This window comes from Collibacillus ludicampi (assembly GCF_023705585.1).
GTDB classification, from domain to species: Bacteria; Bacillota; Bacilli; order Tumebacillales; family BOQE01; genus Collibacillus; species Collibacillus ludicampi.
Genome location: NZ_BOQE01000001.1, coordinates 1,825,001 through 1,882,671 on the forward strand (window position 1 = coordinate 1,825,001; position 57,671 = coordinate 1,882,671).

The 57,671-nt window shown below is 46.0% G+C and carries 51 protein-coding genes, 2 pseudogenes, 2 CRISPR repeat arrays and 1 other annotated feature (1 of these 56 cut by a window edge); of the genes and pseudogenes, 36 read left to right on the forward strand and 17 right to left on the reverse strand.

Translation table 11 applies throughout. The annotated features are described in order from the left end of the window. Window positions 1-876: 876 nt before the first annotated feature. Window positions 877-1,494, forward strand: coding sequence for a J domain-containing protein (locus tag DNHGIG_RS09250; RefSeq protein ID WP_282199364.1), 618 nt, complete (start codon window positions 877-879; stop codon window positions 1,492-1,494). 421 nt (window positions 1,495-1,915) lie between these two features. Then, the gene (locus DNHGIG_RS09255) at window positions 1,916-2,833 is read left to right on the forward strand and encodes a cation diffusion facilitator family transporter (protein ID WP_282199365.1); all 918 of its coding nucleotides are present in this window, start codon (window positions 1,916-1,918) and stop codon (window positions 2,831-2,833) included. On the opposite strand, the gene DNHGIG_RS09260 is transcribed toward DNHGIG_RS09255, so the two are convergent. Continuing rightward, entirely contained in the window at window positions 2,814-3,455 is a 642-nt protein-coding gene (locus tag DNHGIG_RS09260) for an HAD family hydrolase (RefSeq protein ID WP_282199366.1), read from the reverse strand. The two genes, DNHGIG_RS09255 and DNHGIG_RS09260, sit on opposite strands and share 20 nt — an antisense overlap. 15 nt (window positions 3,456-3,470) lie before the next feature. Continuing rightward, window positions 3,471-3,743: a hypothetical protein gene (locus DNHGIG_RS09265; RefSeq protein ID WP_282199367.1), complete on the reverse strand. Its 273-nt coding sequence runs from the start codon at window positions 3,741-3,743 to the stop codon at window positions 3,471-3,473. A 161-nt stretch (window positions 3,744-3,904) separates the two neighbouring features. Here DNHGIG_RS09265 and DNHGIG_RS09270 point away from each other — a divergent pair, with 161 nt between their 5' ends. The 6 genes from DNHGIG_RS09270 (at window position 3,905) to DNHGIG_RS09295 (ending at window position 9,017) form a co-directional block, all read left to right on the forward strand. Then, window positions 3,905-5,449 carry an NAD(P)H-hydrate dehydratase gene (locus tag DNHGIG_RS09270; protein WP_282199368.1) on the forward strand — a complete coding sequence of 515 codons (1,545 nt, stop codon included), beginning with the start codon at window positions 3,905-3,907 and terminating at the stop codon, window positions 5,447-5,449. Between the two features lie 78 nt (window positions 5,450-5,527). Beyond that, window positions 5,528-6,529 (forward strand): DUF4367 domain-containing protein, encoded by a 1,002-nt coding sequence (locus DNHGIG_RS09275; RefSeq protein WP_282199369.1) that lies wholly within the window; start codon window positions 5,528-5,530, stop codon window positions 6,527-6,529. Between the two features lie 101 nt (window positions 6,530-6,630). After that, window positions 6,631-7,785, forward strand: a complete 1,155-nt coding sequence (alr, locus tag DNHGIG_RS09280) for an alanine racemase (protein WP_282199370.1) — start codon at window positions 6,631-6,633, stop codon at window positions 7,783-7,785. Window positions 7,786-7,980: 195 nt separating this feature from the next. Further along, window positions 7,981-8,232, forward strand: a complete 252-nt coding sequence (locus DNHGIG_RS09285; protein ID WP_282201396.1) for a CopG family ribbon-helix-helix protein — start codon at window positions 7,981-7,983, stop codon at window positions 8,230-8,232. Between the two features lie 3 nt (window positions 8,233-8,235). Then, a complete protein-coding gene (locus DNHGIG_RS09290) occupies window positions 8,236-8,586 on the forward strand; it encodes a type II toxin-antitoxin system PemK/MazF family toxin (RefSeq protein ID WP_282199371.1) in 351 nt (116 codons plus the stop codon). A gap of 185 nt (window positions 8,587-8,771) precedes the next feature. Beyond that, on the forward strand, window positions 8,772-9,017 hold the full coding sequence (locus tag DNHGIG_RS09295) for a hypothetical protein (RefSeq protein WP_282199372.1): 246 nt from the start codon (window positions 8,772-8,774) through the stop codon (window positions 9,015-9,017). A 78-nt stretch (window positions 9,018-9,095) separates the two neighbouring features. Here the strand turns inward: DNHGIG_RS09295 and DNHGIG_RS09300 are convergent, their stop codons facing one another. After that, the gene (locus tag DNHGIG_RS09300; protein WP_282199373.1) at window positions 9,096-10,277 is read right to left on the reverse strand and encodes a D-alanyl-D-alanine carboxypeptidase family protein; all 1,182 of its coding nucleotides are present in this window, start codon (window positions 10,275-10,277) and stop codon (window positions 9,096-9,098) included. A 116-nt stretch (window positions 10,278-10,393) separates the two neighbouring features. Further along, window positions 10,394-10,611, forward strand: a binding site (T-box leader). A 298-nt stretch (window positions 10,612-10,909) separates the two neighbouring features. On the opposite strand from DNHGIG_RS09300, the gene alaS reads away from it, so the two are divergent. From alaS to DNHGIG_RS09335, 7 genes are all read left to right on the forward strand, one after another. Beyond that, complete coding sequence (gene alaS / locus DNHGIG_RS09305; protein WP_282199374.1) at window positions 10,910-13,540, forward strand: alanine--tRNA ligase; 2,631 nt, start codon at window positions 10,910-10,912, stop codon at window positions 13,538-13,540. Between the two features lie 133 nt (window positions 13,541-13,673). Next, entirely contained in the window at window positions 13,674-14,861 is a 1,188-nt protein-coding gene (locus DNHGIG_RS09310; protein ID WP_282199375.1) for an MFS transporter, read from the forward strand. A gap of 5 nt (window positions 14,862-14,866) precedes the next feature. Beyond that, window positions 14,867-15,253 carry a sirohydrochlorin chelatase gene (locus DNHGIG_RS09315; RefSeq protein WP_282199376.1) on the forward strand — a complete coding sequence of 129 codons (387 nt, stop codon included), beginning with the start codon at window positions 14,867-14,869 and terminating at the stop codon, window positions 15,251-15,253. 93 nt (window positions 15,254-15,346) lie between these two features. Then, complete coding sequence (locus DNHGIG_RS09320; protein WP_282199377.1) at window positions 15,347-15,562, forward strand: aspartyl-phosphate phosphatase Spo0E family protein; 216 nt, start codon at window positions 15,347-15,349, stop codon at window positions 15,560-15,562. Between the two features lie 500 nt (window positions 15,563-16,062). Beyond that, complete coding sequence (gene codY, locus DNHGIG_RS09325) at window positions 16,063-16,842, forward strand: GTP-sensing pleiotropic transcriptional regulator CodY (protein ID WP_282199378.1); 780 nt, start codon at window positions 16,063-16,065, stop codon at window positions 16,840-16,842. A gap of 59 nt (window positions 16,843-16,901) precedes the next feature. After that, window positions 16,902-17,573 carry an endonuclease III domain-containing protein gene (locus tag DNHGIG_RS09330; RefSeq protein WP_282199379.1) on the forward strand — a complete coding sequence of 224 codons (672 nt, stop codon included), beginning with the start codon at window positions 16,902-16,904 and terminating at the stop codon, window positions 17,571-17,573. Between the two features lie 322 nt (window positions 17,574-17,895). Beyond that, window positions 17,896-19,077 carry a M20 family metallopeptidase gene (locus DNHGIG_RS09335; RefSeq protein ID WP_282199380.1) on the forward strand — a complete coding sequence of 394 codons (1,182 nt, stop codon included), beginning with the start codon at window positions 17,896-17,898 and terminating at the stop codon, window positions 19,075-19,077. Window positions 19,078-19,162: 85 nt separating this feature from the next. Here DNHGIG_RS09335 and DNHGIG_RS09340 read toward each other — a convergent pair whose 3' ends face one another. Further along, window positions 19,163-19,585 (reverse strand): Hsp20/alpha crystallin family protein, encoded by a 423-nt coding sequence (locus DNHGIG_RS09340; RefSeq protein WP_282199381.1) that lies wholly within the window; start codon window positions 19,583-19,585, stop codon window positions 19,163-19,165. Window positions 19,586-19,855: 270 nt separating this feature from the next. Here DNHGIG_RS09340 and DNHGIG_RS09345 point away from each other — a divergent pair, with 270 nt between their 5' ends. The 9 genes from DNHGIG_RS09345 (at window position 19,856) to DNHGIG_RS20975 (ending at window position 31,507) form a co-directional block, all read left to right on the forward strand. Then, window positions 19,856-21,085: an alanyl-tRNA editing protein gene (locus tag DNHGIG_RS09345; RefSeq protein ID WP_282199382.1), complete on the forward strand. Its 1,230-nt coding sequence runs from the start codon at window positions 19,856-19,858 to the stop codon at window positions 21,083-21,085. Between the two features lie 189 nt (window positions 21,086-21,274). Beyond that, complete coding sequence (cas6, locus tag DNHGIG_RS09350) at window positions 21,275-22,234, forward strand: CRISPR system precrRNA processing endoribonuclease RAMP protein Cas6 (RefSeq protein WP_282199383.1); 960 nt, start codon at window positions 21,275-21,277, stop codon at window positions 22,232-22,234. Between the two features lie 58 nt (window positions 22,235-22,292). Continuing rightward, complete coding sequence (locus DNHGIG_RS09355) at window positions 22,293-23,294, forward strand: helix-turn-helix transcriptional regulator (RefSeq protein ID WP_282199384.1); 1,002 nt, start codon at window positions 22,293-22,295, stop codon at window positions 23,292-23,294. Window positions 23,295-23,355: 61 nt separating this feature from the next. Continuing rightward, window positions 23,356-26,160, forward strand: coding sequence for a DEAD/DEAH box helicase (locus DNHGIG_RS09360; protein WP_282201397.1), 2,805 nt, complete (start codon window positions 23,356-23,358; stop codon window positions 26,158-26,160). Next, entirely contained in the window at window positions 26,157-26,870 is a 714-nt protein-coding gene (locus DNHGIG_RS09365; protein ID WP_282199385.1) for a CRISPR-associated endonuclease Cas3'', read from the forward strand. Before DNHGIG_RS09360 ends, DNHGIG_RS09365 begins: the two co-directional genes overlap by 4 nt. Window positions 26,871-26,883: 13 nt before the next feature. Continuing rightward, entirely contained in the window at window positions 26,884-29,481 is a 2,598-nt protein-coding gene (locus DNHGIG_RS09370; RefSeq protein ID WP_282199386.1) for a hypothetical protein, read from the forward strand. Next, window positions 29,478-30,437 carry a hypothetical protein gene (locus DNHGIG_RS09375; RefSeq protein WP_282199387.1) on the forward strand — a complete coding sequence of 320 codons (960 nt, stop codon included), beginning with the start codon at window positions 29,478-29,480 and terminating at the stop codon, window positions 30,435-30,437. Before DNHGIG_RS09370 ends, DNHGIG_RS09375 begins: the two co-directional genes overlap by 4 nt. Before the next feature lie 12 nt (window positions 30,438-30,449). Then, window positions 30,450-31,217, forward strand: a complete 768-nt coding sequence (locus tag DNHGIG_RS09380; protein WP_282199388.1) for a hypothetical protein — start codon at window positions 30,450-30,452, stop codon at window positions 31,215-31,217. 194 nt (window positions 31,218-31,411) lie between these two features. After that, complete coding sequence (locus tag DNHGIG_RS20975; RefSeq protein ID WP_369414698.1) at window positions 31,412-31,507, forward strand: nucleotidyltransferase domain-containing protein; 96 nt, start codon at window positions 31,412-31,414, stop codon at window positions 31,505-31,507. A 493-nt stretch (window positions 31,508-32,000) separates the two neighbouring features. After that, window positions 32,001-32,629: direct repeats of the CRISPR family, unit length 37 nt; unit sequence GTAACATTGATGACCCGAGTAACTAGGGGACTGAAAG. Between the two features lie 379 nt (window positions 32,630-33,008). Here the strand turns inward: DNHGIG_RS20975 and DNHGIG_RS09385 are convergent. Together DNHGIG_RS09385 and DNHGIG_RS09390 are read right to left on the reverse strand one after the other, a co-directional pair. After that, window positions 33,009-33,209: a hypothetical protein gene (locus DNHGIG_RS09385; protein ID WP_282199389.1), complete on the reverse strand. Its 201-nt coding sequence runs from the start codon at window positions 33,207-33,209 to the stop codon at window positions 33,009-33,011. Between the two features lie 87 nt (window positions 33,210-33,296). Beyond that, window positions 33,297-33,752 (reverse strand): GGDEF domain-containing protein, encoded by a 456-nt coding sequence (locus tag DNHGIG_RS09390; protein WP_282199390.1) that lies wholly within the window; start codon window positions 33,750-33,752, stop codon window positions 33,297-33,299. Window positions 33,753-33,872: 120 nt separating this feature from the next. On the opposite strand from DNHGIG_RS09390, the pseudogene DNHGIG_RS09395 reads away from it, so the two are divergent. Further along, window positions 33,873-35,094: pseudogene (locus DNHGIG_RS09395) on the forward strand (IS256 family transposase). Between the two features lie 192 nt (window positions 35,095-35,286). Here DNHGIG_RS09395 and DNHGIG_RS20980 read toward each other — a convergent pair. The 5 genes and pseudogenes from DNHGIG_RS20980 to tnpA form a co-directional block, all read right to left on the reverse strand. After that, window positions 35,287-35,505, reverse strand: coding sequence for a transposase domain-containing protein (locus DNHGIG_RS20980; RefSeq protein ID WP_369414699.1), 219 nt, complete (start codon window positions 35,503-35,505; stop codon window positions 35,287-35,289). After that, window positions 35,448-36,435, reverse strand: a pseudogene (gene tnpC, locus DNHGIG_RS20985) (IS66 family transposase). The gene DNHGIG_RS20980 and the pseudogene tnpC overlap by 58 nt, the downstream one beginning before the upstream one ends. Window positions 36,436-36,635: 200 nt before the next feature. Beyond that, on the reverse strand, window positions 36,636-36,845 hold the full coding sequence (locus tag DNHGIG_RS20990) for an IS66 family transposase (RefSeq protein WP_369414753.1): 210 nt from the start codon (window positions 36,843-36,845) through the stop codon (window positions 36,636-36,638). 82 nt (window positions 36,846-36,927) lie between these two features. Next, window positions 36,928-37,284, reverse strand: a complete 357-nt coding sequence (gene tnpB, locus DNHGIG_RS09405) for an IS66 family insertion sequence element accessory protein TnpB (protein WP_282198834.1) — start codon at window positions 37,282-37,284, stop codon at window positions 36,928-36,930. Next, window positions 37,278-37,595 carry an IS66 family insertion sequence element accessory protein TnpA gene (gene tnpA, locus DNHGIG_RS09410; protein WP_282198835.1) on the reverse strand — a complete coding sequence of 106 codons (318 nt, stop codon included), beginning with the start codon at window positions 37,593-37,595 and terminating at the stop codon, window positions 37,278-37,280. Before tnpA ends, tnpB begins: the two co-directional genes overlap by 7 nt. 532 nt (window positions 37,596-38,127) lie before the next feature. On the opposite strand from tnpA, the gene DNHGIG_RS09415 reads away from it, so the two are divergent. Then, complete coding sequence (locus tag DNHGIG_RS09415) at window positions 38,128-38,748, forward strand: stage II sporulation protein M (RefSeq protein ID WP_282199391.1); 621 nt, start codon at window positions 38,128-38,130, stop codon at window positions 38,746-38,748. A gap of 581 nt (window positions 38,749-39,329) precedes the next feature. Here DNHGIG_RS09415 and DNHGIG_RS09420 read toward each other — a convergent pair. Further along, a complete protein-coding gene (locus tag DNHGIG_RS09420) occupies window positions 39,330-39,992 on the reverse strand; it encodes a haloacid dehalogenase type II (protein WP_282199392.1) in 663 nt (220 codons plus the stop codon). A gap of 347 nt (window positions 39,993-40,339) precedes the next feature. On the opposite strand from DNHGIG_RS09420, the gene DNHGIG_RS09425 reads away from it, so the two are divergent. The 4 genes from DNHGIG_RS09425 to DNHGIG_RS09440 all read left to right on the forward strand — a co-directional run bounded on the left by DNHGIG_RS09425 (window position 40,340) and on the right by DNHGIG_RS09440 (window position 43,960). Beyond that, complete coding sequence (locus tag DNHGIG_RS09425; protein WP_282199393.1) at window positions 40,340-41,638, forward strand: YeiH family protein; 1,299 nt, start codon at window positions 40,340-40,342, stop codon at window positions 41,636-41,638. Between the two features lie 563 nt (window positions 41,639-42,201). Continuing rightward, the gene (locus DNHGIG_RS09430; RefSeq protein WP_282199394.1) at window positions 42,202-42,774 is read left to right on the forward strand and encodes a PadR family transcriptional regulator; all 573 of its coding nucleotides are present in this window, start codon (window positions 42,202-42,204) and stop codon (window positions 42,772-42,774) included. After that, a complete protein-coding gene (locus DNHGIG_RS09435; protein WP_282199395.1) occupies window positions 42,771-43,346 on the forward strand; it encodes a nitroreductase family protein in 576 nt (191 codons plus the stop codon). The genes DNHGIG_RS09430 and DNHGIG_RS09435 overlap by 4 nt, the downstream gene beginning before the upstream one ends. Beyond that, complete coding sequence (locus tag DNHGIG_RS09440) at window positions 43,343-43,960, forward strand: CPBP family intramembrane glutamic endopeptidase (RefSeq protein ID WP_282199396.1); 618 nt, start codon at window positions 43,343-43,345, stop codon at window positions 43,958-43,960. Before DNHGIG_RS09435 ends, DNHGIG_RS09440 begins: the two co-directional genes overlap by 4 nt. Window positions 43,961-44,335: 375 nt before the next feature. Then, window positions 44,336-44,664: a CRISPR direct-repeat array (repeat unit 37 nt; unit sequence GTAACATTGATGACCCGAGAATCTAGGGGACTGAAAG). Between the two features lie 120 nt (window positions 44,665-44,784). On the opposite strand, the gene DNHGIG_RS09445 is transcribed toward DNHGIG_RS09440, so the two are convergent. Together DNHGIG_RS09445 and DNHGIG_RS09450 are read right to left on the reverse strand one after the other, a co-directional pair. Beyond that, window positions 44,785-45,204 (reverse strand): PH domain-containing protein, encoded by a 420-nt coding sequence (locus DNHGIG_RS09445; protein ID WP_282199397.1) that lies wholly within the window; start codon window positions 45,202-45,204, stop codon window positions 44,785-44,787. Between the two features lie 591 nt (window positions 45,205-45,795). Continuing rightward, window positions 45,796-46,026: a hypothetical protein gene (locus DNHGIG_RS09450; RefSeq protein WP_282199398.1), complete on the reverse strand. Its 231-nt coding sequence runs from the start codon at window positions 46,024-46,026 to the stop codon at window positions 45,796-45,798. Window positions 46,027-46,209: 183 nt separating this feature from the next. On the opposite strand from DNHGIG_RS09450, the gene pabB reads away from it, so the two are divergent. Beyond that, window positions 46,210-47,973, forward strand: a complete 1,764-nt coding sequence (pabB, locus tag DNHGIG_RS09455; protein ID WP_282199399.1) for an aminodeoxychorismate synthase component I — start codon at window positions 46,210-46,212, stop codon at window positions 47,971-47,973. 137 nt (window positions 47,974-48,110) lie between these two features. On the opposite strand, the gene DNHGIG_RS09460 is transcribed toward pabB, so the two are convergent. Next, entirely contained in the window at window positions 48,111-48,308 is a 198-nt protein-coding gene (locus tag DNHGIG_RS09460) for a hypothetical protein (protein ID WP_282199400.1), read from the reverse strand. Window positions 48,309-48,572: 264 nt separating this feature from the next. Between DNHGIG_RS09460 and DNHGIG_RS09465 the strand changes: the two genes are divergently transcribed. The 5 genes from DNHGIG_RS09465 (at window position 48,573) to DNHGIG_RS09485 (ending at window position 54,897) form a co-directional block, all read left to right on the forward strand. Then, window positions 48,573-50,201, forward strand: a complete 1,629-nt coding sequence (locus DNHGIG_RS09465; RefSeq protein ID WP_282199401.1) for a competence protein CoiA — start codon at window positions 48,573-48,575, stop codon at window positions 50,199-50,201. Between the two features lie 315 nt (window positions 50,202-50,516). After that, window positions 50,517-51,779 (forward strand): adenosylhomocysteinase, encoded by a 1,263-nt coding sequence (locus DNHGIG_RS09470; protein WP_282199402.1) that lies wholly within the window; start codon window positions 50,517-50,519, stop codon window positions 51,777-51,779. A gap of 139 nt (window positions 51,780-51,918) precedes the next feature. After that, window positions 51,919-52,638, forward strand: a complete 720-nt coding sequence (locus DNHGIG_RS09475) for a gamma-glutamyl-gamma-aminobutyrate hydrolase family protein (RefSeq protein WP_282199403.1) — start codon at window positions 51,919-51,921, stop codon at window positions 52,636-52,638. A 107-nt stretch (window positions 52,639-52,745) separates the two neighbouring features. Further along, the gene (locus DNHGIG_RS09480; protein ID WP_282199404.1) at window positions 52,746-53,954 is read left to right on the forward strand and encodes a M20 metallopeptidase family protein; all 1,209 of its coding nucleotides are present in this window, start codon (window positions 52,746-52,748) and stop codon (window positions 53,952-53,954) included. A 97-nt stretch (window positions 53,955-54,051) separates the two neighbouring features. Continuing rightward, window positions 54,052-54,897 carry a lipid II flippase family protein gene (locus DNHGIG_RS09485; protein WP_282199405.1) on the forward strand — a complete coding sequence of 282 codons (846 nt, stop codon included), beginning with the start codon at window positions 54,052-54,054 and terminating at the stop codon, window positions 54,895-54,897. A gap of 138 nt (window positions 54,898-55,035) precedes the next feature. Here the strand turns inward: DNHGIG_RS09485 and DNHGIG_RS09490 are convergent, their stop codons facing one another. Continuing rightward, the gene (locus DNHGIG_RS09490) at window positions 55,036-56,466 is read right to left on the reverse strand and encodes a sigma-54-dependent transcriptional regulator (RefSeq protein WP_282199406.1); all 1,431 of its coding nucleotides are present in this window, start codon (window positions 56,464-56,466) and stop codon (window positions 55,036-55,038) included. A gap of 1 nt (window position 56,467) precedes the next feature. Further along, window positions 56,468-57,671: the 3' portion of a sensor histidine kinase gene (locus tag DNHGIG_RS09495; RefSeq protein WP_282199407.1), read on the reverse strand. 80 nt of this gene lie beyond the right edge of the window; only the last 1,204 of its 1,284 coding nucleotides appear in the window; its start codon lies beyond the right edge, outside the window — the gene reads right to left on this strand; it ends in the stop codon at window positions 56,468-56,470.

A 57,671-nucleotide genomic window follows, 5' to 3' on the forward strand; every position in this document is an offset into this window, starting at 1 on the left:
ATTCCACCGCACAGGTCGCCGTACAGATCGCCGTACTGGTCGCCGCACCACAAGTTGGGCCCGCACGAAAGATCCCCGTAGACGAGATATTGTAACTATTCTTTTCAGACGGAACCCCATCACGGGGCGACGCAGAATTATTAGAGTTCGCATTATTGGTAATGCACGACCCTGTTTGAGATTTTTAGTTGTTGGCGCTCTTGTTAATCCGGCAGTTAGATGTCTTTTGGCCAATGGTTTTGTTATTGTCAGGTCAGTTGATAACGTCATAGTTCTGCGCCGGAGATAGAGTGCAGCGTTTTCGTTGCACTTTTGCCACCAATTAGGTGGCTCTTTTTTTCCTGAAAACACAGTGATACATCCACCCAAGCATTAGTTTTAAGATAGCCACCCATGCCGCAAACGGCGCCATCAGAGGATGAAAAGTTTCTTGTGAGGGAAGAAGTATAAGGCTATCTCAAGAAACAGAGTGGCTTTTGGGTGGGTTGTATCGCTTTGCGGAGCAGAGGTGAGTGGAAGGTCGTTCCGCTTCCTTTCGGATGTTAAGGCATATGCTTTGCGCGTAATAGCGACTTTGGAGGTCGTCTCGCAACATATGATTATGATTCCATGCGAGACGGCCTCCACGGAGCATGAGTGCAAAGCATATGCCTCAAAGACGACCTTCATCGAACCCAAGCGCAAAGCGATACACCCACTCAAGCACTAGTTTTCAAGGTAGCGATTACAAATGAACCGGCAAGACCTTACCTTTTTAAATCATGGTAAGAAATATGCAAGCTTCTTAAAACCTTTCATGCACGATCATTCGGACACCCATGGTGTTTCAACATTTCTTGTGGCAAGATAAAACATATAGTGACCAAGAGGTGGCATATGAACGAATTATGGCTGAAAAAGTGGCGAACCGTGCGTAAAGAACTGACCCGACTCCTTCATGAGTTCAACGAAGTGAACCAAGAAGATACACCTGTCCTTTACGAAGAAGTTCTAAGCATGAAAGAGCAAATCGAAAGACTCCACATAGAAATTACACGGAAATATGCGCAACAATGGTGGAGCCAAATCCCGACCGAAGATATTCGACGGTTGCGTGTACTGCTTATCGGCCGTCCGATCTCTCCGTCAGTCATCCATAGAAGGCCTGACCTTAGCTATCTCATGCTCTTGCTTGATCTGGAAGATCCTAATGTCATACGTATATGGGCGGAGATGACCGAAGAAAAAAGAAAGAAAACATTAGACGATCTAGCTTTGCTCACGAAACTTTCAGATGAAGAAAGCCAAACAGAAAACAGTTGGCAAAAACAAGAGGAAGTGGACACGCTGGCATATGCGGTATTAGGGCTCACGTCTTCCGCCACATGGCAAGAAATTCGTCAAGCGTATCGAGACGCCGTTCGCCGTGTTCATCCCGATGCGGGCGGTGACCCTGCTCGCTTTCGTCATATTCAACTGGCCTATGAACATCTCACGAAAATAAGAAAGCCCTAACATGAACTTTTGTATCGCTCAAATAAATGATTGACATATTGACGTAAATCCAGAGTATGATCATGAATGAACTGTTCAATGATCTGCATAGCGAGTCCTCCTTATGATTTGGATACTTGCAGTATGAACATAAATCTAGTATTTTAAACTTCTGTTTGATAGAATTGCGGTTAACTTTGTACGAATAGCGGTTGAATGATGGATCGAAATGAAGGTATACTATGTAAGTCAAGTCCTTCCAATCATCAACTGAGAATTTCGAAAAGCAGGTGGATTCGGTATGAACACACATGCGTTCATCCGTTCAGGGATTCATTTTTTAAAATTAGAACATCTTATCGAACCGTAAAAACTTCGACATGAGTCGGAGATTTTTTTTTCCTCAGGGAAAGATGTATAGGGAAGGGCCATTGAGAGGAGGGTGCCCATGCGTGAAAGAGTAAGCAAAATCGCCGGGTGGGTCAGCGTAGCCAGTAATTTATTGCTCACGATGCTGAAACTCGTCATCGGTTTTTTCTTAGGAAGCCAGGTCTTAATTGCAGATGGTGTCCACTCAGCGGCAGATGTTGTTGCATCTGTAGCTGCGCTTGGAGCAATGACCATCTCGAATCGGCCGGCGGATAAGGAACATCCTTATGGACATGGAAAAGCGGAAGTGGTTGCATCCGGCATTGTTTCTGTCATTTTAGTCATCGCGGCCGTGGGAATCGCCTATAAAGGGTTCGAGTCTTTGTTGGGGGAAGCGATCCCGCCCCATCTGATATCTTTATTTGCTGCCTTATTTTCACTGGTTGCCAAACAGATTTTATATGTGTATACGTACCGGCTCGGAAAAAAATATAACAGCCAGGCGTTGATAGCAACGGCAATCGATCATCAGGCGGATGTCTATGCGTCGTTAGCGGCAGTCATTGGAATCGCTGTTGCACTGGTCGGTCAAGCGACAGGAAACACGATTCTGTATTATGCCGATCCTGTCGCGGGGATTCTCGTCGCAGCACTCATACTCAAATTGGCGTATCATATGGGGAGCAAATCGGTCGACACGTTGATGGAGAGAAATGTTCCACCAGAATTACTGGAGGATTTTGAGCGCATCATTTATTCGGTTCCGAAGGTAAGGCGCATCGATCGGTTGCGTGCGCGCGAGCACGGCCACTATATCCTCGTCGATGTGCGCGTCGGCGTACCTGGACAGCTCTCCATACAGGAAGGTCACGATGTAGCGAACCGTCTTAAAAAAGCGGTGATGGAGAAACATCCAAATGTACAGGAAGTCCTGGTACATATCAATCCGTGGTACGCGGAAGATGACTTCGCTAACAAGCGAACAAAATAGAAAGTAATTCAGACAAGTGCTCGATTCTGCCCAAGGGATGAAGATCATATCTTTCAATGACATGAGAAGGCATACGAAAAGCGATAAACGGACAGCCGGCATATTTTGCTGCCATACCGTCAGGCCAGCCGTCCCCAACCATGAGTATATCAGCGGGTGGAAGTGCCCATCGTTTGCAGAGAGTGAGCAGACCATCCGGTTCCGGTTTCATTTTCTTTACATCATCACGAGTCAGCACAATCGAAAAAAATTCGCGCAAGCCGAAGCGCGTGAGAGCTTCCTGGGTGGATGTCCGAGAATTGTTCGTGAGAACCGCCAGGGAGAATCCGCGTTTTTTTAATTCTTGCAATGTATCATGCGTTTCGTCGGCGATCGTTGCCTCACGCAAAGCAGCCTGCTCGTGTGACGTTGCGATCGCTTCCAGCGCTTGCAGATGGTTCGTTCGGTTGACCGCGTCATAGTGTGAAGCGATGCGCATGAGTTCTGCCGCAACGAGTTCTTCAGACAGAACCCCTTTATCCATGAAACGACACAGATAGGCGTACATTTCTTTGCGCATCCTGATCAGATCGAGTGTGGAAAAGAGCAATGTATGATCCAAATCAAAAACGATCGCCTGCATACCGTTCTCCTTTACTTAAACACATTGTGAAAACCAGTCGGCCGCTTGATCCGAAAGAAATCCAGTAAATTGATCCGACTGCAACTGGGTGACAAAAAAATAGTCGTCACTTTCCAATGTTTCTTCGAGTAGATTATACCATTGTTCCATAGAGAGACGTGATGAGACGACAAAAGCGGAATCGGTGATTTTACAGGAATCTTCTGCGTGAGTTTCGATCAAGTTGCATAGTCGATTTTCATGTTCCTGACTTTTGTTTCTGAGATCGTAAAGAATCAAATGCAGCAAGTCCATCCCTCCCATTACGAGTATATGCCGGAATCTATCATTTATAATCGGTACATACAGATGATACATTGAATTCGAAGAGACTTAAGCGGCAAAGCGCCTGTACATATTTTCGGACAGGATGAAATACACATGTTATCAGGAATATGGAGGGACATACCGTGTTTATTGTTACAAGCCAGGAAATGAAGAGTATTGACGCGTTTACGATCGAGAGTTTAGGTCTTCCCGCCAGAGTCTTGATGGAGAATGCCGGGTATGCTGTGGCACGTGTGATCGAATCCCGGTATCCGAAAGGTACGCGCGTTCTCATCCTTGCCGGGAAAGGTAACAATGGAGGGGATGGACTTGTTGCTGCACGACATCTCGCGGATGCAGGCTACCCGGTTCACGTGATCCTGGCCGTTGCTGCGGCCTCCTTGTCTGGTGAAGCGGCGTTTCAGTATGAACGTATCCAGCGTTTTGGTATCTCGTCGAGCATGTATGATCCGTTCACGTTTCACCGAGAGTTGAGCCGTTCGGAATTGATTGTCGATGCGCTGCTGGGGACTGGAACGAAGGGAAGCCCTCGCCATCCATATGACGAGATGATCGTAGCCGCGAATGAATCCCGAAAACCGATCGTCGCTGTCGATATCCCGAGCGGTCTCGATGCGGATAACGGTCACGTATCTCAACCATGTATTCGTGCAACCTGTACCGTATCTCTGGCATTCCTGAAGAGAGGGCTTGTCAGTCAACCAGGGGCTGAATATGCGGGTGAATGCGTGGTGGAGCGGATTGGGATTCCACATTGGGCGGCTGAGCGGCATGGTGTGAAAACTCGTTTGCTCACCGAGATGGAAATCGCCGGATTGATGCGGCCACGCCATCCTTCCGGACATAAGGGCACATACGGTCATGTGATGCTCGTCGGCTCATGTCGACGAATGGTCGGTGCAGGATTGTTGGCCGCACATGCAGCCGTACGTACAGGTGCCGGGCTTGTCACACTCGGAGTACCCGCATCGGCTCTGCCGGCAGCAGCAGGAAGAGTGCTGGAGGTGATGTTGACGCCGCTTCCCGATAACGGGACAGGAGAGTATTACGCGGATATGGCGGAAGAGATTTTACTCGCAGCGGAAGACAAAGATGTTCTTGCCGTGGGACCCGGCCTCGGTCGTTTCGCAGGCGGAGAGACATTCCTTCGCAAGATCATACGAGAATGGCCGAAGCCACTAATACTGGATGCAGATGCGCTATACCTGCTTGCACAAGATGTGACGATGTTACGTGAACGTACAGATCCTACCATTCTCACTCCGCATCCTGGCGAAATGGCGCGTCTTCTTGGTTGCTCGATCGCAGATGTGCAAATGGCGAGAATCGATCATGCTAGGACATTCGCTACGACATACCAAGTGACTCTCGTTCTCAAAGGAAATTATACGGTCATTGCCCATAAAACAGGGGATGTCGCGATCAATCCAACAGGAAATCCGGGAATGGCAACGGGAGGAACCGGTGATGTGTTAACGGGGATGATTGCATCCCTCGTCGCTCAAGGCTATGATCCGTATGAAGCCTCGTGTCTCGCCGTTTATTTGCACGGAGCAACAGGGGATCGTCTTGCTGAGAAAATCGGCCAACAGGCTTTGGCTGCGGGTGATCTCATTGAGGAAATCGGACCCACTTGGATAGAAATTGAACGTAAACGTCTCTTCTGACAGCAAACGACACTTTCCCCGGGAAATAGACACGCGGGTATGTCCCTTCATGTCGAACGCTGAAGGGAGAAGGAGACGATGCGCAAATCCATCGCATGGATCGTATGGATCATTCTTATTATAGGTATGTTAGTAACGGGATGCGGGAACGTTACGCAAGAATCTGTGCTCAATGATTTGCAGTCCATCGAGAAAAATTTAAAAACATACAAAAGCAAAGCGATGATGACCGTTCAAACATCAGAGATTCCCCAGAAATACTATATTGAAACATGGTATCAATCGCCATCGTTATACCGTATCGCTCTCGGTGATGAGAAACGCGTGATCACCCAAGTGATCGTGAGGAATAACGAGGGAATCTATGTGATTAACCCGCAATTAAAAAAATCCTTTCGTTTCAAAGGCGAATGGGCAGAAAATCAGGGGCATGTATACCTTTATCATGCGATGATTCATCAGATTCTCGAAGCAAAAGAAAAAACATTTAAACAGGACGAAGGTACAGTTTCTTTTGATATACCGATCAAAGAAAATCCGCTGATCGTCCATCAGAAAATCGTTTTGGCTGAGAGGAAGCTTGATCCGCGCCAAGTCTTGTTATTTGATAAGTCGGATAAAGCCATTGTAAATGTCACTTACGAAGAGTTTAAGACTGGGGTAAAATTCGCTGATGATGACTTTACACCCGAGAAAGTCATGGCGCTAGCCGATCCCAAAAATGCGCTTCCAGCGATGACCCACAAAAATGATTTTGGGATCATAGAACCCGCTTACGTACCGAAAGGTTTTGAACGTCAAGACACGATTGAAAGTGACGCTTCCGTCTTATTACGTTATTCCGGTGACAAAGGTGCGTTTACGCTTAAGGAAACCCGTTCGTCTTCCCAAAATCAAACCCTTGTGGGCGGTAATCAACTCTTAGACCTTTTCGGTGCTCCAGCCATCGTCACGGGGGCAGGAAATGCAAAGACGGTCTATTGGTCGAGAAACGGAGTCGAATTTGCACTCACCGGATCTCTGCCGGTACAAGAAATGATGAAAATAGCAGCTTCTACAATCGATGCAACAGGTAAATAACCCTGCGAAGGACGCGTGGCGTCCTTTTTTTCTAGACCATTCGAGACAAGCTGTGGTAACGTGGGAGAAGATGATGTTAAGACAGAAAAGAGGTTTTCATCATGTTCATCAGGCCTACCTGGGCAGAAGTCGAACTGTCAGCAATCGCACACAATATCCGACAATTTCAGCGACACCTAGCAAAAAACGCGATCATCATGGCGGTCGTCAAAGCGAATGGATACGGGCATGGCGCATTTCCTGTCGCACGTACCGCTCTGGAGGCAGGGGCTCGTTATTTGGCCGTTGCAACGGCTGATGAAGCGATCGAACTGAGGGAAGAAGGTATCACAGCTCCGATCCTTATACTGGGTTTCACACCGCCGGATCGTGCAGCGGACATTGTACGGTACGAGCTCACACAAACGGTCTTTCAAACAGAGATGCTGGATGCCTTGGAAAGTGCCGCCAAGCAACAAAACAAACGCGTGCGCATTCATATCAAAGTGGATACGGGTATGGGCCGTATTGGTTTGCGAGATCTTTGTGAAATCATACCATTCGTGAAAAACGCTCATGAGAGGCCAAGCATTTTTGTGGAAGGAATCTTTACACATTTGGCTACGGCCGATGAAGCGGATAAGCGTTACATGTGGGAGCAAGTGAACCGATGGAATGACATCGTGCATGCGATCGAGGAGCAAGGGATCAAGATTCCTCTTAAACATGTAGCGAATAGCGCGGCGACGATCGATCATCCTGAACTTCATTTGGATATGGTACGCATCGGAATTTCGATGTACGGTTACTATCCTTCTTCCGAAGTACACAAAGAACATGTACATTTGCGTCCGGCGCTTACTTTTAAAAGCCGAGTGATTCATGTGAAGACCCTTCCTGGGGAACAATCTATTTCGTATGGGGCGACCTATAGGACAAAAAACGAGGAACGGATCGCCACGATTCCCGTGGGGTATGCGGACGGATATTCGCGCCTGTTGTCCAATCGCGGCTTTGTCTTAGTAGGGGGCAAACGTTGTCCGATCGTTGGTCGCGTTTGTATGGATCAACTGATGGTGAACGTTACCCATGTCCCGGATGTCAAGGTGGGCGATGAAGTGGTCCTTTACGGATCGCAAGGTCAAGAGCAGATTCACCTGGATGAAGTCGCATCGATCATCGGTACGATCTCCTATGAAATCGCGTGTGCGGTGGGCAGGAGAGTGCCGCGCGTATATTTGTGGAATGGACAAATCACGGAAGTGAAGAAATACTAGTAAAATGTTCCGAAAGGATTTCGCCGCTTCTTGCCGTAATAAGCAGAATCGGTGATTTTCCATGGTTTCTTAACCATGTGGTATGAAAGGCGTCAAGCTTTGACATACTTAGGGTATGATGGGTATAATACCGTTGGATATAAGTGAATAGGTTTGTTGTGGGGGTGCCTCGTATTGTCCAGAACCAAACGCATCATGATTAGCATTCCAAACCACTTGCTGCAGGAAGTCGATGGCATTGTTGAAAGGGAGAATTCCAATCGCAGTGAATTTATTCGCCAGGCGATGCGGCTTTACTTGTCTGAGCGCAAGAAGCGCTATATCCGTGAGTCTATGCAGAAGGGTTATATGGAAATGGCGAAAATCAATCTCAAGATAGCTTCTGAGGCGTTCTTGGCGGAGGAAGAGGCAGAAGGCACGGTAGGTCGTTTGGTAAGTGGGGTGTAATCGGTGAATGTGAAGCGTGGGGATGTGTATTTCGCCGATTTGTCGCCCGTTGTTGGCTCAGAACAGGGTGGTTTTCGCCCCGTGCTTATCATACAGAATGATATTGGTAACCGGTTTAGCCCTACTGTCATTGTGGCTGCCATCACGGCTCAGATTCAAAAGGCGAAACTCCCTACTCACGTTGAAATCGATGCGAAAACGTACGGCCTTGACCGCGACTCTGTGATTCTTTTAGAACAGATACGAACGATTGACAAACAACGTCTTACTGATAAAATCACACATCTTGACGAAGAACTCATGGCAAAAGTGAACGAATCTCTCCAAATCAGCTTAGGACTTATTGAATTTTAGGTGAGCACCGCAAAGCGCGATGCTCTTATTCATTTTTGCGTTCCGTACGTTCTGTGAATGGTTGGCCACAGGGTGACACGCAAATCATTACAGGATGTCCCGCTCTCTCACATGCTTTCCCTCACATCGCCCCACGCCGGATCGGGTACACTACATCCGTACATGAGCAGAAAGGGTGTGAGCATGTGAAGCCGTACATTCGCAGGCGTTCCGATTTTGTAGGCGATAACTTTGTCGCCGAGCATAATGACGCGGGGATTCTTGTCACACGGGAAGGCAATACGTATCACGTAGGTGTAGAAGTCGATGTGGATACTGTTGTCGAGGTGGAGACGACGAAAGACAAACACCAGGTACAGCCTATTATCGAATCCCTTTTACCCAAGTTAGAGGAGATTCGTGATCATTATCGCAATTGTTATCGTGAATAAGTGAACCCGTCTTCCGATAGGTTTCATTTGCATGCAGAAAAAAGCCCACACGTTTCGTTGACGTGTGAGCTTTTTGTTTTATCCGGGAAGAGATTCGCGCATCTCTTGAGGGAGAGGTTTCTTCCTAAACGCGGATCGCATACGAACCATCATCAAGGTTGTCAGTAGCAAGATGACGATTGTTCCCGAAACGGGCGACGTTTTGTTTGATGTGATCGGTTGTTGTACGACGAGAGGAATTTTTTTAAGAACTTTTCCGTCTTGAATGATGGTGAGAGTCCCCATCTCCGTTCCGGCTGGAACGGGCCCGTTCCAGGGCTTGAGCTCTACCTGCTTTTCGATGGGAGCCGTTCTCGGATAGATGGTTTGAAAACCGTCTGCCGTGTACATCATTTGCGGTGTGAAGCCCGAAGGTGCGGGATACTCAATGAGCGATTGGCCTTTTCGAAGTGTGAACGTGTCATATTGCGTGTAACCGTATGCCACCAGTTTTTCGATATCGTCATATGCTCCTTCCAGCGTCGTTTTTAATGTAACGGCAATCAGGAGGATTCCGTTTTCATTGGCCACTTCCGTTAAACAAGTACCTGCCTGATCGGTGAAACCCGACTTTCCTCCCCAATATGTTTCCGGGTCTTCAAATAGTAATCGATTCTGGTTTTTCAATTCTTTTGGATCGTAGGAACGTTTCATTGTATACGTTTTTGTATGCAAGGCTTCCTTGATTTGCGGGTATTGCAGGGCTGCGCGAGTCAAAATCGCAAGATCTTTGGCTGTGGAATAATGATTCGGATTGTGTAACCCGTTTGGGGTTACGAAATGTGTGTTCTTCATCCCCAAGGCTTTCGCTTTGGCGTTCATCATATCGGCAAACTTTGATACGGAGCCGGCCACATTTTCAGCGACCATGACGGCCACATCGTTAGCACTGTGAAGCAGGAGGGCATAGAGTGCATCTTTGGCTGTCATTTTTTCACCGGCACGTAATGAGATGTTGGTCGGTTCCTGACTTGCCGCAAGTCGACTGGCCGTCAATAGGTCATCCGGCTTTTTGTGTTCCAGCAGCAGGATGGCAGTCATCAGTTTGGTCAGGCTCGCAGGATAACGTTTCACGTCCTCTTCCTTGGTAAATAGGATGTCACCTGTCGTTCCATCCATGACGACGGCGCTTTGTCCGGACAATGTAGGCACTTGTTCTGCATGGGCGGTCAGCGGGCTGAAGAGCAGAAATGCTGCAAGACCTAGGGGAATGATTTTCATAGAGGTGCCTCCTTTCCTCCCTATCAAGCTATGAATGTGTATGCTAGAGTATGACTCGATGGCGGATTGACTATATGAAAAACAATTGGATATAATGATACAGTGAGATTTATAATGCAAAAGCGATGCGGGAGCGGAGTACGAAGCAGTCCACAGTCAGAGAGAGAACCCCGTTGGCTGAAAGGGTTTTCCTGTGAAGGGCTTCCGAAGCTACTCCTAAGGCGCAATTGAAAGATTGACGGTTCGTGTCCGTTATCGCACGTCTGAGGTGACATGGCGTTTTTTGCCGTGTAATCAGGGTGGTACCGCGAAAGGAATGCCTTTCGTCCCTGTGGGGGCGAGAGGTTTTTTTAGTTTTCAAAGTAACCCTCCATGCCGCAAGCGGCGTCACCAGAGGATGAAAAATTTCATGTGTGGAAAAGAAGTTTGAGGCTGCCAGAAGCAACGGAGTGTCTTTTGGGTGGATTGTATCGCTTTGCAGCGCAGAGGTGAGTTGAAGGTCGTTCCGCAACCTTTGTTAAGAGATCGGGCGGGACGACCTTCATCGAACCCAAGCGCAAAGCGATACATCCACCCAAGCACTCATTTTCAAAATAACGCTCATTTTCAAAGCAGAAGAAAGGAGTTTCCTCATGAAATCAGCAGAGATCCGCGAAAGATTTCTTGCGTTTTTCGCATCCAAGGGACATGAGATCGTTCCTTCCGCTTCTCTGATCCCGTACAACGACCCTTCTTTATTATGGATTAATGCTGGAATGGCACCGTTAAAGAAGTATTTTGACGGTTCCGAGATTCCGCGCAATCCGCGTATGACCAATTCGCAAAAGTGTATCCGAACCAATGATATTGAAAACGTGGGAAAAACAGCACGCCACCATACATTTTTTGAAATGTTGGGCAACTTTTCGATCGGTGATTATTTCAAGAGAGAAGCAATCCATTGGGCGTGGGAATTCCTCACGAAAGAAATCGGGTTTGAGCCTGAGCGTCTGTCTGTGACCATTCACCCGGAAGATGATGAAGCGTACGACATCTGGGCGAAAGAGATCGGCGTTCCGGATGAGCGCATCATTCGTTTGGAAGACAATTTCTGGGATATCGGAGAAGGACCCTGCGGACCTTGCTCAGAGATTTTCTATGACCGCCAGCTGGAAGGTTGTAAGAATCCGGATTGTAAGGCCGGTTGCGATTGCGATCGTTTCCTGGAAGTTTGGAACCTCGTGTTTTCACAGTTCAATCACAATCCGGATGGTACCTATACTCCATTGCCGAAGAAGAATATCGATACCGGCATGGGTCTGGAACGTATGGCTTCCCTCTTGCAGAACGGTGAAACGAACTTCGATACCGATTTGTTCCTGCCGATCATTGAGGAAGTGTCCCGCCTGTCCGGCAAGCCGTATCATCAGGAACAGGATTGGGATGTAGCGATGAAAGTGATCGCCGACCATATCCGTACGGTGACGTTCTCCGTAGGCGATGGTGCGCTTCCATCGAATGAGGGGCGCGGGTATGTGATTCGTCGCCTTCTGCGCCGCGCGGTCCGTTACGGAAAGGTACTGGGGATCGAGAAGCCGTTCCTCTATACATTGGTTTCCGTAGTTGGCGACATCATGGGTGTGCATTATCCTGAAGTCGTTGAAAAGCGCGCCTTCATTGAGCGGGTGATCAAAGCGGAAGAGGAACGTTTCTCGGAAACTTTGCATGAAGGAGAAAACATCCTCAACGAAGTGATCGCGACCCTTAAGAAAGAAGGAAAAACGGTGATCCCGGGTTCAGACGCGTTCCGCTTGTATGACACATACGGGTTCCCGATCGATCTGACGGAAGATATCGCTTTCGAACAAGGGTTTACCGTCGACCGAAAGGGATTCGAAGAAGCGTTGAACGAACAACGTGAACGTGCGCGCGCTGCACGCAAGGATGTGACTTCGATGCATGTGCAAAGCAACGTCTTCGAAGAACTGGGAGAACTGCAAGCGACATTTGTAGGATATACGGAGCTTGCGACGGCCTCCAAAGTGCTGGCCATCTTAAAAGATGGTCAACCGGTGGAGTCGGCGGAGGAAGGGGATGTCATCGAACTGATCCTCGACCGTACTCCGTTCTATGCGGAATCTGGGGGGCAAGTGGCGGATAAAGGGATCATCTCCGTAGGAGAGAAGGCACAGATTCAGGTGCTGGATGTGCAGAAGGCACCGAACGGATATCATATGCACAAAGCGAAAGTCATCGCCGGTGTCGTAGAAGTGCTCGATACGGCCGAAGCGGTGATCGATGCGGAAAAACGTACTGATATTACGAAGAATCATACGGCTACCCACTTGTTGCACAAAGCGTTGCGTGAAGTTTTGGGAGAGCATGTGGCACAAGCAGGTTCGCTCGTGGAAGCGGAACGTTTGCGCTTCGACTTCTCTCATCTCGGGGCGATGACGCCTGAAGAGATCCGTGAAGTTGAACGACGCGTCAATGAGCAGATCTGGGCGAATCAACCGGTCATCATCCGCGAAATGCCAATCGAAGAAGCCAAAGCGATGGGGGCAATGGCGCTGTTCGGTGAAAAATACGGTGATGTCGTACGCGTGGTACAAGCGGGCGACTATTCGATCGAACTGTGCGGCGGTTGCCACGTACGCTCCACGGGAGAGATCGGCATGTTCAAGATCCTCTCCGAGTCTTCGATCGCTTCCGGTGTGCGCCGCATCGAAGCCGTTACCGGACGCGGTGCCTACGCGTTTGTCCAACAGCAGACAGATCTGTTGGAAGAAGCGGCAGAAAAATTGAAAGCCAACGTGAACGATCTTCCGACTCGTATTGAACACCTGCAAGCGACAGTGAAAGAGCTTAATAAAGAGATCGAATCGCTCAAAGGCAAGCTCGCATCGTATGAAGTGAAAGCATTGATCGACAAAGTCCAGGAAGTTGAAGGGATCCGCTACGTGGCGGCAGCGCTTGAAGGGCTGGACATGGACGGTTTGCGGGCCGTAGCGGAAGATCTGCGCAATCGCTTGGAGTCTGGCGTGGTCGTAGTCGGTACGGCTGGAGAGGGAAAAGTCAATTTTGTTGCGGCTGTCACGAAAGATCTTGTAGCCAAGGGATTGCAGGCGGGCAAGATTGTGAAAGAGGTCGCTACTATTGCGGGAGGCGGCGGTGGTGGCCGTCCGGAACTTGCACAGGCGGGAGGAAAAGATCCGTCCAAATTGAAAGACGCCATCGCACAAGTCGCGGACATTTTAAAAAGCCAACTTGCACATGTAAAATAAAAGAGTAAGGAAAGGCGCCCTGGAGTTCCGGGTGCCTTTTCTTATCGTCATGATTCTCTTTGTAGTCACATGTTTTTGACAACAAATTTGTGGTATGATGACGATTGTATTCTTGAAACGTGAGGAGATGGGTTTGGAAACATATCGTTTGAAAAAAATGTCGGAGACCAAAATTGTTTACCGAAGTTTATCTATGGTTTATTTTCTTTTTTTCTTCGGGATTGGTGCTCTGTATACATTGTTGCCACTCTACTATCAAAAGTTCGGCTTAAGCGGTACACAAATTGGGACGATCATGGCGGTCGGGCCGGTGATTTCGATTCTTTTCCAGCCGGTGTGGGGAATGATTTGTGACCGATTTCAAGCTGAACAAAAGGTATTGGCTTGTGCGCTTACTTGTGCGGCTTCGATCGCTTTGCTTTTCCCTCTGATGCATGGATTTATCGCGTTTCTTCTCTTGTTTGCAGGATTACAGCTTTTCCAGAGCGCGATCAATCCGATTACCGATTCCATTACCCTTTCCTTCGTACAAAAACAAGGCGGGGATTACGGAAATATCCGTCTGTTCGGAGCGATCGGTTTTGCTGTAGCTGTCTGGTTTACGGGTACACTCGCAGAACGCTTCGGTCTCGTGGTCATTTTCTATGTGTATGCGGGTGCCTTTCTGCTTGGACTTTGGTGGGTGAGACAGTTTCCGAAAGTGCATCGAGAAAAGACCGGAAGCGTTTGGAGCGGTTTAGGCCGATTGTTACGCTTGCCCAAGTATGTGATCTTCTTGGGATCTGCTTTTCTTATTTTCGGGCCGATGAACGCGCATAACTACTATTTTTCCCTGCTTTATACAAAGATCGGCGGAACGGTCGCGGGAGTGGGTGTCGCCTTCCTGTTGTTTGCCGGTTCGGAAGCCCCCGCGATGAAAGTGGCGGGATCGCTGATTCGCAAGTATGGGATTTTGACCATTCTGATTGTAGCTGGAGTAGTTTCTGCATTGAGGTGGGGATGGTATGCAAGCACCCCATCGGCCGCCTGGGTGATCATGCTTTTCTTTATTCAAGGCATGTCGGTGGGTCTCTATTTACCGGCGGCAGCCACATTTATACGTGAACATGCACCGCGCGAAGTGCAGGTGACTGCGCAAGCACTCTATTCGTCATTCGGAAATGGACTCGGCACCATGTTTACCAGCTTTATTGGCGGTGTACTGTACGACCGCTCCGGAATCTTTTCAACGTATCTTTATTTTTCATTCTCTACCGTTGTCGGCATACTTCTTGTCATCGCGATTACAGTCTTGAACACGAGAACCAGTCGTCAGGGGTGAATTTCTTGTCAAGGAAAGGCATCTTGCTGATTGCACATGGTTCACCGATTTTAGGTGAGACCGATGCGTTGTTTGCCATCGCACAAGAGGTACAAAGAAGGCTCCCCGATAGTATCACGGAGGTCGCCTTTCTTGATTTTAACGAACCGCGGATTGAAGAGGGAGTCAAGAGGTTCATGGTACAAGAAATCAGCGAATTGATTCTTGTTCCATATTTTCTATCGAATGGATTTTTAGCAAAAAAAGCATTACATCGGGCCGAAATAGCGGCGAAAAATCATCTTCGCGTGCCTGTTCGTTGTGCCGTCCCGATCGGTTTTGACGAGCGTTTGCTTGATGTAATCAAAGAACGGATCGAAGCCGTTAAGTATACAAAGGAATTTGAAAAATGAGTACAAATTCGACAAAAACTATCAAAATATCCTATGGATATATATGGAAGGATGTCGTATACTGAGAGTAATAAATGATTCGGGGGTATAGGGATGGCAACTGAGATGAAGCTCCTGCAAACGATTGAACAGGTACGTGAACAAATGTACAAAGTTGCTCGTGCCAACCGCATGAACTTGGTGGCCGATGACATCGTTTCGATCAGTCACACACTCGATTGGTTGCTCGTCAAAGTTCAGCGGGAGCGAATGGAAACCTGGAGAAGGAAACAAAAGCGTTCCTTGGTATCAGGGAATGATGGTAACTAAACTGCAAACCGGCTCTGCCCAAAGGGCAGGGCTTTATTTTTGCCCTGTTGACATGCCCCAAGATACTTTTCACTGATCTGTTGCTTCGTAACGGCTGAGGCGGTTAAGAAATATTTTTAATAAATTGTATGACCATTCAATAAACGTGCAATAATTGAAATAGGATCCGGATATCGAATTCTTATGTTGCAACATGATGCATTCGATGATATAATCAAAAATCGTGTGAAATGGGAGATCACTTAATGAAACGAGCAAATTCGAGGGTTTCAAACGCTTGAAATAAACGGGAACTGTTTCGAAAAATCTTTTGTATCCGCCCAAGGCAAGTGTAAAGTATGATAAATTTTGTCAACTTCTTAAACATTTCTAGAAACTTAGAAATTTTTGAAGAAAGATGCTTGAAAATCGACAAAAGATGAAATACTGTTATTAGTGGTTTATCCGCAATGACCGGTCATGCTAGATGAAAAAGAATTTTGATGGAAAAGGTGATAGAGATGGAATTGTTGGAAAAAATTCAACGGTTTAATCGGATGTTACAAAAATCGGCCGTACAAGGCGTAGATTTCAAAGAATTGGCGAAACTGCTTTCCGAGATGGTGCATGCAAACGTCTATATTGTAGGCAAACATGGCAAAATCCTCGGTTACGGGCTGGCCGAATATGAACTTACCCTCGAATGGAATCAAATTATGAATGTGGATCGTCGTTTCCCTGGCGAGTTTAATGAACATCTTCTGCGAATCGACGAAACGGTGAAAAACATCGAAGATAAGAGCCAGTTCCTCGTGTTCTCCGAAGAAGAAAATGAAGTATTCAAGAAGAAGAATATTACGATCGTGCCGATCCGCGGGGGTGGGGAACGCCTCGGTACATTGGTTCTCGCACGTTTGCAGAACAAGTTTGAAGATGAAGATCTGATCCTCGCCGAATACGGGGCTACGGTTGTCGGGATGGAGATCATCCGTTCCGAACAGGAAATGATGCAAGAAAATGCACGCAACCGTGCGATTGTAAGTTTGGCGATCGAATCGCTTTCCTTCTCCGAACAAGAAGCGATTCAGCATATCTTCCAAGAGCTTGATGGCAGCGAAGGTCTCCTTGTCGCTTCGAAAGTGGCGGATCGTGTAGGTATCACTCGTTCCGTGATTGTGAACGCCATCCGCAAGCTGGAGTCTGCCGGCGTGATTGAATCGCGTTCTCTTGGAATGAAGGGTACGTACATCAAAGTCTTGAACCCGTTGTTCCTTGAACAATTGGAGAAATTAAATAAATAATGATAGAATCAGAGATGCCCTTATCTAGTGGGCATCTTTTTTATTGAGAGGTGCAAAGATTGCTGAATGGGGATGGGATTTTGCTCTCCAAGATTTACGACGCACTTTTTCAGTATTTTGGTCCACGGCATTGGTGGCCTGCCGAAACGGCGGAAGAAGTCGTGATCGGCGCGATTCTTGTGCAGGGTGTTGCTTGGTCGAATGTTGAAAAAGCCATTTCCCGTTTGAAACATGCCGGATTGCTTTCTTTAAACGCCATCCATCGTGCGGATGAATCCGTGCTGGCGGAATGTGTGAGATCGACGTTATATTATCGGATGAAAGTGAAAAAGCTTAAGGCTTTCGCTGGCCATATCGCGCAACATTACGAAGGAAAGCTGGAAAGTCTGTTTGACAAGCCGATGGGAGAAGCGCGAAAGGAATTGCTTCAGATCTACGGAATCGGTCCAGAAACGGCAGATTCCATTCTCTTATACGCGGGAGGGCTTCCTACATTTGTGGTGGATGCGTATACGCGGAGGATCTTTTCGCGTATGGGGTATGTGGAGGAGAAGATTCCATACGAAGATTTGCGGAGATTTTTTATGGAGAGGCTCCCGCAATCTACCGAATTATTTAATGAATACCACGCACTCCTCGTCGAATTAGGAAAACAGATATGTACAGCCCGAAAACCAAAGTGTGGTATATGTCCGTTGGGAGAATGGTGTAAAGGCAAGGACAAGATATGATCAATGGTCTTTGCGAATACAGGTTGTCCTTGTGAGTATTCGTTTGGGTATATTTGGTGCTGACGCCCGCGTAAAATTGATCACATTGAAAAATAACAGGATCTCATTTGCATCCTGTTATTTTTTATAGTCGAAAAATTTCACCTTCGCGAAATTAAGGTACATCATTATAATTTTGGATATAACCTTCAATCAACCGAAAATAGCACATCGATGAATCTGTCATATGACGATTTGTTTGCGAACGACCCTATCCCAATCATCAGAAATCCATACGGTTTCACAATGGCAGTTCATAATCATACGGAAAGGGGAATGCAAGATGATAACAGAAACGCTCGCATCTGTCATCGAGACGGTCAAAGAAGAGGTGATTCGATGGCGGCGCCATTTTCATCAAAACCCTGAGCTCTCGTTCCAGGAAGAAAAGACGGCACAGTTTGTTTATGATACGCTTCAATCTTTCGGAAATTTAAAAGTCTCCCGTCCAACGAAGACGAGTGTGATGGCACGCTTGATCGGGGAACAACCGGGGAAGGTGCTCGCGATCCGAGCGGATATGGACGCTTTGCCTATACAGGAAGAAAACGATTTTGAGTTCGCATCGAAAAATCCTGGCGTCATGCATGCGTGTGGGCATGACGGTCATACGGCTATGTTGCTTGGAACGGCAAAAGTTCTTTCCAAGTTGAAAGACCGGATAAAAGGGGAAGTTCGTTTCCTGTTCCAACACGCGGAGGAATTGTTCCCAGGCGGGGCTGAGGAAATGGTGCAAGCCGGTGTGATGGAAGGGGTTGACATGGTCATCGGGGCCCATCTCTGGACTCCTCTTGAAAGCGGAAAGATCGGTGTCGTTTATGGTCCGATGATGGCAGCTCCTGATACGTTCTGGATTACGATCAAAGGGAAAGGAGGTCATGCGGCACTTCCCCAACAAACGATTGATTCGATCGCGGTCGGAGCACAGGTTGTCATTAACCTGCAGCATATCGTCTCTCGTAACACAGACCCTCTCGATCATCTGGTCGTTTCGATTACGAAGTTTGTGGCAGGAACGACACATAATGTCATTCCGGGAACGGTAGAAATGTGCGGTACCGTGCGTAGCTTGAATCCTGAACTGCGCCGTTCTGTTCCCGAACTTATGGAGCGGATTGTTAAAGGGATTACGGAAGCGCACGGGGCAGACTACACATTCAAATACGAATATGGTTACCGCCCGGTCATCAACGATAGGGAAGTCACTCGAGTCATTGAGGAAACCGTTCGCGAAGTGTTTGGCGAGGAAGCCCTTGATCTCATGAAACCGAACATGGTCGGTGAAGATTTCTCTGCCTTCCAGCAAAAAGCACCCGGTACCTTCTTCTATGTGGGAGCGGGTAACAAGGACAAGGGGATCATGTATCCACATCATCATCCACGTTTTACAATCGATGAAGATGTATTGGAAAACGGAGTAAAAATGTTCGTGCACGCGACGTTCAAATTGCTGAATCAATCATGAACAATAACATTACCGGTAGAATTGGTTGTGCATGTTACTAAAACAAAGGAAGGAGAGGCCCTTCACGGATCCCCTTCCTTCCATACTAGCTAAAGTCAATATCAATTTGTCTGCCGGTTTCTTGATGGATTTTCGGCAGGCGAATTTCCAATATGCCGTTTTTATAACTCGCTTTGGCGCCCGCTTCATCCACAGGGGAAGGAAGAGACAGCGTTCGAGAAAAATGTCCGTAGAAACGTTCCTGCCGATGGATATTTTCTTCATGCTGTTCGGTCACTCGCTCGACTTTTCCGCTGAGATGAATATGATCTTCGTGAACGGTAATCTTGACATCATCCTTTTTCTCGACTCCCGGTATTTCCGCTGTGATGATTACCTCTGTTGGCGTTTCATGGATGTCCGTTTTCGGAAACTCTGAAACTCCTTTGAAAACGTCACCGAATGTACGCAGTGAATCGAGAAATTCAGGGCGAAAGATATCAGATGGCAAACGTGGTATCAATGCCATAAAAAAACCTCCTTATTTTTTGCTTCCCGCATATTGTAACCAGATTTTCCGAATGGATTGCAAAAGTTTGGCGGCGTCTTTTGTCATTTTTAAATGATGAGATCGGATCTATTATGATCAGGTTTAAAAGTAGTTTTTCTGATTTAAGACTTGCGAAAGGGGAGCCATCTCTATCGTTTCTTACCTTCACGGCTCTGGTTTTGTGCGTATGGATTCTGTATGATATCCATGAAATGGTTCGGTATTTTCAGGGAAAGGGGAGAGATCCTCGTGACGCGCAAATTGTATTATGAAGATGTGTATCTGCGTGAATTTACAGCACATATCGTTGAAATCGGCACGGCAAACGGTACTCCTTATGTGGTATTGGATCAAACGGCGTTTTACCCGACGGGAGGTGGACAACCGTGCGATCACGGATCGATTCACGGAGTTCGGGTCGTCGATGTCGAGAAAGTCGGCGAGCGGATCGTCCACCATTTGGCCGAGCCGCTCTCACTCGAATCGTCCGACCCACGTGTATATGGACAAATCGATTGGGACCGCCGCTTCGATCATATGCAACAACATACGGGTCAGCATATTTTGTCTGCCGCGTTTGAACAGCTGTTTCATGGGGAGACGGTCGGATTTCATCTGGGCCGTGAGACGGTGACTGTCGATATCACTTTGCCTGCTCTCGATCAGGAGATCGTTCAACAGGTAGAATCATTGGCGAACCGCATCGTCTTTGAAAATCGCATCATTCAAGCGCGATTTGTCGAACCTGAAGAATTGAAGCAGTTGCCATTGCGTAAACCGCCCCAAGTGCGTGAAAACATTCGTATCGTTACAATTACCGATTTTGACCACAATCCTTGCGGCGGAACACATCCAGAGAGAACGGGGGAAGGCGGCCCCATCAAGATTCTCTCCTGGGAACGGTACAAAGGTCATGTTCGCGTTGAATTTGTTTGCGGATGGCGTGCATTGAAGGAGATGAGCGAGAAACAACAGATCCTGCGCCAATTGATTCTGCAATTGACCTGCGGGGAGCATGAACTTCCGGCCAATGTTATTCGACTGCTCGACGAACGAAAAGATAAAGAAAAGGCGTTACAGGAAGCGTGCAGTAAATTGCTGGATTTCGAAGCGAACGAATGGGTCAAACAATCCGTGCCGCGACATGGTATCCATCTGGTGACTCGAACGTTCGCAGAACGTTCGATGCAAGAAATGCAGCGGCTTGCCCAACAGATCACGGCGCGTGATCCCTTGGCTGTAGTCCTGTTTGTCTCAGGGGGAACGAAAACGCAACTCGTTTTTGCCCGCGGTTCCGACGTTCGCGTCGAAATGAACGCCTTGCTCAAAGAAACCCTCCCGCTGATTGCGGGCAAAGGGGGAGGAACTCCCGCAATCGCACAAGGGGGCGGCGTGACATCACAATCGCCGGACGAAGTTCTCGCACACGCGGTGAATCTGTTGGAGCAGAAGCTAGAGCAGATTGTCAAAGGGAAGTGAATGGATATAAGTCTTTAAGGAAGAAACGCGGGGGACGAATTTGAGGGAAATGCGGCCCTCGCTATTTGCTGAAAAAGTGTCAGAAAAGAAAGGATCATTGGGGTATGAGAATATGAAATTGGGAAGGAATTATGGATGATAAGGAAGAATTAGATAGAATATGGTTCTTTTAGGAAAGGATGATTAGTATTGTTAGAAGAGTTACGTGTAGCCCAATATCGATTTGTAGTGGAAGCAGGGGAGCAAGGAATCGAATTGCCTATATTCAAAACAGCCGCTTTGCGCGGAGGATTTGGACAGGTCTTTAAGTCACTCGTTTGTACATATCCGAGTCTTGAGTGTAAACATTGTTCTCTGTCAGAAACATGTCCATACCCTTATGTTTTTGAAACACGACCGAACCAAGATGCGGAAATTCAGCAATCTTTCGATAATATCCCAAGACCTTACATCCTGCGTGCAAGCCTCGACCGGCAAACGCGGTTTCAACCGGGTGAGACGTTTGTGTTTGATTTGGTACTGATCGGTCAAGCCATTACATACGCTCCTTACTTTATTTATGCATTCGATCGTTTGCTTGAAACCGGAATTGGTTACGGAAGGAGACCTGGAAAACTTCTTAGAGTAGAAGGAATAGATTTGGATACGCATCTTTCCTTTTGCATCTTTGACGGTCATACCAAGCGGCTGATCGGCAAAGAGTTCGTTTATTCGGGTCAAAGCATTATGGAAAAAGCGAAAAAACTCCGTCCCCAAAAGGTGACTCTGTATTTCCAAACTCCTTTTCGGACGAAATGGCAAGGCCGTTATACAGATCGGACAGATTTTCATATCATCATACGTTCTCTGCTAAGGAGATTATCAAGTATTTTCTACTTTCATCATCAAATAAAACTTAACATTGATTTTAGCCATATCATTCGGAAAGCAGAAGCTATTCAAATAGTTTCGGATAAAACACGATGGATGGATTTTTCACGTTTTTCCGCTCGTCAGGATACAAAGATGAACCTTGGGGGATTCGTCGGATGGGCAACGTATGAAGGGGACTTGGAACCATTTGTCCCTCTTTTGCTGGCAGGGGAACTCTTGCATGCTTCAAAACAAGCTGTGTTTGGTCTTGGGCAGATTCGATGTGTGTGGGGTTAGTCATGTGTGATCTCTTGACCCGTTTTAAGGGGACGATCTTAGTTTTGGGGGTCTAAGGGTGAGAAAGAACATTGAACGTCACATGTGGCCGCGGCTCTATAAAATCCATCACTTATTGTTGAAAAAGAGATATCCTTCTCGTCAAGAATTGGCCGAACGATTAGAAGTGAGTCCCCGTACTATTCAGAGGGATCTTGATTTACTAAGAGATGAATTGGGGGCTCCGATCGAGTATGACAAAATGAGAGGCGGCTACTATTACACGAATGACCAATTCTCTTTAATTCCTTTACATCTAAATGTGCAGGAACAATTGGCTCTTCAACTAGCTTATTTATTCTCAAAACAAATTGCAGACCCTCTTCTGCAAGATATGATGTATTCGGCTATGGAAAAGATTGTTTATCTATTTCCAAACCAGGTGAGCATGGATTTGGAAGAATGGGACGGAATCATCTCTTCGGCTCAGGATACGTTTTATAACCAACAAATGAGAGATCATTTTCTTTTGATTCTAAATGCCATCGAGAAGAATCAATGTTTGGAGATGGTCTATCATTCGTTTTCCTCACAAACGGTGCACAATCGAAGAATCGATCCCTATCATCTACGCAAAAGCCGCGGCACATGGTATCTAATCGCTTATTGTCATAAACGTAACAGTATGCGCATGTTTGCCCTGCAAAGAATTCATTCGTTACGCATACTTGATGAGACATTCGAACGTCAACCATTTGATATAGAGGATTATATGAAGGGAGCTTTCTTTGAGGAAAGAGGAGATCAGGTCTTCGAGGTGGTTCTTCGCTTCTCGGCTAAACAGGCTCCTTACATTAAGGAACGGATATGGCATAGCAGTCAGGAATTATACGAAGAAACGGACGGATCAGTGATTTTGCGTCTTCAGGTGAGTGGACTCGATAGTATCAAACGATGGGTCTTATCCTATGGCAAAGAAGTGGAAGTGATCGAACCTTTACAACTGAAAAATGCTGTATTCGGCGAAGTGAATGAACTCGTGAAACAATATGAAAAAAATCTGCGCAAGTTTTCGGAGTGACAGTTGATGTCACTCTTGGCGGGTATGATAGAGGTGTAAGGGGTGAATACACTTGGAACGTGTGAGGGTTTCCGTGACGAATCAACCGCCTGTCGAAGCAACCGGCGTAACGGGGGATGAAATCGATCTCTTCCAAAGGTATATAGGCGATACGCGAAGGTTCCCCTTTGAACACCAGGCTCGAGCATTCCAAATCATCCGCGAAGGGAAAGAGTGTGTGCTTGTTGCAGGGACTGCGGCGGGAAAAACATTATCGGTTGTGATTCCTTTGCTTTTGCGGGTTCAAAAAGGACTGTCACGAAAAATCTTGTTTCTTTACCCCGCATTGGCACTGCTGGAGGACCAGCTACAGACGATACGCAGAGTGGCTCAGTCCATCGGTTATGAGAACGCGATCGGTCATATCTACGGGGGAATGACCAGAAGAGAGCTTACGGAGCAATTAACGAAGCCGATCCTAGTGGCGACACCGGATGCGATCTACTGGTTTGTCGAAAAAAACACAAAGTATGGCCCCTTGTTTTTGTACAGCCTTTGTCAAGTGGACGATATCGTGATCGATGAAGCACATATCTTGTCAGGTCTCATGGGGGAAAATCTGAAAGCGTTTCTGGACCGACTCAACGTTCTTCGCACTCAGTTTTTACATAAAAAACGAATACGGGTTCACGTCTTGACGGCTACACCAACAGAAGTCGTTGACAAGTTGTCCAAAGGTGAGAAGGTGTATGGCCGATCCAAGGTGGGAGAAGTAATTTTTGAAGCGGAGTTGTTAAGTAAGGGAAACACTGAATCATGGTTGCAATTGATTCAGCGGGAAGCAAATGGTGATTTTCGCCGTATGATTGTCGTTGTCAATTCCGCCAAACGAGCGCATCAATTATTTTTTGCTTGCAAGGAAGAACAGCAGAATAGCAAGAGGATCATGCCTTTTCTCAGACAGTTTGGTTGGATACGTTTGCAGGATGTCGGACGGGTTCTTTATACACAATATCCGCATCTTCTATCCACTGTTGAAGGGTGGATGCGTGAACAGACAGAGCATATTCTTATTCCTTTACAAAATTTGTATGATGATGACAATCTTCTTGTTTCGGCGGGCACCTTGTCGGAGTGGGGGGAGTCATGGACGGAGCGGTGGAAGAAGAGAATTTCTAGTGAAATAAAAGAATTTTTTCAAAAAGAGAGTAAGAGGAAGCTGGAATATACCTTAAACGGGAAATGGAGAAACCATCAAGCACTCATGCGATTCGGGCGTCTTACATATCAAGACTATCAGCGAACGATCGACCAATATGCGGAACATCTGATTAGGGCATGGGAAGCGAATATTCACACGCTTGTGGAAGAATCGGACGAAGCCGTATTGACAAAGAGAGGTTTACAGGAATTCTTCCGAACGTTATCACTTGATCCTCTCTTTCACGGGATTGCTGATGACCTGAAGAACGATGTATTTCGCCAGCGAATCCCGTTACGTCATGTGAACACTCCTTTCGAAAAACTTCTTACTCTGCCTCTTCCCTCGATACCGATTCGTGAAGTGGAAGAAGTGTGTATAAAGCTGGGGATTTCTTTCGAATCTGTTTTTCAGGCATGTATGAAACAGATTCAATTGAAATATATCGGATTCTTGCAAGGGACGGATATTCCGGTCATTCTCTATACAGGCAGTATGACCAAGAGAGCGAGAAATGGTTTGATAGAGGCTTTTCAGTCTGACGAGATCAGACAGGCGATCCTCATATCCACGAGTGCGGTTGAGGTGGGGGTGGATTTTGATGCGGATCTGTTACTTTCGGAGGAATGTACTTCGAACTCTTTTCTGCAACGATTTGGAAGGGTCGGGAGAAGAGGTGGCAATTTCCAGCGTGTGGTTCTCTTGACACAAGACGGTGGGTTATATGGAAAATTCCGCAGGGCATTTGAAAACAAGGATCGACTAACGAGAGAAGAATTTTCGGAGGAAATTCGTTCCCTCCTTCCGGAACGCAAACATTTGAATTCTTCTCCTTATATCCACCTTCTGCACTCCCATGTGACGAGAAGATTGGGGGAGGTCGGCCGGTTAATCGCACCCGATCAACCAGAAGTGGAACGATTGTTGCTAGAAAAATGCGGGTTTCGCTACGGTCTGCGCAGTACACTTCCCCAAGTCGAGTTACTTGATGAAGGTATCGGTAAAGATCCGTTTCAGATTTTGTCCTATATTCCGAAAGAACAATTGCGAACACATTATGATTCATTCACAGTTGCAAAAGCGGATGTTTTTTTCGATCAGCTGATCTATATGAAGCGAATGTATCGTATACTGATCAATCAAGATGCGACATTGAAACAGATGAAAGTTATGTTGTACTGGCACAAGGGTCAATTGCACGGGATTGATCCGACCATTCTCATGCAAGCCGCTACACGTGGACAGCCTTGCTTCTATCAAAATACGGTCCATGCGGTTTTAAATCGTCCTAACGCTTTGAAACTGGCGTTGAGCGAAACACATATGGCGAAATTTACTCAGGTTTATCCTTATTTACAAGCGATTCAAGAGAATCCAAAACTCAATCGGTATATTCTCGGGATCGGAGATATTATTCTTCAACGTGGAAGCGGACATGATTTGCACGACCTGATCGATCAAGAGGATGACCCGATCATATTAAGAAACCAAATGTTCCTGTATTGTCCTTATGAAGCGGGGCGGGATAGCAAGGATACAATTTCGTGGGAAGGGTTCGAACAAGAGTTGCTCGTTTTCCGTAATGAGGATTATCCGGAGTTCAACCAGCCGTTCGGGCATATTTTGATTGACCGTGTGGCGGGAGCATGTGTGGAAATGTACAGAAGGATGGTAGAGACTGCATGAATCTAGTGGATAGGATGAATAAGGCTGTTGCCAAATCTTTACCCAGAGTCAGCCTTTTTGAGCATAGTTTCGGTGTCCTTCAGATCGTCGATCATATGATACGGCAAACGGAAGGATACTCGAATGATCAGGCGTCTGTTCTGCGGCTCGGTGCATTTCTGCACGATATCGGGAAATTGAACGCAGACTTTCAAGAAATGCTGCTTTCATCGGACAAAAGCCAGATGAAACGGGTCAAGCATGAAGCTCAAACATACCAGTTTTATGAAGATGTCATGAACGAAAGAAATGATGTGGTTGAATGGCTTGCGGAAGCCCTGAACTGTAGGGTCATCAATCCAAAGGATTGGGGAGATGTATTTGCGTTCGCTGTTACCCATCACGGTTTGTTTTACAGTTCCCTGGAAGAAGGAAAGTGGCACGCACGGCGAGAATGGACGCGGATGAGTCCGAAAGAGGAACGGCGTATCACATTGGCCGATCTGATGATCCGCTATTATCCGCTAGGAGGAGCAGTCATTTTTGCAGACATGCTTCATTCGGAACAATTGTCTAGCGGACGGGACAACGTCTCCGAAATCAAGGGAATGAAACATCCAAGTGACTGGCTGCTCTATGTCCGCCGGAGAAAAGAGGAGTTATTCCACGTAAAAGAAATCGATCACGAGACGAGGATCCCCTTGGATCTTTTGGAACTGTTAATCGCATGAGGGGGTGACATTCATGACGATCAATGAGCAAGTGCAGCAATTTCTTCTCCGCCATCATTGTCCGATTGATGCAAACGAGATACTGGAGAACGTCAAGCGGGGAGTGCCGTATCAAAAATTACCTTGTCCGTCAGGAGACTTGTATCTGATTCAACTCTATCACCCGGTCATCCTGAGGAGAGAGATATTCCTGGGCAACGTGTTATTTAATGCATATCTTGGTCTGACGATGAAACACGCGTTGGACAACCATGAAAAGACGGATGCGCTTCCGCTCTTTAACGACCTTCATTCTTACTATTTTCTTGTTCATACTACTGTGTCATTAGCTGAATTAATGGAACACGTATACAAGGCATGGTATGACGGATTGGAGGATCTGTATTTTTCCGATCCATCGCCTGAGGAGATGTATACATATGCGCAGAGGGGATACTTTGGACGCTTCTCGGGGATGTTTGAAAATTATTTCAAAAGTAACATTCAACCGTTTCCTTTAATGATTATACCACTCGCTTACGTGAAGAAGTTGGAACGCGGGGTTCGCTCTTACCTGCTGGAGAAACTGCATTCAGGAACCTGGTCTGAGGGGATTGCTAATTTTACTGCCAATTTTAGTTTCTTCTATGGGCAAACAAGCGGCGGAGCGGGAGATGTACAAAGCTGTCCAAACTTTTTAAGAAGGCTTGTTTCGGAATATAGAGTTATTGAACCTGATGAGATGATCGCTGCTTTTCATTTACCACACGAATCGGATTTCAATAAACAGGAAGTAAAAGATGCCATACACTCAAAGTTATTCGCCAAAGGGAAACAACCTTCGTATGATCCTGAGGCTTTAAAAACGGTTTTTCAGAAGGCCCTGGATCATTTCGCACAATCGATTGAGTCAACTCAAGATCATCTTGGGGAGTCTGAATGGCTGTGCCGTTACCATCGTGAAAAGGGGGTTTTTTTGGATGAATCACCTGAGACGCTTTTACGTGAATTGACAAGAGGAGTGACCATTGCAGGGCGGACTGTTTTTGATATAGAGGAAAGTCGCGAAATCGCTGATCAGGAAACTTGTTTACTATGTGGGTGTTATCCTGCAAAACTCGAAGGGGCTACGATACTATCATCCGATTCGTTCAGTAAGTTTCATAATCATTCCATTAATCGAAAGTCAAACGAAAAGCGAATTTGCAGGAATTGTGCCTTATATGCGTATCTGAATGTTAAGTTGTCAGGTTCGAAAAGTGCTGGTATCGGTCAGATTCCACGCCAAGGAAACATCGTCTTTCATTATGGCGATTATTTGGATGGGGAATTGGACGAGGTCATCAAGAAATTCGAGGAAAAATACCGTAGCTTATTCCGAAGCCAGACCGAAGAGAAAAATGGAGAAAATCCTTCAGAAGAAGTTCCATTTGCTTTTTTGTCGGAACTCGATTCTGAGCACATCGAAGAAATACAAGAAGAAAACTTGCGTTCCATGTTCAGGGGCAACGATAATGGCCAAGCGCTTGTTTTGCCGATACATTTTGGACGGCAACAGTTGATCATTTTCGTTTTTCCAGGACTGAATGATGATATTCAAAAACGGTTGGATGTAAATTGGTATTCCACATGTCAAATTTTAAGCTGGTTAACTTCCGTTGGAGGCAAGGAAGGCCCCTACTATTACCTGTCTTTGCCCCGGCCGGAACAGGTGCTTAAAAATCGCTCCATTCTCGTGATCAATGATCAGGAATACGATACAGATACAGCGATTCATTTGCATAATCTGTATCTGCAGGTCGTTCCTGAATTGTCTAAATCTCGTGCGAAAGATGGATTTAAGTATCAGATGATAATGGCGGAGCGAGTACAGAGGGAACCATTAGGGAGATTCAGTGATGCCATACGTAATTGGATGCAGGAAAAGAAATTTTCAGCGAAAAGACAAGATACGTTTTTCGCAGTCTATGGAAAGATCCACGATATTCTCGATATGGAGGGGTTGTACATGTCGGAGGAAAAGAAGATCCTCGATGAGTTTTCCAACCGAATGTTCTTTACATTAGACATGCTCGGAATCCTCACAGAATATCCCGGGGATTTGACAAATCGCCCAAATGCGTATGAAAAATGGCCCCGAGAATTAGTGGGTCCTTTGAAGAAAAAAGGAGCCAACATGCGCTTTGTCATGGAACAGTGGAAAAACCGGGTAATCCGCGCCGCTTTGGCTTCAGCTACTGAACGGAGAATCAGCGAGTCAGAACGTCAATCGTACATCGAGCAACTCCACAAATTTGAAGCGTGGTGCTGGCAGTATGAAGATACGATTGTGCGTCATGCGAACCATTTGCTAACAAGTTTGCTGGCAAGAGCGTTTGTTTATCTTTATACGGTTCGAGCGCTGAGCGAATATTATTTGCAATTACATAAAGATCATCCGGAAATGTTGTCGAAGGAAGCAGTCCTGCAGAGATTTGAGGAAGATGTCGAGCAGCGTTATCAAGAATTGAAAAAAGAGGGGCGCATTGATCCTCTTCTCAAGGAATGTTCCATGCACCATCTTATGAAATATATCAACTATTACAAAAAGAAAATATCCAATCAAATCACAAATGGAGGCGAAAAAGCATGAGTTTGGAACAAATCCGTGAATGGTTGAATCCGATCGAAACAGTCTTGAAACTGGAAGGCGGGAAAAAGAAGAACGAAAAAATGTTGCCGCCGGTTATGAAACGAAACGTAGTAACGATCATCGGCGTCAAGAGAACAGTGGGGCGTTTTCTTCCTGTCTCCCATGAAGGATATTCCAATGAAACGTATGTAGATAAAGTTGAGTTGCTGAATCGTGAGAGGGCGGAATTCATTGCCCGCAAATTAAAAGGAATCGAACGACGGGCCCATATGTCCCTGTACAGAGAATTAATCGAGAAAACGGTAGAGAAAGAATGGAACTTGGCGTTTGAAGAATTGTACGGAAAAGCGTGCACCATTCCCTCCGGACTCTGTGTTACTTGCTGGAATTGCTCCTTATTTGGGGCATTGGAAGCAGGCAAGGGCGGAACATTTTCACGAATCCGTTATTTTGACACTTGGTCATTCGAATCTACGGATGAATGTGTAGCCAGCATCCAGTCCGGAGAAGGCATGGGGATTGGCAACACTGTCAGCGAAGATCTGCGAGAGGAAAGAGGGGCTGATTCCTATCATTTATATGAATACGTAAAGCCTGGAACTCATTTTCCGTTTATTACAATCATTGAAAGCCCGACATCTCTTGATTTGGCAGGATACATTCAAGCGGTTCGCATGGCGGATCTTCATGGTTATGGGAAATATAGCGCTAACCATGGGAAGTTTGAGACCACCTTCCTTTCCGTCGCGCCCGGTATGCCGCGCTTCTCCATCTTGACGATGTTAGAGAATGTGGAGGGCGATGTTATCAAAGGATTGGAAAGAAAATTCACAGACGGCACATTCGCTTTTGACGCTCCTGAACAGTCTGTGATTCTCGGTCATAACGAGATTCTTTCCATTGGTCATGAGCTAGAAAAAGAATTTGCGGATTACGTAAAAATCGTACGTCAATAGGGAGGAAGCCAGGTGTATGCGCGTGCCTTACTTCTCCGGAACTGTGGACGATATACCTTGGTTCGCTCCGACTTCGGGTCGGATTATATAACGTGTCGGTTTGTTAGCGAAGAATCTTTGTACGCAGGGTTAACGAGAGAACAGGCAAGAAAGTTCGGAAGGATCGAACCGAACATGGGGGCCGATTTTGCAAAAGCGTACGATATATCAGCGTATCCCGTTTGGTTTACTCCAGGAGTATTTATTCATTCTCTGGACAAAGAATTTGATGTTGTTCACACAGGACGGTTGAAATATAACGTGATTGAAGAAGCCCGCCCTTCAACAAGTGAGAGTATAGTGTATGACAAGAAGGGCGAATGGAAGAGTGGTTCGCGAAACAATTTAGCTACATTTGGATCCATTGAGTCGGTTTTGCCCAACCAATTGCTTTATACGATTGGAATCAGTGAGGACAAAGAATTGTTATCTCGTTATCAAAGGCAAGATGTTTATCTCATGGGAAAAAAGCGTACGATGTTTGAAGTTGTCGATGTATCGGAAGTGACTTCATTGGAAGAGGAAGAGTTTCAAGAAACCGTTCCTGTTCAAGTGCAAATGAATCAACTCAACCAATACGCCTCGTATACGATCCTAGATGTGAACGCTCGGTATTTTCTGGTCGAAGGAACGTCATTGAAATGTTGGCGTGTAAATACTCACCTCCTGGGTAAACCTTTTACAAAGTATCTTCCAGGTGTTTTTGTTGAGAGGGCGGAGGAATTGTTTTCGAAAAAATAAACGCTTTGTTGCGGACGTGGATTTGCAGGGGCTGGGGCCAAAGTCTTGTCTTTCTAAACGAGGGGGACCCCGCCCTTGCATGTTACTTTGTGGATATTTAATAAGAATTACATTTCAACGTAATAAACAAACTATACTCGACCAAAACGGATGTTATCTTCTGTTATGGTTTAAAAATCCTCTAATTTGCAGCTATGTACACAGCAAGGAACGTTCGTATTTTCGGATCGCAAGCTCGCGGAGAGGAAAACGAATACAGTGATGTGGATATGCTCGTTCGTTGCATTTGAAAACCCAAACTTACTCAATCAAATATCCTTGAACTGGAAGATCTCCTACATTGCCCGGTTGATCTACTGACAGATTCATCAATTCATCCGCTGTTACGTGATGATATCTTGAAAGATGCGATTCACATTTAAAACGTTAACAATGCAAATAAATCATGAATGTGAAGGGGAAGCTACTCATAACGAAATGAGCAGTAGATTCCAAAAGAAAGTAGAAGTAATTTCACGTTTATTGTGAAATAAAAATAATAAAAGAGAATCGAGTATAATGAAGGGGACGTCCCATACTTTTTATAGGGGAGTACTGGAAATACTTATCAAATGGTCATGACTCATGAAATTACGGACTTCTGGATGGTCAATTTGTCATTTTCGAGTCAACTCCCATTTTTCCAACAAAAAACCAATCCTCGAAAAGTACACCTTTCCGAACAAAAAGCCGAATCCGCGAATACCGCGCCTGGCTTAAATTCTCGTAGTGCCCGCAAATGCGGTAACATTCATGACCCGAGTAACTAGGGGACTGAAAGAAAATACTGGCGATGAGAAGCGTGTACGGTGCGCAAGGTAACATTCATGACCCGAGTAACTAGGGGACTGAAAGTCAACGTCCAATAAAAGAGCACCACAAAGAGAAGCGCGTAACATTCATGACCCGAGTAACTAGGGGACTGAAAGTAAACAAAAGTCAGTCGAAGCCATTCAAAATTGATAAGTAACATTCATGACCCGAGTAACTAGGGGACTGAAAGTCGGGAGATCCAAACTACGTTGCACGACAACGATGAGTAACATTCATGACCCGAGTAACTAGGGGACTGAAAGAGCCCAGAACAATAAAATTAAAAAGCAACTTAGAATGTAACATTCATGACCCGAGTAACTAGGGGACTGAAAGTCGCCATTCCACAAAAGCATCCGAGCATAGAAGGTGCGTAACATTGATGACCCGAGTAACTAGGGGACTGAAAGCTCAGACACAACCCGGGGACACTCATTGATTCGTTATTGTAACATTGATGACCCGAGTAACTAGGGGACTGAAAGTCGATGAGAAGAGTGAGGAGCATATCGTCCTCACTCCCGTAACATTGATGACCCGAGTAACTAGGGGACTGAAAGGTCAGTTCCTGTATCTCACGCTTAAACAGATCCGCATGTAACATTGATAAACAGGGAATCTAGAAATCCGGTAGAAATAACAGGTTACGATGTGAATGGTCTGTTGAAGGAAGAAATACTTACAAAAACCCTAAAATCCCGAACACTAAGGCTTCTTCCTGGGTCACGAATGCCTGATCTTGGCATGCCAAACTCCCGGTTTGAGGTTGTTTTTCTTAAACCGGTATTTCTTTTTCAGATTTTTAACAATTAGCAGCGCTTGTTTTTATATAGAATGCCAGACTTCTGCTTCGCGCTCGATCCAGCCCTTGTACCGTTTTCTCTTCCGCTAAGGCATGATCGCAACGAGTGCATCTTTTTTGGATCTTTCGGTATTTACCTAAGTTGGATGCGCTTTGGCTTTATTCTTGATCTGGACTTTGTCCATTGTTCTCTCTTTTTCGCAGATTTTCCGGAACATGGGTTTGTCTTTTCCAAGCGGGGATCGGTTCCAATTCCAGTTTCCGTAGTGAAATGAGCGGAACGTTGCTTTGTGGATACGTGCCGAGTTAGTCTGGCGTTCCGTATGTTTTGTCTTCATACAGTGCGAATCCTAATTCTGTATCTTTTATGTAATCACTTATTATCGGAATATATGGTTATTTAAGGGGTGCAAAAATTTTTGTGTTTATATAGAAGGATAACCTTTTTTATTTGAAAACTTTAACTTATACATATCCTTATCTGCGTTCTTAATTAAATCATCAAGACTGCCTCCGTTGTCCGGATAAATGGAGTTTCCTATTGAGATTGAAATATTTCTCCTTATTTCATTAGATATTTTTTGTAGGTTTTCTTCAATGCGTTCTATAAATGGTAATGAATCATCACATGATAAAATGATAAGAAATTCATCTCCTCCCCAACGGGCAACAATGTCCGTCTTCCTTGTGTTTTGCAACAAAGCGGTTGATATGCTTTGTAACACTGAATCTCCAATTTCATGTCCAAATGAATCATTAATCTTTTTAAAATCATCAACATCGACAATAAAAACCTGTATTCGCTGATTTCGTTTTTTTGCCTTGGCTAATATCTTAGGAAACGTTTTATATACAAATCTTCGATTATACAGCTCAGTCAAAGCAAGTTGAGTCCGATATACTGTGTAAAAATGGTTCAGTAATCTAGCAAAAATTGAGCCATTTCGCTTCCTCTTTGGTAGAATAAGGTTGGCGACTAATCTACTAAGGAGGAATGGAAAATGGCTCAATATCAGATTAACCTAAATGATGAAATTTTGCACGGTTTATTTCAGAGGGATGAAGCGGTAGCTCGATTAATCGAGCAAGTATTGAATCAGGTCCTTCAGGCCCAGGTTACAGAACAGCTGAAAGCAGCTCCGTATGAGCGTACCGAAGAACGTCAAGGATACCGGAATGGTACACTCCCCATACTCTCACTACACGAGTAGGGACGCTCACGCTTCGCGTTCCAAGACTCCGGAATGGTCAATTCTCTACAGACCTTTTCATGCGCTATCAGCGGAGTGAACAAGCTCTCGTCTTAGCCTTAATGGAAATGGTGGTCAATGGGGTCTCCACCCGTAAGGTAGCCAAAATTACGGAGGAATTGTGTGGAACAGAGTTCTCAAAATCAACGGTGTCGGACTTGTGTAAACGCCTGGATCCCATTGTACATGCCTGGAACAATCGGAACCTTAGAGAGCATACGTATCCCTTTCTCATCGTGGATGCCATGGTTTTAAAAATCCGGGAAGAGGGACGTGTGCGTTCTCGGAGTGTCATGATCGCAACGGGCATTAACGAAGAAGGATATCGTGAAATCCTGGGGCTGATGCTTGGAGACAGCGAATCGGAAGCAAGCTGGACAGAGTTCTTTTCATGGCTCAAAAGCAGAGACTTGCGAGGCGTGGATATCGTCGTCTCGGACAGCCATAGTGGGTTGGTAAATGCCGTAAAAGCGCAATTTCAGGGATGTACGTGGCAACGTTGTCAAACTCATTTTATGCGTAACTTACTGGATGCTACACCCAAGTCCCTACAAGGGGATGTCTATGGGCGTGTAAGAGCGATTCTTGACGCTCCTGACTTAAAACGGCGAGAGTCTTACTGAACCAGGTGATCGAAGACTATTACGAAAAAGCTCCACGTGCTATGCGGGTGCTTGAAGAAGGATTTGACGATGTGACAGCTGTATTGGAGCTTCCAGAACGTTATCGCAAGCGATTACGCACAACCAATGGCCAGGAGCTCCTGAACGAAGAAATCCGTCGACGCGAGCGGGTGATCCGCATCTTTCCCAATCGAGAGTCCGCCTTACGGCTGCTTGGTGCGTTGCTGATGGAGATGGATGAGAAGTGGAGTACGGGCCGTCGCTACCTGGACATGACTGAGTACTGGGATTGGCGCAAAGTACAGAAAGAGACTTTGAAACAGGCTTCCAAGGTACACCATCTTCGCTAGACGACCTGTTCTACCAAAGAGGGGATTTTACACACAAATTCGGACTTGATCGTCAAAGCATCTTTGTCCGCGTAATATTTTGCTTTGTCATATTGTTTTCCACATAACCAACAAATACCTAACGATACGATGTCGGTAATGTAAGCGTAAAATAATCCCCACCTTTTGAAGATATGGGGATTTTTGTATGATTTACGTATTCTTTTTTATAGTCCGGCAGGTAAGCGGTAGGCTTTCTGACCAAGGGAGAAGCTGATCTAAGAAATCTTTGTCTTTCATATCTAGGTTAGGTAGTTTCTCAAAGAGATAGGTAAGATAGGAATAGGGATGTAATCCATTTTCTTTCGCTGTCTCTATGATACTGTAAATGATCGCACTCGCCTTTGCACCACGCGGGGTATTGGAGAACAACCAGTTTTGCGACCGATCACAAACGGTTTGATCGCGCGTTCACTTCGGTTGTTATCGATCTCCAATCGCCCATCTTGTAAAAACGCCTCTAATTTTTCCCACTGGTTCAGACAATACAAGATTGCCTGACCGAACGCACTTTGGGCAACACTTTCGGTTTCTGGGTACGTAGCCATGCCAAAAAGCATCCAACACAGGGCGGCTGCGTTCTTGACGGATTTGGTAACGTTCCTCAGGCGTGCACTCCTTTAAGTCCCGTTCAATCGCAAAGAGTTGATTGCAGAAATTGAGTCCCTCTTTGGCTGCTACCGGTGACGAGCGCTTCGATTCAGGCAGCGCCTTGAGTGCCTCATCGAATTTGCGCCGGGCGTGAGCCCAACAACCGACCAGGGTCACATCCGGTATCCCATGGTAACCCGCATAGCCATCGACGTGCAGGTACCCTTTGAAACCGGAAAGAAACTGACGCGGGTGTTTGCTCGCCCGTGTCGTCTGGTAGTCATAGAGGATGATGGCCGGACCTTCTCTCCCGGTGCGGTACAGCCATAGATAAGAAGTCGTCTGTGCGGCCCGACCCGGTTCGCGGAGCACTTGTAAGGTCGTCTCGTCTGCGTGCAGAATGTCCTGCTTGAGTAAGTGCTCGCGCATGCGATCATAGAGCAGACTCAACCAGGTATTCGCTCCGTAGAGGATCCAGTTGGCCAGGGTCTGACGAGACAACTCAATCCCCAGGCTTGCAAACTGTTGCTCTTGTCGGTAGAGAGGCATGCTCTCCACATATTTTTGACTCATGATATAGGCCATACTGGAAGCAGAAGCCAAACTCCCCGGAAAGACGGGGGCAGGCATAGAGGCTGTGACTATCGGCGTACTTGTCTCCTCACGCTCACAACGGCGGCAGGAGTAGACGTAACGGACATGCTTGACCACTTTGACTTCGGCCGTTAATCTTCAGCTCTTGCCGTATCTCCGTGCTCATTTCATGCAAAGAACCACCGCAACACGAACAAACCTGCTCCTCAGATGGCAGGCGATACTCGATCGTCTCCACTGGCAGGTTTTCAAGCAGGGTTTCCCGGTGGCCGCGTTTTTGGAGCGGCGGTACGTAATGGTTTCGAGGGTAGGCTCCTCTACAGTGGGATCTGCCTCCACCTCGGCTTCGTTAAAAGCTCAAGCTGATCGGCATTCGTTCGTTCGCTCGAAGAGCCAAACCGGCGCTGTTGGCTAAGACGAAACTGCTCCTCATACCACTTCAGTTTGGCGGTCAGTTCCGCATTTTGCTTTTTCAGCCAATCGCATTCTTTTGGAGATCTTCTATTGTAGTAGGGGTCGGGTTCAATGTATGATTTTTCATAATACTATTGATTTGGACAATGTACAGCCAATTCCTTTTCCATTCAAAAAATAGGTGGATGTGTGGAATCATACGATTGTGCGCGCGGTCACCGCAGGGTGAGCTTGTCGCTGTTCGAGAGATAAACCATCGAGTAGCCAACGCAACTCCCGACGACTGATTTTCAACGGTACGGAGCTCGCTTCTTCCGGCCACTGAAATTTTCCTTTCTCTAACCGGCGGTAATAGAGCCAGAAACCGTTGTGTTCCCAATGAAGAATCTTCAGTTTATCTCGCTTTCGATTGCAGAAAACGAAGAGACAGGGCGAGAAAGGGTCGAGTTCAAACTCTTCCTTGACGAGCACAGCTAACCCGTCAATCGATTTCCGTAGATCGGTGCTTCCGCAGGCCAGATATACTCGCTCTACAATAGCTTCGCTTAGCATAACGTTTGGAGTGTTCGCACGACGTCGGCCAGCAGCGCAGGATCAAAGCCAGGCTGGATCTCTACGGTTACTTGCCCTACTCTAACGAGCAAGGTGTTTCTAGACTCGTCAGTCTGCCCGTCCACTTCTGCCGATATCCACTTGGATGATGGGGTCACAGCGGCTTCTTTGTGTTCAATCTTCCGGAGCCAATACCGGAACTGATGAAGCTTCAACTGATGAGCTCTACACCAAGCTGATGCGCTCTGTCCGCTAGCCCGAAAAGCGGCGATCCGTACCTCCCACTCTTTTCTCAGTTCTGCATGGGACATTGAAAATTCTCCTCTCCGAATATCTTGAGGAGATTATCTCAAATACAATACGAGGTTAGTAGGTGGGAAGTATTTGACGCTTACTCGGTAATGATCTCATAAGGTTGAATATATCCATACGTCCTATAGTAAAAGATTAGTAAAGTAACTATAACTATTAAATCCAAGAGGACTGCCGTTATTCTACCTGTGTATTTCATATTCTTAGCATTCCCTTTTATTACTTATTAGTTAAACAAAAACTATCGGAATCTGGCCTACTATTTAGTGTATGCTGAGCGTACATCTTAGCGTTGCAGATATTTCTCAAAATACTTTTCTAAATTATTATTCCATACCTTAAACAAACTGTAAATAATTAACTTGCGTTTCGCGCCCGATTTGAGAACGAACCCCCTCGATGTTATAGTGGAAGTTGTATGAGAAAAGTTTTCGATCACACGAATTAATATTTATGCTTATAACATGAATAAATAAGCCATTCTAGCTATCAAACCCTAATATATAAAATGTTCAGGGAAGGAGAAATAATATGTCTTGGATAACCGAAGAATATAGACATTTTCGACAAGATTATCTTAAACTTTTTATATTTTACTATCTTACTTCCATTGTAGTTATAATATTCGCGTATTTTTTCTATAAAACGAATCATTATGCAGTTGATGTCTTGCACAATCAATATATCGCCAATGGTAAGGAGCAGGGTCTTCACACCAATGATGAAGCACCTTGGAGTGATTTTCTTATTATTTTTTTTAATAATTGCTGGAACGTCTTTTTGATTGTTGTTCTCGGTCTTATTCCTGTATTAGTAATACCATTCCTGATTCTTATTATTAATATGACAAATACTGGTATTCTATTAGTGTATGGACAAAATCACACAGGTATTAGTCCAGTTCGTCTTTTTGTTCATGGAATTTTACCACATGGTATCTTCGAAATGACTGCAGTGATACTTTCAATTGTACTTGGCACAAGATTGAGTTGGCGTGTACTACTTAAACTGATTAAAAAAGGTGGAGAATTGAAGAGAGTTGTAAAACAAAGTCTATTAACGTATTTAAGAGTCATTATGCCCTTGCTATTTATTGCCGCACTGATCGAATCATTCATTACCCCTTATTTTCTTAATCGTATTAACGGATAAGTTGGCAGTTTATTAGGAGTGGAGTCTAGGAGTACATCGACTATCTGACGAGCAAACGAAACTATGCGGCACGATCAACTACCATTGATTTTCTTCCGATAAAATCTCGAGTTCAGTACTGCAAACCGACAAATCCATACGCCGGTTGCTTTATACTTCTCCAAAGCGTTCTTTCATGCTCGGCAAGAATTGTTGCGTTTGTCGAGCGAGTTCCGGTTGTTCATTCTCTAAGACGTCCGGCGGAACAGATGCGAATCTCCGCAAAGACCCCAAATCTTGAATTCTTCCGATTCAAGTGGAAAACCACCGTAAGAAAGATTGGCTGCTTGCTTCGATGGTTTTTTCTATGTGTAAGTCTTACTCACAGATTTCGTCATGGAAGTAGGGTGCAATTTTCCTATCTTGAAAATGTGTAGTTTGGTGGGCGTATGCTTTGCGTTCGCGCTCCGTGGAGGTCGTCTCGCATGGAACAATGATTAAATGTCGCGAGACAACCTCCAAAGTCGCTGTCTCACGCAAAGCATTACGCCCACTCGAAGACACTTTTCATCCTCTGATGGTGCCGCTTGCGGCATGGGGGACTACCGGGAAATTAAGTGTGCCAGTTCTAGCAAATCCTGTACCTGATAATCCGGCTGAACTCCAAGCTCTTCAATTGGATTGCCCGTACGGTTGATCCAACCGACGGTAAAACCGAACGATTTGGAACCGGCCACATCCCACCCGTTTGATGAAAGAAATAAAACTTTTTCTTTGGAGATCCCTAACTTGGTGACAGCAAGTTGATAGACCTGTGGATTTGGTTTATAAGTTTTTAGTGCGTCCACGCTTAAAATCGCAGTAAAGTACGATTCTAATCCGGCATTTTCAACCACGATGTGTAGCATCTTACTGGTTCCATTAGACAAGATCAGGAGTTGCCGAGGCTGGAATGCATTCAATGCGTCGACCACTTCGGGATAGGGAGTAAGGTTCAGGTAGGCGGCTGTTAATTTCTCGATCGTGTCCTCACTAAATTCCAGCTTCAACTTGTTTAACGAGAACCGTAGCGAGTCCCGGTTAATAGCTTCAAAATCCACAAATCTGTTCATAAGTGCCCGTAGCCATGTGTATTCGAGTTGTTTCTGACGCCAAGTTTGGCTAATGAAAGTCCCCTTACCGGGGTACAATTGTTCACAGGCGTCGATGACTGAATTCACATCAAATAACGTTCCATATGCGTCAAAGACTACTGCCTCAATCATGGAATGAACCTCCAATCGGGACGTATTTATTGTATTATCCCCCATAATAAGGGGAGCGTCTGTGAAATGTCTTACGTTCGAACGGAAACAAGAAAGAACTCATCCTGTATCTACATGGTGGAAATGAAGAGAGTATTTTGGCTCTTCTGACGCTTCCACTTAATAAATGTTGACATATCTGATTACTCGGAATAAAATGAAGGTAACATTGAACATTTCGCCGATCGGACCACCGAAGGCTCTCATATATTACCTGAGTCATTTATGGCAGGTAGTATGAGGGCCTTTTGTTTTAAATCAAGGTGACAAGTCGTTTCATGAGTTGGGAATAGGAGGGGAATGAGAAAATGACAAATGGTGATCAAAGGGGAACAGGGGTACTCGGCGAAGATTGGTGGGCGGTCATTTTAGGTATTTTGTTTGTCGTAGCAGCTTTTGTGGGATATCAGTGGAAAATGCCGCTGAATCTTTTCAAAAACGCGATACCAGTGGAATGGCCCACCAAAGATTTGGGAATGCATTTAGCCACAAACTTTGGATCTTATGTTCTTCTGTATTTGGTATTATTGGTTTTTACGGGAATTGCCATTGTAAACATGAGGGGAAATCTTAAGCATTATGTACTTTCTTTCACTGTGTTGTTCATCGTTTCGATCATTATTTTAATCTTGGGAAGTCAGCATACGCTGAAGTATTATGGGCTGGAATACCCCTTTTGGGCATTGGTCATTGGTCTGATTATCGGCAACTCACTAAGAATTCCGGATTGGTTCCAGGCTGCGGCGAGTCGAACCGAATTTTATATCAAAACGTCAATTGTGCTGCTAGGGGCCAATTTACCTTTTACGATTATTCTGCGAGCGGGGATATGGGGGTTTCTCGAAGCTTTATTAATTGTTCTTTCTGGGTTTACAGTGGCCTTTGCGGTAGGGCGAAAACTCGGTTTTGATCCAAAGTTTTCTAGTGTTATTGGAGCGGGTGGATCCGTGTGTGGTGTTTCTGCAGCGATCGCTGTGGGAAATAGCGTGAAAGCACCGGAAAAACAAATTGGCTATGTCGTTTCGCTGGTGGTTCTGTATGGATTAGTCTTAATATTTATTCTGCCGGCGCTTGGAAAATGGTTGCATCTCCCTGATTATGTGACGGGGGCATGGATCGGCGGTTCCGAGTTGGCAGATGCCTCAGGTTTGGCGGCTGCATCACTGGTTTCTGATACAGCCGTGAAAGCCTTCACTTTGGTAAAACTCAGCCGTGATGTGTTGATCGGATTTCTATGCTTTATTTTTGGCACCATGGCTGTGACTCGATGGGAGAATAAGCAAGGAAAACCGATCGGTGCTCGGGTCATGTGGGATCGCTTTCCAAAGTTCGTTCTTGCTTTTTTGGTGGTCTCTGGCTTAACCACCTATTGGCAATTGCATGCTGGAAAATCTTTTTCAAACGACTTCACCGGAAATCTTAATGCACTACGTACGTGGTTTTTTGTTCTTACTTTTTTCTGTATTGGATTAAACACAAGGTTTAGAGACATTCGTACCCTTGGGAGAAAGCCAATTATCGCCTTTACAGCCGTGGTGTTGGTCAACTTTGTTGTCGGTTTTATTTTAGCGAACATATTCTTTGGTCATATCGTTCATCCCTTCTAAAAGCTTTAACCTTCTTAAAGTGTGGTAATTTTGAAGGGATTCCAACAGATTGAACATGCTTTGTGTACACCTCTCGTATCAGCCAAAAACCAGAAAGGAAAGTGTTTCAACGGTTGATATGCGAAGGTATGTCATACTTATTTCAAACTGTTAGGAGAATATTACCCAAATACGGGTGCTGGGGTTGGTAAGAGCAGACAAGGAACTCAGAATGGGTATGCACTAAGCATCAAACCTGAGGGGATCACAATTGTTACAATGATAAGTCCCGATAACATGTTTCGATATGTTATCGGGACTTTGTTGTATAAATATAGCTAGTCTTCGTGTGATTTTTTCACAAGAGAATATTTTCGAAAAATTTCCTGAACAGGTATTGACTTTTTATATATAACATGTAGAATAGTGTTAAGTAATATATGAAATATTATATATAAAAAGTGAAATATTAATCTCAAAGAGGTGAATTTTGAACCGAAGTATCTATGCTTGATGAAGTGAAAAATATTTTTAGTCATTACCGTACAATTTATCCATGAGCGAAAATAACACGAGGTGTTTCTATGTCTTTACCGCATGCCATTCTAGGTCTCCTTACGTATAAACCCATGAGCGGATACGACCTAAAATCATTCTTTGATAAATCCATCAAATATTTTTGGCCTGCTCAGTTAAGCCAGATCTATCGCGATCTTGGTACACTTGAGAAAAAAGAGTGGGTGACATCCCATATAGAACCACAAGAAGGACGCCCCGATCGAAAAGTCTATAGCATTACCGAAGAAGGAAAAAAGGAGTTGCTGAATTGGTTGAATAAAATGCCGCAGAGTTTTACCTCCATTGTTCGTGATGAAACAGCGTTACGCATGTTTTTGGGGTCCAGAATTGAAATCGATGAAATGATTTTCCAAATGAAAGCTTTTGTAAAAGAAAAGAAAGAAACGGTTATGGCTTTAGATGCAATTGCAGATATGATTCAGAAAAGTGATTTTGACAAAGAAAAAGTATATTGGTTACTTTCCTTAAGAAAGGGGTATCGAATAGCTGAAGCCGAGCTCAAGTGGGCGGAAGAATGCATAGAAGAACTTGAAAGGTATAAAAAAATACTCAAAGAAAAGGAGCAGGATGAATCATGAGTATTATTCAACTCTTACCTGAAATTGAAGAAAGAAGCAGTATAACCAATTGGAGTTCCAAGAGCATATCGGAAGAGACCTGGGAGATTCTTTTTGAGGCAGCCAGACGTGCCCCGTCATCTTGGAATCGTCAGCCTGCACGTTATGTCGTGGTTAGTGAGGAAAATGTAAAAAAATCTGTATGTAATGCCTTACATCGTACAAACAAATGGGCAGAAAAAGCGGCGGGTTTAATTGTTCAGGTAGCTGATCCGGTGGATGATGACAGGTTGGATGGAAAAGACTATTATCTTTACGATTGCGGACTTTCGATGATGAGTTTAATCTACCAAGCGCAATCCATGGGGATAACCACACGACAAATGATCGGTTTTGATGAGAAAGACATGAAACAGATCCTAGGAATCCCCGACCGTTATCGAATTGTGGTCATTGCAGGTCTTGGTTATCCTTCAGAATCCCCAGTATCGATGAAATTGGCACAGATTAAACATGTGATGACGGAACAGCACAAACGGTATCGCCTGGAGCATCTTGTTTCATGGCAAAAATGGGGAGGAAAATCCAAATGAAAACGGCCGTTTCCTCTTTCCGACTTTCACCCATAAAACGTGTTCAGTTGAACAAGATTCGATTGACCATTGATGTTCTAGGTGTCACGCTTATTCGCTTGATTGACCCACTGATCCACACTTCCTTTGGTCATACCATACTCTCCATTTACAATGTGGCGGCTTGGATCACCATCCTCACCTTAGATCCTACACGTATACCAGAATTCACGACGACTCGGAATCAACAAAAAAAGGCTTGGCTTTTTACCCTTAAATTACTTCCCGTTATTTTGATAGGTTTGATCACGATTGCACTTGGATTTCAACTACCCGTTCTACAGCAAACCATAACACCAAGCAGTGTATTGGTAGTGGGATTGGGGAGTTATATGGACGAACTTCTTTTCCGCAACACGCTTCAGCCTAAACTGCGTCAATGGGGGTTCTCCCGTTTTGGTGCGATTGCGACACAAAGTCTGTTATTTGCAGCTTCTTGGTGGATTTCCTATAATTCTATAGGTCTGATGGTGTCAGCTCTCTTTATAGGTCTCGTCAATGGTTGGATAGTGTATAAATATCGTTCGCTTTGGCCTGTATTTATCATTAGTTTCATTTGGAGAGTTATTATTTAAGAGAACAATTTATTGACTTTTTTTATAATTATGGTTCCGGCGAGATTCAATCGTGCACTCAAACGCACAGTTGCGGAAACCTTAGACCAACAGAATTATGAGAAAACGAGTAAAACGTAAAAGTTTTCCCTGAACATACATGATTCATGTATGTCCAGGGAAAAGTAAAATATAAAGCAGGAATTGAAATCAGCGATGAGGAATTATTAAATTGTCTAGGTCAATGCTTGGTATGCTTCTCTTCCTCTTTGTTTTCGAGGCAAAAGGCACTTTTTTTACAAAAGAATAATCCTCGAAAACAGCCAGATAAATCATTTGCATTGCCTTCCATTAATCCCTTGTCCCACCTGCAGTTTTTCGCTGCCCGCAAATGCGGTAACATTGATGACCCGAGAATCTAGGGGACTGAAAGTGATCAAGCCGTTCAAAACTCGCTTCATCTAGTCCTGTAACATTGATGACCCGAGAATCTAGGGGACTGAAAGTTTCGTAGAAAATTCATCCATTTCATCTCCCCCCTTGTAACATTGATGACCCGAGAATCTAGGGGACTGAAAGGAGGGAACTTAGACAAGCCCAAGAAATAGCAAAAGGGTAACATTGATGACCCGAGAATCTAGGGGACTGAAAGAAACGCTTCAGCGTATACACATCTGTCTGCTATGTCGTAACATTGATGACCCGAGAATCTAGGGGACTGAAAGTTTTTTGAACTTGAACTTGATTAAAAGGATTCGCCATGTAACGTTGATGACTTCTGTGTAAAAATGGTTCAGAAAGTACATTTGACCAGAGAAGGATCTTGATTGGCTCACTCCCATTTACTATTCGCTGCCGTCAATCTCGATCAAGATTTCCGGATTTTGCTTCATGAGGAGCGAAATGAACTCCAGTTCTTTTTCAGGGGAAATCAGAATGATACCTTTCGTATGGGAGATTTCCAACCGATTGATTGACAGGGCTGGGCTTGATAAAAGGCTTTTGGTTCTGCGAACACGTTTGATCGATTGATATGAGATCTTCCATTTGAAAGGACCTGCTTTTACGAGAAGTTCATCCTGCAAAAATTCATAGTAAGTCGCAGTCCAGATCCAAAAGGAGATTCCGCTTACAATCAAAAGAGGAATGACGAGCGACCAGTTGTGTCTTATGACGGACAAGATCACGATTGACAAAACGACCAATGTCGGTAGTAAGAGAAACAGGTACGAAAGAGGGTCTCTCTTACTTCGGAATCTACACATGATTTTCACCACCCACATCTTTGTTAAAGCAGGAACCTATTCGCCGTTACCAACGTAAGAGACGGAATATTCCCTCTTCCATAGATCCGTTGATCTTTTCGATCTTTCTTTATGATGGTAATCGTACGATCTCCCAAGAAAATATCTTTTAGAAGGAAAAGGTTAGTGAAAGTGTCAATACTGAGCGGTCGTTCACAAATACTAGAAAAGGAAAACGTCAATTTTTTGTAATCAAGATAGCCCCTCATGCTACAATCGGCGCAGCTATCAGTGGATGAAAAGTTTCTTGCGCAGGAAGAGAAGTATAAGACTATCTTAAGAAACAGAGTGGCTTTTGGGTGGGTGTATCGCTTTGCAGCGCAGAGGTGAGTTGAAGGTCGTTCCGCAACGTCTGTAAAGAATCAGGGCGGAACGACCTTCATCGAACCCAAGTGCAAAGCGATACACCCACACAAGCACTCTTTTTCAAGAGCCACCAAAGCGCTAGTTTTCATGATACAAAGCTCTCCCCTACTCGACCATTGGGGGCGGGTTACTTTTGCCGCGGGTGATAGGTTGCTTTTTGCCAAGGAGTATATGGATAAATCCCGATCACCAACGAATGAGATCCCCTTTTTTTATTTCGCCGTTTAACGCTTGACGCACTAATTGGTCGTCAAAAATTTGCGTGGGTACTCCCGTTTTCACATTGACGACTTGGACGGCCCCGTTCGAAACGGATACAACTTCGTATTCGGACGAAAAAATATGTGAAATATCCCCCTTGAGAAAAAACAGGAGAGCTAGGCCGATCGCTAGGAAAGCCCAAATATTTTTCTTCATAAAAATTGCTCCTCCTTCTATGAAACTACGTATATCTATTCGTAGTGTATGGACAATCCCTGCAACACATTCCACCAAGTCTATCGGACATCTTCCAAAAAATAAATTGTCAATGGAAACCCGTCATAGAATCATGACCTTATGGTAGACTGATAGATAAATGAAACGTAAAAGGTGAATGATGTGACTGAATGGTACCAAGAACCGTTTCTCCTGTTTGATTTCGCTGATGGACAAAAGGGGCCGGAACGCATCATTTTTTCGGATCCCGTCAAAGTCATCGAGGCCCATTGTGTAGAGGAAGTCGTCCCGGCGATACAATCGGTACAAGAAGGAGTGCAAGCCGGATATTATGCGGTCGGCTATATCGCATATGAAGCGGCACCGGCTTTCGATCCCGCATTCGTTGTTCGCGAGGGGACGGAACTCCCTCTGTTATGGTTCGGATTATTCCGTGAACCGCAACGGTCAGTGCGCATCGAAACGGAAGGGGAATATCACCTGACAGACTGGCAACCTTCGATCAGCCAGGATGCATACAATCGCCACATTCAAATCATAAGGGATGCGATTTCCCGCGGAGAAACGTATCAAGTGAACTACACGATGCGGCTTCGTGCGGCGTTTGAAAAAGATGACCTTGCGTTTTATCATCGTCTGCTTGCCGCTCAACAGGCGAACTATTCCGCATATCTGAACCTCGGGCGCTTTCGTATTCTCTCCGCTTCCCCTGAGCTGTTCTTTCGCAGAGAGGGAGATCGAATCATCACGAAACCGATGAAAGGAACGGCCAAGCGCGGGCGATTTTGGGAAGAGGATCAGAAACAGCGGGAATGGTTGGCACATTCGGAGAAAAATCAGGCTGAAAATCTCATGATTGTGGACTTGCTGCGCAACGATTTGGCAAGAATCGCAGAGACCGGTTCTGTGGAAGTACCGCATCTTTTTGAGATTGAACGTTATCCGACCGTCTTTCAGATGACATCGACCGTCACGGCCAAAGTTCCTCCGCATGTCACATTGCGAGATATTTTTTCCGTCCTGTTTCCGTGCGGTTCGATCACCGGGGCGCCGAAAGTGAAGACGATGGAGTGGATCGCCGAATTGGAAGATTCCCCGCGTGGCGTCTATTGCGGAACGATCGGTTTTGTCAAACCGAATGGGGATGCCGTTTTCAATGTGGCGATCCGTACAGTCGTCGTTGATAAACAGAAAGGAACGGCGGAATATGGAGTAGGCGGAGGTATCACGTACGATTCAACGGCGGAAGGCGAGTATCTGGAAGCTCTGGCGAAAGCGGCATTACTGACGGAACAATGGCCCGCATTCGAATTACTGGAAACCATGCGGTTGGAAAACGGCGAATATCAGCTGTTGGAACGGCATTTGCAGCGTCTGTGCGCTTCCGCGAATTATTTTCAAATCCCGCTCAACCTTGCAGACATTCGCGAGACTTTAAAACAGCATGTGCGCCAGTATCCGAATGAAAAGCGTCGCGTCCGCTTGCTCGTGTCCCAAAAAGGGGAGGCGCGCGTCGAAAGCACGGGTTTGCAAGAGTTGCATCAAGATTCGATGCCCGTCCGTATCGCGGGTACACCGGTTTCCACAAAGGATCGTTTTCTCTATCATAAAACGACGCACCGTACGATGTACGATGTACGCCGCAAAGAACACGGCGATGTGTTTGACGTTTTATTGCGAAACGAACAAGGCGAAATCACGGAATTTACGATGGGAAATATTGTCGTAGAAATCAACGGTCAAAAGTGGACACCTCCTCGCGAGTGCGGGTTGCTCGCTGGAACGTTACGTGCGGAATTGCTCGAGAGAGGAGAGATTCAAGAGCGAGTGATCACTCTCTCCGATCTGAAGCGGGCCGAGAAGGTCTGGTTCATCAACAGTGTGCGCGGTTGGGTGCCCGTACATTTTGTTTCAGATGTTCAATAACATCAATAACATACAAAAAAAACGCCATCTGATACAAACGAGTATCATTTGGCGTTTTTTGCGTGCGAGCCTTGCTTGTCCTTTTTTTCACATGATCTTATAGGCGGAATCGCATAAATTATCAGACTTCTATAGGCCTACTCTGCCTTCTCAAGACTGTTCCACAAGTAAATCTCGCCGCGGTCTACTCCGGGATCCCACTTGACATGAACATAGACACCGTCGGTTTTAATGACTTCTCCCTTATCATTCGTGCCCTGCACACGGACGCGATCCCCTTTCCAAAAGAGTCGAGGTTTTAGTTCATCAAAATAACGCAGTGCATGTCTTTTCATGGTACGAAACTCCTTTCCAGTTCACGAAAATTCTATGAAAACATTTTTATTACAAATGGGCTACTGATTTGTAGTATAGAACAAAAGTAGACAGAAGTCGACATGCTTCACAAAATTTTCAGTTTTATCATAGTATTATTATTCGTTATAAAAATATCCTGTATTTCCCAGTCAAATAAAACAGTATTCTTATAGATAACTGTTACATTACTTTTTAAAGTATGGTAGGATACAAGGCGAGACGACTGTACGGAGGTATGCATCATGCAACGGGCGCTGATGGGAGAACAGGAGATTCTTCTTTGTGACCCACGGTGGGACGGTAAGCGAGAAGAATTAAAAGCTTGGGACAAAGAAGGACTCTTTTCCTGTCCATATTGCGGTTTGCCATTAACGCTCGTATGGGGAACGGTCAGATTTCGTCATTTTCGTCATCCTAGCGGCAATCTGTGCATGATTTCAAAGAACGAGCCTGAAACAAGGGAACATATTCTCGGCAAAATGAGACTGTACGAACAAGCGGTTCGCTGGTTTCCGCAAGCCCTTCGGATTGAAATGGAGTATCGCCTGCCCAATGGAGAGCGAATCGCTGATGTTTATGTTGAGGATCGGGATGGACGTGCCTACGTTTTCGAGTACCAAAGAGTGAGGATTCCGGAGAAGGAGTTCCTGGAACGCAGGGCATCCTATCGGCAGATGGGTGTATGCGACATCTGGGTTTTCGGTGAAAACCTGTTGCAAAACAAAGGGCACCAGCGAGATCGTAATGGCAAGAAAACACCGGTTGAATGGTTTTCGTTTGATGGAATGATACGTGCCGCTCTTGATCCGGCACCTTTCGAATGGATCTATGCAGCGCTCGTAAGGGAAGAATTCGGAAAGTACACCGAGATTCTCGGGAGTCTAAGCTTCTATGATCCGAACGAAGATTGCTTTACCCTTTTGCGCGGGGTTTTTCCGCGTCAAGGCTCATCCGTGATTTACGGCGCCTATCGCTCTTGGTCAACGGCGCTAACGCATATCGATTGGAAAGACGGTTTGATGTTGAAAGAAGACTGTCTGTTTCTAAAAGAAAATAGGGAACATGCTCGCATGCTTCTAGAGAAACAGAAGTACATGATGGATCAAGAAGAAACAGCACGCCAACAACAGATCCGGCTCCATCAGCAAGCGCTTGCCGCCCCCGAGCAGGTATGGTGCGAACGTGTAAACGAACGGTATGGTTATGATCTGTTTCATCGATATGCGGCTTCCCGTCAACTTGCCATCCAGACGGAACGGGTACGTGCTTTTAAATGCCAGCCCGATTCCATACCTGTGGCACGTAGCATATGGGAAAGTTTGCGAAAGGAAGTTTCTGTCGAGAAGATTTGGTCTCCCTTTTTCAATCTGCCGGTTGCCAATGACATTGTCTTTCAAGTCCCGCGTTTCATCTGGCAGATGTTACTTTACGTCCGTTTGATTCACGAACGAAGCGGGAAATCGTTCTCTTTCCGGCAGGTGCAAGAATTGTTACGTGACAGCGGTATCGTGTATGCATTGGACATCGGGTTTAAGATCACTCTCACCGCTTCGGCGAGACGACTGGCGGAAAAGAACCGAAACTCCATACAACGTTACGTGCACCCGGAACATTATGTCCTGCTGGATTACCTCGATGTTCTATGTTTTCTCGGTGTATTGCAGAAGAAAGCATCCACATACCAGGACGGCTATTGGAAATACCGCGTGGTTCGCGATCATATGCCAGTCTTGCAAAAAAAGGAGTTGGAACACGCCCGTGCGCTCGTGCTCATAGGCCGAGCCAACCCGCAAAAACCGCTTTGGGATCCGGTGTTAGATCAACCAATCGGCAACTATGTAGAAATGTTCGGTTCTGTAAACGGAGGATGAAATGGTTTCTTAGGTGGTGGGGATACCTCTATGTAGCGAGGGAGTGACCTTGAAAGTCGTCTCACTTCCTTGTGACGTTAAAGGGTATATGCTTTGCGCGTAATAGCGACTTTGGAGGTCGTCTCGCAACAACTAAACATATTCCAAGCGAGACGGCCTCCACGGAGCATGAGCGCAAAGCATATGCCTCAATGACGACCTTCATCGAACCCAAGCGCAAAGCGATACACCCACCCAAGCAAAAGTTTTCAAAGTAGCATCCGAGTCATAAACCAATTAAAATGGTAACGATAACTTTTACAAGTGGGTGAAAACATGTCGAAAACCGTACATGATTCCATGATTCGCGACATACGATTAGCTCCTTCGGGACAATTGAAAATCGACTGGGTAGCCGCACATATGCCGCTGCTCAATTCGGTGAAAGAACAATTTGAAAAAGACAAACCATTCGCGGGAAAAAGAGTGACCATTTGTCTGCATCTCGAAGCGAAAACGGCTTACCTCGGAAAAGTGATTCAGGCGGGTGGTGCGGAAGTGGCGATGGTGGCTTCCAATCCCTTGTCTACTCAAGACGATGTGGTCGCCGCACTCGCAGATAGCGGGATTTACGTATATGCGTGGCATGGAGCGACGGCGGAAGAGTACAAAATGCATCTGAACAAAGGACTGGATTTTCAGCCGGATGCCTTAATTGATGACGGGGGCGATCTCGTTTCGACGCTTCACCATGAGCGGATCGAACAGACGAAGAAGATCATAGGGGGAGCGGAAGAAACGACGACCGGCATCATTCGTTTGCGTGCGATGGAGAAAGAAGGGAAGCTGAATTTCCCGATGATCGCCGTCAATGATGCGTATTGCAAGTACCTTTTTGATAACCGATACGGTACGGGCCAGTCGGTATGGGATGCGATCATGCGCTCCACGAATCTGGTTGTCGCAGGGAAAACGGTGGTTGTGATCGGTTACGGTTGGTGCGGCAAAGGCGTGGCGATGCGTGCCAAAGGGTTGGGGGCCAAAGTCATCGTGACCGAGGTGGATCCGATCAAGGCGGTCGAAGCAGTGATGGACGGATTCCAGGTCATGCCAATGATCGAAGCCGCCAAAAGGGGTGACTTTTTCATCACGGTGACGGGCAACAAGGATTGCATTACGGCGGAACATTTTTACGTCATGAAAGATGGTGCGATCCTTGCCAACGCCGGCCATTTTGATGTGGAGATCAACAAAATCGACCTCAACAACATGGCCAAAAACGTCCGTAAAGTGAGAAATAACATCGAAGAGTTTACGTTTGCCGACGGCAGGAAAGTATATCTGTTGGCGGAAGGCCGATTGGTGAATCTTGCGGCAGGTGACGGGCATCCGGCGGAAGTCATGGATATGACATTCGCGTTGCAAGCATTGTCCCTGCGTTACATTGTGGAACATCAAGGGCAATTGGAGAACCGAGTCTATTCTGTCCCCGAGGAACTGGATCGCCACGTGGCGGAACTGCGCTTGCAGACATGGGGCATCGAGATCGATGAATTGACAGAGGAACAGGTCCGCTATTTAGAGTCCTGGGTAGAGTAAAGAAGACTACTGGCATATGTCTCTTCGCGCAGGATGCAGCGTCCGGATATCGATCGATGAAGCGGAAGCAACCAGTACGTAACTCCCTTCCTCTCACATATGCTAATCAAAAGATCAGAGAAGAGAGGGAGGAAACGTCATGCGGAAACGGGTAGGACTCACGGGTCTTCTTCATCATTTGAACCCGGATGTCAAGGGCGTCTTTGTCGGTGAGGGCTATACGAGTGCTCTTGCGAAGGCGGGGGTCCTTCCTCTGGTGATTCCTTATCTTTACGAAGAAGATGAGATTCACGCACTGGCGGAGAATCTCGACGGACTCGTATTGACAGGAGGAGAGGATGTAGATCCTACGCGGTTTGGGGAGGAACCCTTACCCGGTCTTGGAGAGGTTTCTCCTGAGCGTGACGATTTGGAATATCGATTAGTCCGGGCGTTTATGGAAAGGGACAAACCGATCCTCGGGATCTGTCGCGGTATGCAAGTCTTGAATGCGGCACTGGGCGGTACCTTATGGCAGGATCTTTCCCGCCAGAAAAAGCGGGTGCTTCAGCATAGGCAGAACGCTCCCAGATGGCATCTGTCCCATCATGTATTCGTGTATGAGGGTACACGTTTGGCGAGTATACTTGGCAGTAGCGAGATCAAGGTCAATAGCTTTCATCATCAGGCGGTGAAAGATGTCGCTCCCGGTTTCATCGTATCTGCCGTTTCGGCGGACGGGGTTATCGAGGCGTTCGAAAGCCGCGAACACCGCTTCATTCTTGGAGTACAATGGCATCCGGAGAATTTGTGGCGCAAACATCCCTTGTTTTACTCCCTGTTTTCCGCATTTGTCGATGCGGTGCAACAATCTTGTTAAGCGAGGGTGATGGCCGTTCTTCAACCGGTTCAGGGAGAACGAGCACGGATGGAAAGAGGAGCAACCACCTCTTCATATGTGTTTTTGCTGAAACGGGGGATCCCTCTGTGTACGAGTGGAAGAGATTTCAGAATCGAGTACGTCGCGCGATCGTCCATATCCACGATGAGCTTGTCAGAGTCAGACGCGATCTGCACGCCCATCCGGAATTGGCGTTTCAGGAAGTGCGTACCGCCGGAATCGTTGCCTCCTGTCTTTCGCGTTTAGGACTTGAAGTACGGACGGGTGTGGCGAAAACGGGGGTAGTAGGAGATTTATTCGGACGGAGATCAGGCCCTACGGTTGCGTTGCGTGCCGACATGGATGCATTGCCCATGCAAGATGAGAAAGAAGTAACTTATAAAAGCAAAGTAGATGGCTGTATGCATGCTTGCGGTCATGATGCGCATACTGCGATGATGCTCGGAGCTGCGGTCGTTCTCGCGGAGATGCGTGAAGAGTTGCCCGGGCATGTCCGATTTCTTTTTCAGCCCGCGGAAGAGGGGCCCGGCGGGGCTCTTCCCATGATCGAAGAAGGAGCGCTCGAAGGGGTTGACGTGATTTTTGCCCAACATGTCAACCCCTCCCTTGAAACGGGGTATGTAGCGGTTTCCGATGGTCCGGCAATGGCGGCTGTAGACGATTTTTGCCTGACCATTCACGGGAAGGGAGGACATGCCGCTTACCCGCACATGGCGACCGATGCCATACAGATCGCCGCTCAAGTGATTGTCGGCTTGCAGCCGTTGATTTCCCGTCAAGTGGACCCGTTTGAGCCGGCGGTTGTTACGATCGGCACGATCGAAGGCGGAAAAGCGGAGAATATCGTTGCCGACCAAGTGTCCATGCGGGGCACGATCCGTACGTTCAATCGTCTGTTACGCAGTGAAATTCCCAAGCGGATCGAAGAGATAGTGGGCGGAATCACATCCGCATATGGCGGACGATTTGAACTGAACATACGACCGGGTTATCCGGCACTGATTAACCCTTCCGAAGAAGTGAAAAGAATCACCCAAGTCGCGGAGGAAGTAGTGGGAGCTAATCATCTGTTACTTGCTCCTCCGTCTATGGGAAGTGAAGATTTTGCTTTTTACCTGGAAGAAGTGCCCGGATGTATGTGGTGGCTCGGAGCGATGCCTGCCTATGCATCGATAGGGGAATTGACGTTGCACCATCCCCGTTTCGATATCGACGAACGGGCGCTGGCTTATGGCGTCGAAATGCTTGTGATGAGCACGCTCGCTTATTTCTTCCCCGATTTTGCAACATCCTAAGGAACAACCTTAGCGATGTTTTTTTATTGGCGCAGAAGTAGGAGTGTTGTAGAATATTTGTTGTCGATTGGTATCGAATCATGGGAGCGTGGATGATTTGCAAGGATTATTGGACGCCATCACTGGCGGTGGACATATCAGTATCGGGCGCCTCTTCATCATTTTCTTCTTGATCGCGCTCACCAATATTTTTGACACGTCTGCGTATGCGTCTCGCCTGGCGGGGGTACGGACGAAACGGTTGGCGATCTCCAATACGTTATATGCGATGGTGACGGTCGGATCCCGCACGACGACGTTTATCTATCTGCCTACGGTGGGTGGAATCACCGACTTTGCAAGAAAATACTCGTTCGATCCCTTCTGGTCGCTGAGTTTGATTCTGTGGGGGGCGGCCGTCGGTACGGCGATCGGAATCTTTCTCATGCCATCGATGGTCAATTTTTATAGTCTAGGGATCGAATGCATGGATGAACGGGGGACGGCGCTCCGTGTCATGCGCTATCTTTTTACTACAAAAGAAGGGTTGCTCAAGGTTGCCCGTTGTTATCAGAAACCGACTCTTGCGATGATGAAGAGAATCGATATTCGCGATAAAGAAACCCCGAAGGATCTGTATTACCTGAATTCCCTGTTATATGCGTTATTCACGGTCGGGCCGATTGCCGCCTTATATGCGGGTGTCCTGAGGGCCGATCATGTCACGAGCGCCAATATGCTCTCGGGGGCGATTAATTCGGTGGCTGCGATTCTCTTGCTCTTTATGGTTGATCCTCGATCGGCGTTGATCGTCGACCGCGGGATCGCCCGCAAGATTTCCATGGATACGGTAAAGACAACGATGGTCATGCTTGCGGTTGGGCGCTTAACAGGGGCCGTGTTAGCACAGCTTGTTTTGTACCCGGGAGCACATTTTGTCGCTTTTGTCGCACGTTTCTTCTAACCGATAGGATCACGCGATAACATTCGCCAAGTGAGAGCCAAGAAACCCACCGCTTGAACAGAAGGGTGGGTTTCTTCTCTTCGAAAGGGATAAACATTGAGCAAAAAGGACGACATGTATTTCCATGTTTTTAAGTGGTTACTTTTCATTTAAGATATATCGAATGACCCTTGTTGTAATGTTAAATCTCTTACTCAACAATTGCCTGTTTCCTCGTGTCTCGGATAACCCTTTTTCAATTATTTTTCTTCCGATTTCCCCTTCCATTTGTCTGATCCGCTTCATAATTTTTTTCAGATCCATCTGCTCGACATGGCTTAAACCATTGACCAGATTTTGCACGAATTGATGGATTTCTTTCTCGATAAATTCATCGATTTGCTTTGCAACCGACATCTCTTTGTCTGGATTTTCCGCTCTGTTAACCAGATATTGGGGGAGATGATCCGCCCTTAATCTCTTACAGTCATGAATGACATGTGTTTGATTGAGTACGTTAAGGAGTTGTCTCACGTTGCCTGGCCAATCGTACATTTTTAGAATCTCAATGGTATCCGAATCCAGTCTGCACTCGCCGCCATATTTTTTGTCAAGATAGTACTGAGCGATTAACGGAATATCTTCGCGTCTTTCCCGCAAAGGGGGGAGTGATAATTTCACTCCCTCCAACCGGTACAAAAGATCAGCGCGAAAGCGTTTGTTTTCAACCTCGGATTCCAAGTTTCGATTCGTAGCTGAGATGACCCGCACATTGCTTTTTTGTATCTCTTCACTTCCTACCCTCATAAACTCTCCCGTCTCTAATACGCGCAACAATTTTACCTGGATGGAAGTCGGCGCCTCTCCGATCTCATCCAGGAAGAGAGTCCCGTTATTCGCCAGCTCGAAATACCCCTTGCGGCTCTTGATCGCTCCGGAAAAAGCGCCTTTTTCGTGCCCGAACAGTTCGCTTTCCAGCAGGGATTCTGGTACCGCCCCGCAATTGATCCCCACAAACGGGTATTGTGCTCGCAGGCTGGAGCCGTGAATGAAGCGCGCCATCAATTCCTTACCGGTTCCTGTCTCTCCCTCGATCAAAATGTTGATCGCTTTCTTGGCGAGCTTTTCTGCAACGGTAAGAACTTTATGCAAGGGACTCGAAGACGAAAAAATAATCCCGTACTTAGCTGCTTCCGTAAACAGTTTTTCATCATGGGCAACAGGGGGAGTTAACACGGAATTGATGATGTTTTCCAGACTCTCCAAGTCATCAAACGGCTTTTCCAGATAGTCTTTCGCACCCGCCTGAATAGCCATCACAGCTGATTTGACCGTACTGTAACCGGTCATAATCAGGACTTCGCAGGCAGGGTATTTCGCTTTAATCTTTGATAATAAATCCAATCCATTGGCATCAGGCAGCTTCAAATCAACGAGAGCCATATGAAACGTGGATGGATGTCGGAGCAGTAGATCCTCCACTTCTCTCCCTGAATTCGCAACCACTACGTCACAATTCTTATCTTCCAAGAAATAACGAAAAAATGATGTCACTTCGATTTCATCATCAACGACAAGCACGCTCTTCACTTTATTCCACTCCTTCACTCTCTTGGATCGGAAGCAGGAGGGAAAACTGACTATACTCATTCACCTTGCTGTCTACCAGCAGCTTTCCTCCGTGGGATTCGGCAATGCCGAGACTCACAGAAAGGCCAAGACCGGTGCCCTTCATTTTTTCCTTTGTCGTAAAAAAAGGGTTGAATATTTGAGAGATATCTTCTTCTTCAATTCCAACCCCGTTGTCGCGAACATAAATCGAAACGTATGGCCGCTCCTCCAAACTCGCAAGGCAGGTTCCAATGATGATTTCCGGATCGCTTTTTTCTTGAACGGCGTCTTTTGCATTGAGAAGAAGGTTGATCAAAACCTGTTCGATTTGATTGCGGCTCCCTCGAACAGGAGGCAGTGTTCGATCAATGTCTTTCTGAATGGAAATTCCGGAAACAGCCAGTTGATATCCGATCAATCCCAACACATCTTCAATCAAATCGGGAAGATCAATGGTTTCGAATTGATACTCTTCTTGTCTCGAGAATGTTAATAAGTTTTGTATGATTTTTTTGCTTCGAAGGCCGCATTGATAAATATCCTCCAACATTTTTCCCGGGCGCCCTTCTTTAATCTCCCGCATGAGAAGCTGGACATGTCCGAGAATTGCGGTCAGGGGACTGTTCAGTTCATGGGCGATTCCCGCGGCCATCTCTCCCAACGCGGCCAATTTTGCGGATTGGATCAGTTGGGCTTCAATTTTGACTTTCTCACTCACATCTTTAAACAGGAGGATGTTTTCGATGGAGACTCGCACATGTTCCCCCATCGTCTTATAAAGTTCCAGATCCTCTCGGGGATACTCCACTCGATTTCGATTCAAGAGGGTAAGAAATCCATATATTTTTCCCGATTGATTTTGCAAACAAACGGAAGTGCCATAATGATCAGGCATTTCTTTTTTAAGCAACTTTTTAAATTCTCCGACGGATAGGGCCGTCTTTGTTTGAATGGATCGTTTCACGAAGTGACAAGACCAGTCCGTCGCATCCGGTTGAGAAATATAAAATAAGAGCTCGGATTTGTCGATAAGAGTCAGCACAAACCGGTCGAAAGAAAGAACTTGAGAAAACTGGGCGGCTAAATAGTTGCTGACTTCTTCCCATGATTTTTCCACATGAATCTGGGTTAATCGGTTAATCACTTCTAACTGTTTATTCTTTTTCTGCAGTTCTCCAACGATG

Bases quoted from the DNA above. Each gene is read 5' to 3' on its own strand.
- DNHGIG_RS09385 (WP_282199389.1), bottom strand. From the start codon at position 33,209: ATGAAGACAAAACATACGGAACGCCAGACTAACTCGGCACGTATCCAC.
- tnpB (WP_282198834.1), bottom strand. From the start codon at position 37,284: ATGCTAAGCGAAGCTATTGTAGAGCGAGTATATCTGGCCTGCGGAAGC.
- DNHGIG_RS09435 (WP_282199395.1), top strand. From the start codon at position 42,771: ATGAGTATTATTCAACTCTTACCTGAAATTGAAGAAAGAAGCAGTATA.
- DNHGIG_RS09440 (WP_282199396.1), top strand. From the start codon at position 43,343: ATGAAAACGGCCGTTTCCTCTTTCCGACTTTCACCCATAAAACGTGTT.
- alaS (WP_282199374.1), top strand. From the start codon at position 10,910: ATGAAATCAGCAGAGATCCGCGAAAGATTTCTTGCGTTTTTCGCATCC.
- DNHGIG_RS09250 (WP_282199364.1), top strand. From the start codon at position 877: ATGAACGAATTATGGCTGAAAAAGTGGCGAACCGTGCGTAAAGAACTG.
- DNHGIG_RS09415 (WP_282199391.1), top strand. From the start codon at position 38,128: ATGTCTTGGATAACCGAAGAATATAGACATTTTCGACAAGATTATCTT.
- DNHGIG_RS09275 (WP_282199369.1), top strand. From the start codon at position 5,528: ATGCGCAAATCCATCGCATGGATCGTATGGATCATTCTTATTATAGGT.
- DNHGIG_RS09445 (WP_282199397.1), bottom strand. From the start codon at position 45,204: ATGTGTAGATTCCGAAGTAAGAGAGACCCTCTTTCGTACCTGTTTCTC.
- DNHGIG_RS09460 (WP_282199400.1), bottom strand. From the start codon at position 48,308: ATGAAAAGACATGCACTGCGTTATTTTGATGAACTAAAACCTCGACTC.
- tnpA (WP_282198835.1), bottom strand. From the start codon at position 37,595: ATGTCCCATGCAGAACTGAGAAAAGAGTGGGAGGTACGGATCGCCGCT.
- DNHGIG_RS20975 (WP_369414698.1), top strand. From the start codon at position 31,412: ATGTACACAGCAAGGAACGTTCGTATTTTCGGATCGCAAGCTCGCGGA.
- codY (WP_282199378.1), top strand. From the start codon at position 16,063: ATGGAATTGTTGGAAAAAATTCAACGGTTTAATCGGATGTTACAAAAA.
- DNHGIG_RS09300 (WP_282199373.1), bottom strand. From the start codon at position 10,277: ATGAAAATCATTCCCCTAGGTCTTGCAGCATTTCTGCTCTTCAGCCCG.
- DNHGIG_RS09425 (WP_282199393.1), top strand. From the start codon at position 40,340: ATGACAAATGGTGATCAAAGGGGAACAGGGGTACTCGGCGAAGATTGG.
- DNHGIG_RS09320 (WP_282199377.1), top strand. From the start codon at position 15,347: ATGGCAACTGAGATGAAGCTCCTGCAAACGATTGAACAGGTACGTGAA.
- DNHGIG_RS09285 (WP_282201396.1), top strand. From the start codon at position 7,981: ATGATTAGCATTCCAAACCACTTGCTGCAGGAAGTCGATGGCATTGTT.
- DNHGIG_RS09475 (WP_282199403.1), top strand. From the start codon at position 51,919: ATGCGGAAACGGGTAGGACTCACGGGTCTTCTTCATCATTTGAACCCG.
- DNHGIG_RS09340 (WP_282199381.1), bottom strand. From the start codon at position 19,585: ATGGCATTGATACCACGTTTGCCATCTGATATCTTTCGCCCTGAATTT.
- DNHGIG_RS09430 (WP_282199394.1), top strand. From the start codon at position 42,202: ATGTCTTTACCGCATGCCATTCTAGGTCTCCTTACGTATAAACCCATG.
- DNHGIG_RS09420 (WP_282199392.1), bottom strand. From the start codon at position 39,992: ATGATTGAGGCAGTAGTCTTTGACGCATATGGAACGTTATTTGATGTG.
- DNHGIG_RS09370 (WP_282199386.1), top strand. From the start codon at position 26,884: ATGACGATCAATGAGCAAGTGCAGCAATTTCTTCTCCGCCATCATTGT.
- DNHGIG_RS09470 (WP_282199402.1), top strand. From the start codon at position 50,517: ATGTCGAAAACCGTACATGATTCCATGATTCGCGACATACGATTAGCT.
- DNHGIG_RS09365 (WP_282199385.1), top strand. From the start codon at position 26,157: ATGAATCTAGTGGATAGGATGAATAAGGCTGTTGCCAAATCTTTACCC.
- alr (WP_282199370.1), top strand. From the start codon at position 6,631: ATGTTCATCAGGCCTACCTGGGCAGAAGTCGAACTGTCAGCAATCGCA.
- DNHGIG_RS09260 (WP_282199366.1), bottom strand. From the start codon at position 3,455: ATGCAGGCGATCGTTTTTGATTTGGATCATACATTGCTCTTTTCCACA.
- DNHGIG_RS09450 (WP_282199398.1), bottom strand. From the start codon at position 46,026: ATGAAGAAAAATATTTGGGCTTTCCTAGCGATCGGCCTAGCTCTCCTG.
- DNHGIG_RS09465 (WP_282199401.1), top strand. From the start codon at position 48,573: ATGCAACGGGCGCTGATGGGAGAACAGGAGATTCTTCTTTGTGACCCA.
- DNHGIG_RS09335 (WP_282199380.1), top strand. From the start codon at position 17,896: ATGATAACAGAAACGCTCGCATCTGTCATCGAGACGGTCAAAGAAGAG.
- DNHGIG_RS09375 (WP_282199387.1), top strand. From the start codon at position 29,478: ATGAGTTTGGAACAAATCCGTGAATGGTTGAATCCGATCGAAACAGTC.